This is a genomic window from Halalkalibacter urbisdiaboli, from assembly GCF_002156385.1.
Taxonomy (GTDB): Bacteria; Bacillota; Bacilli; order Bacillales; family Bacillaceae_D; genus Halalkalibacter_A; species Halalkalibacter_A urbisdiaboli.
In genome coordinates this window covers 5,245-62,915 of the sequence record NZ_MVJM01000006.1, presented here as the reverse complement: position 1 = coordinate 62,915, position 57,671 = coordinate 5,245, and the positions used below count along the sequence as shown (strand labels likewise).

54 protein-coding genes, 1 tRNA gene and 1 other annotated feature (1 of these 56 running past the window's edge) are annotated in these 57,671 nt (G+C 41.3%); of the genes, 51 read left to right on the top strand and 4 right to left on the bottom strand.

Annotation, left to right across the window (positions count from 1 at the left end; all coding sequences use genetic code 11):
• On the top strand, positions 1-293 hold the 3' portion of the coding sequence (locus tag B1R93_RS21470) for a tRNA1(Val) (adenine(37)-N6)-methyltransferase (RefSeq protein WP_088105957.1). Its footprint begins 475 nt before the window's first position; 293 of the gene's 768 nt are visible here — the last part of the coding sequence; its start codon lies beyond the left edge, outside the window; it ends in the stop codon at positions 291-293.
• A gap of 12 nt (positions 294-305) precedes the next feature.
• Positions 306-1,169 (top strand): 16S rRNA (cytidine(1402)-2'-O)-methyltransferase, encoded by an 864-nt coding sequence (gene rsmI / locus B1R93_RS21465; RefSeq protein ID WP_088105956.1) that lies wholly within the window; start codon positions 306-308, stop codon positions 1,167-1,169.
• 60 nt (positions 1,170-1,229) lie between these two features.
• Here the strand turns inward: rsmI and B1R93_RS21460 are convergent, their stop codons facing one another.
• Positions 1,230-1,517, bottom strand: a complete 288-nt coding sequence (locus B1R93_RS21460; protein WP_088105955.1) for a transition state genes transcriptional regulator AbrB — start codon at positions 1,515-1,517, stop codon at positions 1,230-1,232.
• A gap of 206 nt (positions 1,518-1,723) precedes the next feature.
• Between B1R93_RS21460 and B1R93_RS21455 the strand changes: the two genes are divergently transcribed.
• The 21 genes from B1R93_RS21455 to spoVT all read left to right on the top strand — a co-directional run bounded on the left by B1R93_RS21455 (position 1,724) and on the right by spoVT (position 27,737).
• Positions 1,724-2,686, top strand: a complete 963-nt coding sequence (locus B1R93_RS21455; RefSeq protein ID WP_088105954.1) for a DNA double-strand break repair nuclease NurA — start codon at positions 1,724-1,726, stop codon at positions 2,684-2,686.
• 59 nt (positions 2,687-2,745) lie between these two features.
• A complete protein-coding gene (locus tag B1R93_RS21450) occupies positions 2,746-4,578 on the top strand; it encodes an ATP-binding protein (RefSeq protein ID WP_088105953.1) in 1,833 nt (610 codons plus the stop codon).
• Positions 4,579-4,658: 80 nt separating this feature from the next.
• Positions 4,659-4,917 (top strand) — a binding site (T-box leader).
• A gap of 3,552 nt (positions 4,918-8,469) precedes the next feature.
• Positions 8,470-10,461: a methionine--tRNA ligase gene (gene metG, locus B1R93_RS21440; RefSeq protein WP_088105951.1), complete on the top strand. Its 1,992-nt coding sequence runs from the start codon at positions 8,470-8,472 to the stop codon at positions 10,459-10,461.
• Positions 10,462-10,536: 75 nt separating this feature from the next.
• The gene (locus B1R93_RS21435) at positions 10,537-11,304 is read left to right on the top strand and encodes a TatD family hydrolase (RefSeq protein ID WP_088105950.1); all 768 of its coding nucleotides are present in this window, start codon (positions 10,537-10,539) and stop codon (positions 11,302-11,304) included.
• Positions 11,305-11,534: 230 nt separating this feature from the next.
• Positions 11,535-12,749 carry a G5 and 3D domain-containing protein gene (locus B1R93_RS21430; RefSeq protein WP_088105949.1) on the top strand — a complete coding sequence of 405 codons (1,215 nt, stop codon included), beginning with the start codon at positions 11,535-11,537 and terminating at the stop codon, positions 12,747-12,749.
• Between the two features lie 96 nt (positions 12,750-12,845).
• Positions 12,846-13,409 carry a ribonuclease M5 gene (rnmV, locus tag B1R93_RS21425; protein ID WP_088105948.1) on the top strand — a complete coding sequence of 188 codons (564 nt, stop codon included), beginning with the start codon at positions 12,846-12,848 and terminating at the stop codon, positions 13,407-13,409.
• Positions 13,406-14,287 (top strand): 16S rRNA (adenine(1518)-N(6)/adenine(1519)-N(6))-dimethyltransferase RsmA, encoded by an 882-nt coding sequence (gene rsmA, locus B1R93_RS21420; protein ID WP_088105947.1) that lies wholly within the window; start codon positions 13,406-13,408, stop codon positions 14,285-14,287. The genes rnmV and rsmA overlap by 4 nt, the downstream gene beginning before the upstream one ends.
• Positions 14,288-14,336: 49 nt before the next feature.
• Positions 14,337-15,194, top strand: a complete 858-nt coding sequence (gene yabG, locus B1R93_RS21415) for a sporulation peptidase YabG (RefSeq protein ID WP_088105946.1) — start codon at positions 14,337-14,339, stop codon at positions 15,192-15,194.
• A gap of 258 nt (positions 15,195-15,452) precedes the next feature.
• Positions 15,453-15,719 (top strand): biofilm formation stimulator Veg, encoded by a 267-nt coding sequence (veg, locus tag B1R93_RS21410; protein WP_088105945.1) that lies wholly within the window; start codon positions 15,453-15,455, stop codon positions 15,717-15,719.
• A 100-nt stretch (positions 15,720-15,819) separates the two neighbouring features.
• Positions 15,820-16,005: a small, acid-soluble spore protein, alpha/beta type gene (locus B1R93_RS21405; RefSeq protein WP_088105944.1), complete on the top strand. Its 186-nt coding sequence runs from the start codon at positions 15,820-15,822 to the stop codon at positions 16,003-16,005.
• Between the two features lie 168 nt (positions 16,006-16,173).
• Positions 16,174-17,040 (top strand): 4-(cytidine 5'-diphospho)-2-C-methyl-D-erythritol kinase, encoded by an 867-nt coding sequence (ispE, locus tag B1R93_RS21400; RefSeq protein WP_088105943.1) that lies wholly within the window; start codon positions 16,174-16,176, stop codon positions 17,038-17,040.
• Positions 17,041-17,095: 55 nt separating this feature from the next.
• Complete coding sequence (gene purR, locus B1R93_RS21395) at positions 17,096-17,947, top strand: pur operon repressor (protein WP_088105942.1); 852 nt, start codon at positions 17,096-17,098, stop codon at positions 17,945-17,947.
• Positions 17,947-18,321 (top strand): 2-iminobutanoate/2-iminopropanoate deaminase, encoded by a 375-nt coding sequence (ridA, locus tag B1R93_RS21390; protein ID WP_088105941.1) that lies wholly within the window; start codon positions 17,947-17,949, stop codon positions 18,319-18,321. Before purR ends, ridA begins: the two co-directional genes overlap by 1 nt.
• Positions 18,322-18,550: 229 nt before the next feature.
• The gene (gene spoVG, locus B1R93_RS21385; RefSeq protein WP_088105940.1) at positions 18,551-18,844 is read left to right on the top strand and encodes a septation regulator SpoVG; all 294 of its coding nucleotides are present in this window, start codon (positions 18,551-18,553) and stop codon (positions 18,842-18,844) included.
• Positions 18,845-19,027: 183 nt separating this feature from the next.
• Positions 19,028-20,383 carry a bifunctional UDP-N-acetylglucosamine diphosphorylase/glucosamine-1-phosphate N-acetyltransferase GlmU gene (glmU, locus tag B1R93_RS21380; RefSeq protein WP_088105939.1) on the top strand — a complete coding sequence of 452 codons (1,356 nt, stop codon included), beginning with the start codon at positions 19,028-19,030 and terminating at the stop codon, positions 20,381-20,383.
• A gap of 36 nt (positions 20,384-20,419) precedes the next feature.
• The gene (locus B1R93_RS21375; RefSeq protein WP_088105938.1) at positions 20,420-21,370 is read left to right on the top strand and encodes a ribose-phosphate diphosphokinase; all 951 of its coding nucleotides are present in this window, start codon (positions 20,420-20,422) and stop codon (positions 21,368-21,370) included.
• Between the two features lie 126 nt (positions 21,371-21,496).
• Positions 21,497-22,135: a 50S ribosomal protein L25/general stress protein Ctc gene (locus B1R93_RS21370; protein WP_088105937.1), complete on the top strand. Its 639-nt coding sequence runs from the start codon at positions 21,497-21,499 to the stop codon at positions 22,133-22,135.
• Positions 22,136-22,350: 215 nt separating this feature from the next.
• Positions 22,351-22,908: an aminoacyl-tRNA hydrolase gene (gene pth / locus B1R93_RS21365; RefSeq protein WP_088105936.1), complete on the top strand. Its 558-nt coding sequence runs from the start codon at positions 22,351-22,353 to the stop codon at positions 22,906-22,908.
• A 75-nt stretch (positions 22,909-22,983) separates the two neighbouring features.
• Positions 22,984-23,211 carry an anti-sigma-F factor Fin gene (fin, locus tag B1R93_RS21360; RefSeq protein ID WP_088105935.1) on the top strand — a complete coding sequence of 76 codons (228 nt, stop codon included), beginning with the start codon at positions 22,984-22,986 and terminating at the stop codon, positions 23,209-23,211.
• A 262-nt stretch (positions 23,212-23,473) separates the two neighbouring features.
• Entirely contained in the window at positions 23,474-27,019 is a 3,546-nt protein-coding gene (mfd, locus tag B1R93_RS21355; protein WP_088105934.1) for a transcription-repair coupling factor, read from the top strand.
• Between the two features lie 178 nt (positions 27,020-27,197).
• Positions 27,198-27,737 (top strand): stage V sporulation protein T, encoded by a 540-nt coding sequence (gene spoVT / locus B1R93_RS21350; protein ID WP_088105933.1) that lies wholly within the window; start codon positions 27,198-27,200, stop codon positions 27,735-27,737.
• A gap of 156 nt (positions 27,738-27,893) precedes the next feature.
• Here the strand turns inward: spoVT and B1R93_RS21345 are convergent, their stop codons facing one another.
• From B1R93_RS21345 to B1R93_RS21335, 3 genes are all read right to left on the bottom strand, one after another.
• Positions 27,894-28,694, bottom strand: a complete 801-nt coding sequence (locus B1R93_RS21345; RefSeq protein WP_088105932.1) for a carbohydrate ABC transporter permease — start codon at positions 28,692-28,694, stop codon at positions 27,894-27,896.
• A 12-nt stretch (positions 28,695-28,706) separates the two neighbouring features.
• Complete coding sequence (locus tag B1R93_RS21340) at positions 28,707-29,594, bottom strand: carbohydrate ABC transporter permease (protein WP_425348995.1); 888 nt, start codon at positions 29,592-29,594, stop codon at positions 28,707-28,709.
• A 66-nt stretch (positions 29,595-29,660) separates the two neighbouring features.
• Positions 29,661-31,010, bottom strand: a complete 1,350-nt coding sequence (locus B1R93_RS21335) for an ABC transporter substrate-binding protein (RefSeq protein ID WP_245308401.1) — start codon at positions 31,008-31,010, stop codon at positions 29,661-29,663.
• Positions 31,011-31,361: 351 nt separating this feature from the next.
• Between B1R93_RS21335 and B1R93_RS21330 the strand changes: the two genes are divergently transcribed.
• From B1R93_RS21330 to lysS, 28 genes are all read left to right on the top strand, one after another.
• On the top strand, positions 31,362-32,951 hold the full coding sequence (locus B1R93_RS21330) for a putative polysaccharide biosynthesis protein (protein WP_088105930.1): 1,590 nt from the start codon (positions 31,362-31,364) through the stop codon (positions 32,949-32,951).
• A gap of 10 nt (positions 32,952-32,961) precedes the next feature.
• The gene (yabN, locus tag B1R93_RS21325; RefSeq protein ID WP_425348993.1) at positions 32,962-34,422 is read left to right on the top strand and encodes a bifunctional methyltransferase/pyrophosphohydrolase YabN; all 1,461 of its coding nucleotides are present in this window, start codon (positions 32,962-32,964) and stop codon (positions 34,420-34,422) included.
• A 13-nt stretch (positions 34,423-34,435) separates the two neighbouring features.
• Positions 34,436-34,708: an RNA-binding S4 domain-containing protein gene (locus B1R93_RS21320; protein ID WP_088105928.1), complete on the top strand. Its 273-nt coding sequence runs from the start codon at positions 34,436-34,438 to the stop codon at positions 34,706-34,708.
• Positions 34,709-34,829: 121 nt separating this feature from the next.
• Positions 34,830-35,141 carry a sporulation protein YabP gene (yabP, locus tag B1R93_RS21315; protein WP_210190999.1) on the top strand — a complete coding sequence of 104 codons (312 nt, stop codon included), beginning with the start codon at positions 34,830-34,832 and terminating at the stop codon, positions 35,139-35,141.
• Complete coding sequence (gene yabQ, locus B1R93_RS21310; protein WP_088105926.1) at positions 35,138-35,719, top strand: spore cortex biosynthesis protein YabQ; 582 nt, start codon at positions 35,138-35,140, stop codon at positions 35,717-35,719. Before yabP ends, yabQ begins: the two co-directional genes overlap by 4 nt.
• A gap of 12 nt (positions 35,720-35,731) precedes the next feature.
• Positions 35,732-36,100 carry a septum formation initiator family protein gene (locus B1R93_RS21305; protein ID WP_088105925.1) on the top strand — a complete coding sequence of 123 codons (369 nt, stop codon included), beginning with the start codon at positions 35,732-35,734 and terminating at the stop codon, positions 36,098-36,100.
• An 88-nt stretch (positions 36,101-36,188) separates the two neighbouring features.
• Positions 36,189-36,674 carry a S1 domain-containing RNA-binding protein gene (locus B1R93_RS21300; protein WP_088105924.1) on the top strand — a complete coding sequence of 162 codons (486 nt, stop codon included), beginning with the start codon at positions 36,189-36,191 and terminating at the stop codon, positions 36,672-36,674.
• Between the two features lie 168 nt (positions 36,675-36,842).
• Positions 36,843-36,919: transfer RNA gene (locus tag B1R93_RS21295), tRNA-Met, on the top strand.
• Positions 36,920-37,245: 326 nt separating this feature from the next.
• Entirely contained in the window at positions 37,246-39,741 is a 2,496-nt protein-coding gene (gene spoIIE, locus B1R93_RS21290) for a stage II sporulation protein E (protein ID WP_088105923.1), read from the top strand.
• Between the two features lie 80 nt (positions 39,742-39,821).
• Positions 39,822-40,562 (top strand): VWA domain-containing protein, encoded by a 741-nt coding sequence (locus tag B1R93_RS21285; protein ID WP_088105922.1) that lies wholly within the window; start codon positions 39,822-39,824, stop codon positions 40,560-40,562.
• Positions 40,528-41,484 (top strand): serine/threonine protein kinase, encoded by a 957-nt coding sequence (locus B1R93_RS21280; protein WP_088105921.1) that lies wholly within the window; start codon positions 40,528-40,530, stop codon positions 41,482-41,484. Before B1R93_RS21285 ends, B1R93_RS21280 begins: the two co-directional genes overlap by 35 nt.
• A 31-nt stretch (positions 41,485-41,515) precedes the next feature.
• Positions 41,516-42,268 (top strand): threonine/serine exporter family protein, encoded by a 753-nt coding sequence (locus B1R93_RS21275; RefSeq protein ID WP_088105920.1) that lies wholly within the window; start codon positions 41,516-41,518, stop codon positions 42,266-42,268.
• Positions 42,269-42,289: 21 nt separating this feature from the next.
• Positions 42,290-42,739 (top strand): threonine/serine exporter family protein, encoded by a 450-nt coding sequence (locus B1R93_RS21270; protein ID WP_088105919.1) that lies wholly within the window; start codon positions 42,290-42,292, stop codon positions 42,737-42,739.
• Positions 42,720-44,126: a tRNA lysidine(34) synthetase TilS gene (gene tilS / locus B1R93_RS21265; RefSeq protein ID WP_088105918.1), complete on the top strand. Its 1,407-nt coding sequence runs from the start codon at positions 42,720-42,722 to the stop codon at positions 44,124-44,126. The genes B1R93_RS21270 and tilS overlap by 20 nt, the downstream gene beginning before the upstream one ends.
• A gap of 38 nt (positions 44,127-44,164) precedes the next feature.
• A complete protein-coding gene (hpt, locus tag B1R93_RS21260; RefSeq protein WP_210190998.1) occupies positions 44,165-44,704 on the top strand; it encodes a hypoxanthine phosphoribosyltransferase in 540 nt (179 codons plus the stop codon).
• 69 nt (positions 44,705-44,773) lie between these two features.
• Positions 44,774-46,762, top strand: a complete 1,989-nt coding sequence (gene ftsH / locus B1R93_RS21255) for an ATP-dependent zinc metalloprotease FtsH (RefSeq protein ID WP_088105916.1) — start codon at positions 44,774-44,776, stop codon at positions 46,760-46,762.
• A gap of 86 nt (positions 46,763-46,848) precedes the next feature.
• Positions 46,849-47,628: a type III pantothenate kinase gene (locus tag B1R93_RS21250; protein WP_088105915.1), complete on the top strand. Its 780-nt coding sequence runs from the start codon at positions 46,849-46,851 to the stop codon at positions 47,626-47,628.
• Position 47,629: 1 nt separating this feature from the next.
• The gene (hslO, locus tag B1R93_RS21245; RefSeq protein ID WP_088105914.1) at positions 47,630-48,508 is read left to right on the top strand and encodes an Hsp33 family molecular chaperone HslO; all 879 of its coding nucleotides are present in this window, start codon (positions 47,630-47,632) and stop codon (positions 48,506-48,508) included.
• Positions 48,509-48,608: 100 nt separating this feature from the next.
• Positions 48,609-49,532 (top strand): cysteine synthase A, encoded by a 924-nt coding sequence (gene cysK, locus B1R93_RS21240; RefSeq protein ID WP_088105913.1) that lies wholly within the window; start codon positions 48,609-48,611, stop codon positions 49,530-49,532.
• A gap of 112 nt (positions 49,533-49,644) precedes the next feature.
• The gene (gene pabB, locus B1R93_RS21235) at positions 49,645-51,066 is read left to right on the top strand and encodes an aminodeoxychorismate synthase, component I (protein WP_088105969.1); all 1,422 of its coding nucleotides are present in this window, start codon (positions 49,645-49,647) and stop codon (positions 51,064-51,066) included.
• An 18-nt stretch (positions 51,067-51,084) separates the two neighbouring features.
• Positions 51,085-51,681 carry an aminodeoxychorismate/anthranilate synthase component II gene (gene pabA / locus B1R93_RS21230; RefSeq protein ID WP_088105912.1) on the top strand — a complete coding sequence of 199 codons (597 nt, stop codon included), beginning with the start codon at positions 51,085-51,087 and terminating at the stop codon, positions 51,679-51,681.
• Complete coding sequence (pabC, locus tag B1R93_RS21225) at positions 51,666-52,517, top strand: aminodeoxychorismate lyase (protein ID WP_088105911.1); 852 nt, start codon at positions 51,666-51,668, stop codon at positions 52,515-52,517. Before pabA ends, pabC begins: the two co-directional genes overlap by 16 nt.
• Positions 52,518-52,531: 14 nt before the next feature.
• On the top strand, positions 52,532-53,368 hold the full coding sequence (gene folP, locus B1R93_RS21220) for a dihydropteroate synthase (protein WP_133058695.1): 837 nt from the start codon (positions 52,532-52,534) through the stop codon (positions 53,366-53,368).
• Entirely contained in the window at positions 53,361-53,723 is a 363-nt protein-coding gene (folB, locus tag B1R93_RS21215) for a dihydroneopterin aldolase (RefSeq protein WP_088105910.1), read from the top strand. Before folP ends, folB begins: the two co-directional genes overlap by 8 nt.
• Positions 53,720-54,244, top strand: coding sequence for a 2-amino-4-hydroxy-6-hydroxymethyldihydropteridine diphosphokinase (folK, locus tag B1R93_RS21210; RefSeq protein ID WP_088105909.1), 525 nt, complete (start codon positions 53,720-53,722; stop codon positions 54,242-54,244). The genes folB and folK overlap by 4 nt, the downstream gene beginning before the upstream one ends.
• Entirely contained in the window at positions 54,196-54,399 is a 204-nt protein-coding gene (locus B1R93_RS21205) for a helix-turn-helix domain-containing protein (RefSeq protein ID WP_088105908.1), read from the top strand. Before folK ends, B1R93_RS21205 begins: the two co-directional genes overlap by 49 nt.
• 30 nt (positions 54,400-54,429) lie before the next feature.
• The gene (gene dusB / locus B1R93_RS21200; protein WP_088105907.1) at positions 54,430-55,431 is read left to right on the top strand and encodes a tRNA dihydrouridine synthase DusB; all 1,002 of its coding nucleotides are present in this window, start codon (positions 54,430-54,432) and stop codon (positions 55,429-55,431) included.
• A gap of 125 nt (positions 55,432-55,556) precedes the next feature.
• Positions 55,557-57,053, top strand: coding sequence for a lysine--tRNA ligase (gene lysS / locus B1R93_RS21195; RefSeq protein WP_088105906.1), 1,497 nt, complete (start codon positions 55,557-55,559; stop codon positions 57,051-57,053).
• Positions 57,054-57,671: the final 618 nt, after the last annotated feature.

Sequence of the window (57,671 nt, the reverse complement as noted above, 5' to 3'; positions counted from 1 at the left end):
AATGTGTGAAATCTAAAGGAAAAGTGGCTCTTGTGCACCGACCTGAACGCTTAACTGATATGATTGTTCTCATGCGTAAATATAGGATTGAGCCAAAAAGAGTCCAATTTGTTCACCCGAAAGAAGGAAAGGACGCTAATATGGTGTTACTTGAGGGGATTAAGGATGGTCGGTCGGGTATGATATGTTTGAATCCTATTACAGTTTACAGCACGACTGGAACGTATACAGAGGCATTTAAACAGGTATATGAAGGTGAGCGAATGGAAGATTTGAATCATGAGTCGTTATAAGAGGTGAGGGTAATGAAGCAACAACAAAGTTATCAACGGAAGAATAATAAAGGGAATCTATATCTTGTTCCAACACCAATAGGAAATTTAGAAGACATGACCTTTCGTGCAATCCGAATGTTAAAGGAATCCGATATGATTGCTGCTGAAGATACGAGGCAGACGATGAAGCTTTGTCGACATTTTGAGATTGATACGCCTCTCATTAGTTATCATGAGCATAATAAACAGACGGCTGGTCCTATGTTAATTGAAGAAATGAACAATGGTAAGAGCATTGCCCTTGTTAGTGATGCAGGCATGCCAGCTATATCAGACCCTGGTTATGATCTCGTACAACTTGCCATTCAGGAAGAGCTTTCTGTTATTGCGCTTCCAGGTGCGAATGCTGCTTTAACGAGTTTAATTGCTTCGGGATTATCAACGAACCAATTTCAATTTGTTGGTTTCCTACCACGTCAGAAAAAACAACGATTTGATGCATTAAACGAGATAAAGGAACTCAAGGCAACGTTGATGTTTTATGAGGCACCACACCGATTGAAGGATACGTTAAAGGGGATGTATGAAGTATTAGGGAGTCGTAACATTTGTATATGTCGAGAATTAACGAAAAAATTTGAAGAGTATCAACGTGGAACATTAGAGGATGCAGTAGAATGGTGTGAAGAAGGAACGATAAAAGGAGAGTTTTGCTTAATTGTCGAAGGGGCTACTGAGGTTGAGATTAAAGATCAGTGGTGGGATAGTTTAAGTTTAAACCAGCATGTTGAACATTATATAAACCTCGGTGTTTCATCGAAAGAAGCAATAAAGAAGGTTGCAGTTGATAGAGATATCCCGAAAAGAGAGGTTTATCAAGCTTTTCATACATAAAAGTAAATGGAAAAGGGTGAGTCCGATAGACTCACCCTCCATATTGACTAAATTAGGTTCTTATGCTTGAGAACGAGAAACATATTCTTGAAGATCTTTAATGATCTCTTGAGCACCTTGTGGGCTAAGAATAATTTTTCCACCAGCAATTGAAAGATTGTCATCAGAAACTTCACCAGTAATTTGGCAAGTCATGTTTGGCTTGTACTTCTTAAGAATGATGCGATCATTATCAACATAAATTTCTAGGGCGTCTTTTTCAGCAATATCAAGTGTACGACGAAGCTCAATTGGGATAACAACGCGACCTAATTCATCAACTTTACGAACGATACCAGTAGATTTCATAATAATGTGTCTCCTCTCAGACTTATGCATAGGTTTGTATTTGTTTGTGTCATTATTCGACATTTTTCTATCTGAACTAAGAATACCAGCGTTTCCAAAACAAGTCAATTATTTTTTGTTTATTTATTTAACCAAATAACAGTGTAATTTATGGAAACTGTGTAAGTGTTGATATATATAGGTTTTTTGGAGGGGGATGTTAAAAAATGTTTCAACTCGCACCAGATTTTGTTGAAAAGGTAAAAAAATTAGGAGAATCACTTCGTCAAACGTACCAAATATCGACAGAGGAAAGAAAGATAATTCGACAAAAATTAAAGCAGTCTTCTGCAGTATTTCGACAAATGTACCGTTATTCTCATGAGGATTTGTCGAAATACTTAAATGGGCGCCAGCTAGCAGCGGTTGATGGATCTGTTAATCAAACGAAAGGTGAATCCCCCCATGTTGTTTATCTTTTTCAGGCGTTAGCAAAAACAACGAATGGACAGGAATGTCGTGCCTCGGATGTTTACGCTCCTTTATTAGAGGAACGAACGGATGAGGAAGAAGCTACACAACCAGTAAAGTGGCGGGCTCACTTGCTAGCAAAGCTAGAACTTGAAGTAGCCTATAAATTAATCGAAAGTCAGGAAATAGCATTCATGATGATGGATGGTGCTTTGTATCACTACAGAATTGACGCACCAAAAGAGTGGGATAGGCTTAGAATATTAGCGTTAGAACAAAATGTCTTATTAGTCGGTGTTTCTGAAGAGATTACGACAGAAAATTTAGTAAAGCTACCAAGTTTTTCATCCTTCCAAAAACGCCCCTATTCTTATGATAGAGATTTACTGTTTGGTATATTAGATAAGGGGGAAACCCTGTTTGTTGAAGAAATTCAACAAAAGGCAGGTTTGCAGTCGGTTTGGATGCGCCCAAGCTCGAGCCCTGCCATTACTGGATTTGATATGTTAGAGGAACAGGCCATGCATAAAAATGAAGTTGCAGATCTTTTATATACGTTAACACCAAGCGAAGGTAGAGGAATCCCGTTATGGCTCGACCATATAGACCGGGATGTTCGTGTAACGGACAAGCTAGTAGAAGCCCTAATTGAACAATACATTGACCCTGAAACAAGACAACGCTTTTTCACAAGAAAACGCACCGAACGCCCTTATTAGAGAGCCGCAGGAAGCGGCGGCAGCCAAGCGGGAGTAGAGAGGAAGAGGAGGAGTAATCAATGCAAATTGTTGGCGTAACCACACAGCATGAAGTGTATGTAGCCTCAAAAACTCATAAGTTTAGAATGAATGAAATGTTCGTCATTGAAGATCAGCAATTGAATGAGCCAAAGGGTGAAGTAGTTGAAACCTTTTCCTATAACCGATATATACCAATGGGTTTCGATAAAGGTTTAGTCGATGATCAAGTGTTAAAAACATTAGAACATATCGGCTATGATATAGGAGCAGATGACATTCATTTAGCGAAGGTCCGTTTGTTTGAAGAAGCGACACAGCCCATTCAAACAGGTGCGCACGTTCGACATCCGTCCTTTGAGGAGATTGAAGGCTTGCTAGTAAAAGCCTCTCCGCACGAAGGGATGGTATTAGGTGAAGTAAAATCAACTGATTTTATTGCAGAGTCAATTCCAGCACAGCTGCAGCAACTATTTCATATGCAGGAAAATGACCAGGTTCGTCAGCAAAATGGTGTCCCCTTCATATTTGATATTCGGGCGATGCAGCAATACCCTCATATCGGCGTGTTTGGGGGATCGGGTTCAGGAAAGTCATTTGGGCTTCGCGTGATGCTTGAGGAGTTAATGAAATTATCGATTCCTACCCTTGTATTTGATCCGCATTTTGAAATGAATTTTGCGGCAAGTGCAAAAGGGGTTGGTGATGTACCTTCATATAGAGATAAATATATGGTCGTCCAAATTGGTCGAGATGTAGGTGTTGATTTTTCCGCATTAAGTACAAGGGATGTTGAACGACTTTTATCAGCTGCGGGCTCATTAACTGAATCAATGGTCAATGTCATTCAAAGTATTCATAAAAGACGGGATAGCTACCAATCTTTTAGTGATCGAGTCGCGAATTTAGCAGAAGCATTGGAAATGGGGAAGCAAAAGGTAGAAGGCATTGTAAATGATGGTGGAATGACTCGAGAAGAGATTGAACGGTACGGGACCTTTAAAAAGCTTCTTGATCAATTTGGCAGTCTGCCATTAGCGTCAGTCAAGGGCATACAATGGCGGGTAAACCGTCTGCATCAGGCAGGATTATTTCAACAAAACATTCGTGCGATAGAACAAGGGATTCATGCTGGCCAGCTTGTTGTTGTGCAAGGTGCTGTTTGGCTTCTTCAAGTTTTTTCGAGCTATGTGATAGGGGCTCTATACGGAAAAAGAAGAGCATATAAAGATGCTAAGCTACAACATCAGCAGGCGGAGTTTTTCCCACCTTTTGTAATTGTGACTGATGAAGCTCATAATTTTGCACCAAAAGGGTATGATGCGCCGGCAAAATCTGTTTTAAAAGAAATTGCACAGGAGGGGAGAAAATACGGAGCCTTTCTCATTTTTGCGACACAACGGCCAACGTTACTGGATGAAACGATTACAGCCCAATTGAATTCAAAATTTGTTTTCCGTACAGTAAGAGGCACCGATATTCAAACAATTAAAGAGGAAACCGATTTAACTGCGGAAGAAGGCAAACGACTTCCGTATTTACGCTCAGGTGATGTATTTGTATCCTCTGCTATCATGGGAAGGACAATGGCTGTTCGAATTCGCTTGGCACATTCAACGAGTCCTCATACATTAAACCCATTTGATGAGCTTCAGCAAATGAAAACAAAAGGCGATGAAGACGTGTTGGCAGCAGTTGAACCGTATTTACCTCTTGCCGAAGTTAGTTTAATGAATCATTTGACTGATATTAATAAACAATCAGGGAAATCATGGGATGTTTCAACATGGAAAAGCGAGCTTGAACGGTTATGTGAGCAAGGGAAATTAAAAAAACAAAAAACTCCTTTTGCTACGTTGTATGACCGCCCTTGACAGTGACCAGTTCAATTCGGTATATTTTGGATAGATTTGTGAAAAACTAAGTAAATGAGCAAAATGTATGAAGACCTATAGTAAATCCGTTGAAGGGATGAGTACAATTTATTGTCTATATAGCTTTATGCTAGATCAGAGAGCCGGGGGAGCTGAGAACCGGTATAGATGAGAATTGGAAGATGGTCCTGGGAGGATTTGTTTTCGAGTGTGTTAAAACATAAGGGGACAACGTTGCTGGCGTTAACAGATAGGAGTCACAGACTTCATGAGCCTTTTTGCTGCAAAGTATAAAGGGAATTTTGGGTGGTACCACGTGAGAAAGCTCTCGTCCCGATGCGGATGAGGGCTTTTTTTGTATAGGCGTGCGTTCTTTGCGCGCCGGCAGCCGACGAAGGAGGCTCAAGGTTTTGAAAAGGCGTGCGTTCTTTGCGCGCCGGCAGCCGACGAAGGAGGCTTAAGGTTTTGAGTAGGCGTGCGTTTTTTGCGCGCCGGCAGCCGACGAAGGAGGCTCAAGGTTTTGAAAAGGCGAGCGTTCTTTGCGCGCCGGCAGCCGACGAAGGAGGCACAAGGGTTTGAAAAGGCGTGCGGTAGGTGCGCGCCGGCAGCCGACGAAGGAGGCACAAGGGTTTGAAAAGGCGTGCGGTAGGTGCGCGCCGGCAGCCGACGAAGGAGGCACAAGGGTTTGAAAAGGCGTGCGGTAGGTGCGCGCCGGCAGCCGACGAAGGAGGCACAAGGGTTTGAAAAGGCGTGCGGTAGGTGCGCGCCGGCAGCCGACGAAGGAGGCACAAGGGTTTGAAAAGGCGTGCGGTAGGTGCGCGCCGGCAGCCGACGAAGGAGGCACAAGGGTTTGAAAAGGCGTGCGGTAGGTGCGCGCCGGCAGCCGACGAAGGAGGCACAAGGGTTTGAAAAGGCGTGCGGTAGGTGCGCGCCGGCAGCCGACGAAGGAGGCACAAGGGTTTGAAAAGGCGTGCGGTAGGTGCGCGCCGGCAGCCGACGAAGGAGGCACAAGGGTTTGAAAAGGCGTGCGGTAGGTGCGCGCCGGCAGCCGACGAAGGAGGCACAAGGGTTTGAAAAGGCGTGCGGTAGGTGCGCGCCGGCAGCCGACGAAGGAGGCACAAGGGTTTGAAAAGGCGTGCGGTAGGTGCGCGCCGGCAGCCGACGAAGGAGGCACAAGGGTTTGAAAAGGCGTGCGGTAGGTGCGCGCCGGCAGCCGACGAAGGAGGCACAAGGGTTTGAAAAGGCGTGCGGTAGGTGCGCGCCGGCAGCCGACGAAGGAGGCACAAGGGTTTGAAAAGGCGAGCGTTCTTTGCGCGCCGGCAGCCGACGAAGGAGGGGGAAGGTTTTGTATAGGCGTGCGTTCTTTGCGCGCCGGCAGCCGACGAAGGAGGCTTAAGGTTTTGAGTAGGCGTGCGTTTTTTGCGCGCCGGCAGCCGACGAAGGAGGCTCAAGGTTTTGAAAAGGCGTGCTTTGCGCGCCGGTAGCCGACGAAGGAGGCTCAAGGTTTTGAAAAGGCGAGCGTTCTTTGCGCGCCGGCAGCCGACGAAGGAGGCACAAGGTTTTGAAAAGGCGTGCGTTTTTTGCGCGCCGGCAGCCGACGAAGGAGGCACAAGGTTTTGAAAAGGCGTGCGTTCTTTGCGCGCCGGTAGCCGACGAAGGAGGCACAAGGTTTTGAAAAGGCGTGCGTTCTTTGCGCGCCGGCAGCCGACGCAGGAGGCACAAGGTTGTGAAAAGGCGGGCGTTCTGTGCGCGCCGGCAGCCGACGCAGGAGGCACAAGGTTGTGAAAAGGCGGGCGTTCTGTGCGCGCCGGCAGCCGACGCAGGAGGCACAAGGTTGTGAAAAGGCGGGCGTTCTGTGCGCGCCGGCAGCCGACGCAGGAGGCACAAGGTTGTGAAAAGGCGGGCGTTCTGTGCGCGCCGGCAGCCGACGCAGGAGGCACAAGGTTGTGAAAAGGCGGGCGTTCTGTGCGCGCCGGCAGCCGACGCAGGAGGCACAAGGTTGTGAAAAGGCGGGCGTTCTGTGCGCGCCGGCAGCCGACGCAGGAGGCACAAGGTTGTGAAAAGGCGGGCGTTCTGTGCGCGCCGGCAGCCGACGCAGGAGGCACAAGGTTGTGAAAAGGCGGGCGTTCTGTGCGCGCCGGCAGCCGACGCAGGAGGCACAAGGTTGTGAAAAGGCGGGCGTTCTGTGCGCGCCGGCAGCCGACGCAGGAGGCACAAGGTTGTGAAAAGGCGGGCGTTCTGTGCGCGCCGGCAGCCGACGCAGGAGGCACAAGGTTGTGAAAAGGCGGGCGTTCTGTGCGCGCCGGCAGCCGACGCAGGAGGCACAAGGTTGTGAAAAGGCGGGCGTTCTGTGCGCGCCGGCAGCCGACGCAGGAGGCACAAGGTTGTGAAAAGGCGGGCGTTCTGTGCGCGCCGGCAGCCGACGCAGGAGGCACAAGGTTGTGAAAAGGCGGGCGTTCTGTGCGCGCCGGCAGCCGACGCAGGAGGCACAAGGTTGTGAAAAGGCGGGCGTTCTGTGCGCGCCGGCAGCCGACGCAGGAGGCACAAGGTTGTGAAAAGGCGGGCGTTCTGTGCGCGCCGGCAGCCGACGCAGGAGGCACAAGGTTGTGAAAAGGCGGGCGTTCTGTGCGCGCCGGCAGCCGACGCAGGAGGCACAAGGTTGTGAAAAGGCGGGCGTTCTGTGCGCGCCGGCAGCCGACGCAGGAGGCACAAGGTTGTGAAAAGGCGGGCGTTCTGTGCGCGCCGGCAGCCGACGCAGGAGGCACAAGGTTGTGAAAAGGCGGGCGTTCTGTGCGCGCCGGCAGCCGACGCAGGAGGCACAAGGTTGTGAAAAGGCGGGCGTTCTGTGCGCGCCGGCAGCCGACGCAGGAGGCACAAGGTTGTGAAAAGGCGGGCGTTCTGTGCGCGCCGGCAGCCGACGCAGGAGGCACAAGGTTGTGAAAAGGCGGGCGTTCTGTGCGCGCCGGCAGCCGACGCAGGAGGCACAAGGTTGTGAAAAGGCGGGCGTTCTGTGCGCGCCGGCAGCCGACGCAGGAGGCACAAGGTTGTGAAAAGGCGGGCGTTCTGTGCGCGCCGGCAGCCGACGCAGGAGGCACAAGGTTGTGAAAAGGCGGGCGTTCTGTGCGCGCCGGCAGCCGACGCAGGAGGCACAAGGTTGTGAAAAGGCGGGCGTTCTGTGCGCGCCGGCAGCCGACGCAGGAGGCACAAGGTTGTGAAAAGGCGGGCGTTCTGTGCGCGCCGGCAGCCGACGCAGGAGGCACAAGGTTGTGAAAAGGCGGGCGTTCTGTGCGCGCCGGCAGCCGACGCAGGAGGCACAAGGTTGTGAAAAGGCGGGCGTTCTGTGCGCGCCGGCAGCCGACGCAGGAGGCACAAGGTTGTGAAAAGGCGGGCGTTCTGTGCGCGCCGGCAGCCGACGCAGGAGGCACAAGGTTGTGAAAAGGCGGGCGTTCTGTGCGCGCCGGCAGCCGACGCAGGAGGCACAAGGTTGTGAAAAGGCGGGCGTTCTGTGCGCGCCGGCAGCCGACGCAGGAGGCACAAGGTTGTGAAAAGGCGGGCGTTCTGTGCGCGCCGGCAGCCGACGCAGGAGGCACAAGGTTGTGAAAAGGCGGGCGTTCTGTGCGCGCCGGCAGCCGACGCAGGAGGCACAAGGTTGTGAAAAGGCGGGCGTTCTGTGCGCGCCGGCAGCCGACGCAGGAGGCACAAGGTTGTGAAAAGGCGGGCGTTCTGTGCGCGCCGGCAGCCGACGCAGGAGGCACAAGGTTTTGAGAAGGCGTGCGTTCTTTGCGCGCCGGCAGCCGACGAAGGAGGCACAAGGTTTTGAAAAGGCGTGCGTTCTTTGCGCGCCGGCAGCCGACCGGAGGAAGGCTTAAATGAAAAAAAGGAGGAATTAAGGTGACTAACGAAAAAAAGACTTTCTATATCACGACACCGATTTATTATCCAAGTGACAAACTACATATTGGTCATGCGTATACAACAGTGGCAGGGGATGCAATGGCACGTTATAAACGATTACGTGGCTATGAGGTTCTTTATTTAACAGGAACAGATGAACATGGTCAAAAAATTGAACAAAAGGCATCAGATAAAGGGCAAACACCACAGGAGTTTGTTGATGAAATTGTAAGTGGTATCCAAAAGCTTTGGAAGAAACTCGATATTTCCTACGATGACTTTATTCGGACGACAGAAGAGCGTCATAAAGTAGTTGTAGAGGAAATTTTTGAACGTTTACTAGAACAAGGGGATATTTACTTAGACGAATATGAGGGATGGTATTCCATTCCTGATGAAACCTTTTATACAGAGCGTCAACTCGTCGACCCAGTCCATGATGGAGACGGGAAAGTTATTGGTGGAAAGAGTCCGGATAGTGGGCATCCTGTTGAAAAGGTTCGTGAGCAATCGTACTTTTTCCGGATGAGTAAGTATGCGGATCGTTTATTAAAATTTTATGAAGAAAATCCTTCATTCATCCAACCGGAATCTCGAAAAAATGAGATGATTAACAATTTTATTAAACCAGGATTAGAAGATTTGGCGGTATCACGCACCTCTTTTAAATGGGGGGTTCAGGTTAGAAGTAATCCTAAGCACGTTGTCTATGTATGGATAGATGCACTATCAAACTACATTACCGCTCTGGGTTACGGAAGAGACAATAGTGAACTATATGATAAATTTTGGCCTGCAGACGTACACTTAGTTGGAAAAGAAATTGTTCGCTTCCACACCATTTATTGGCCGATTATGCTAATGGCGCTTGATTTACCATTACCTAAAAAAGTTTTTGGGCATGGTTGGCTCCTTATGAAGGACGGAAAAATGTCGAAATCGAAAGGGAATGTCGTGGATCCAGTGCCTCTTATTGACCGATACGGATTGGACGCCCTTCGCTACTACTTACTTCGCGAGGTCCCGTTTGGTTCTGACGGTGTCTTTACACCTGAGGGGTTTGTTGAGCGCGTGAACTACGACTTAGCAAACGATCTTGGAAACTTATTAAATCGTACTGTGGCCATGATTAATAAATACTTTGACGGGAATATGCCAGTCTATATTAAAGATGCCACACCGTTTGATGCATCTTTATTAGAGCTTGTCGATGCAACGGTTGAGAAGGTTGAAAAGGCAATGGAGGAAATGGAGTTTTCAGTTGCTTTAACAGCGATTTGGCAGTTAGTAAGTCGGACGAATAAATACATTGATGAAACACAGCCTTGGATGCTTGCAAAGGATGAGACGAAGAAGGAAGAGCTTGGATCAGTCATGTATCATCTTGCTGAATCACTACGCTTTGTTTCAGTTCTCATTCAACCATTTATGACAGAAACACCAAAGAAAATTTGGTACCAGCTAGGTTTACAAGAAGAACAGACAACATGGGAATCATTACAGTCTTTTGCTCAAATTCCAGCAAATACAACGGTTCAAAAGGGAGAGCCTATTTTCCCTCGTCTTGATGCAGAAGAAGAGGTCAATTATATTGTTGAGCAAATGGGTGGAAGCCGTGTAAAAGTAGAAGCAACTGAAACAAAAAGTAAGGACGTTCCAGAGGTAGATGAGATTACAATCGATGATTTCTCAAAGGTAGAGCTGCGAGTCGCTGAGATATTGAAGGCTGAACCTGTTGAGGGGGCGGATCGATTATTGAAGATTCAGCTCGATCTTGGTTTTGAGAAGCGTCAAGTAGTCTCAGGTATTGCAAAATACTATTCATCAGATGAATTAGTTGGAAAAAAAGTCATTTGTGTAACAAATTTAAAGCCAGTGAAGCTTAGGGGTGAGTTATCACAAGGGATGATTTTAGCTGGTTCTAAAGGTAAGAAGCTAAAGCTTGCAACGATTGATGGCAGCCTTCCAAATGGAGCTCAAGTAAAATAACAGAGGGAGTGAGTTTCTCCCTCCTGTTGTTTTGTTGAATATTATTCCGGAATAATTGTAAAGGAGGTTGTTGACATGTTATTTGATACTCATGTCCATCTTAATGCTGATCAATTTGAAGAAGATGTAGAGGACGTGATGAAACGTGCTGTGGAGGTAGGAGTAAGGGAAATGGTTGTCGTAGGCTTTGATGAAAAGACCATTACTCGTGCGCTGGAATTAGTTAAAGCTTACGAAAATCTATATGCAGCAGTTGGCTGGCATCCTGTTGATGCAGTTGATATGACCGAAAGTCATTTAGAGTGGATTGAGGAGCTTTCGCAGCATCCTAAGGTTGTTGCCTTAGGAGAAATGGGCCTAGATTATCATTGGGATAAGTCGCCAAAGGAGGTCCAAAAAGAGGTGTTTCGAAAGCAAATCCGCTTAGCAAAAAAGGTGAAGATGCCAATTATTATTCATAATCGCGATGCTGACCAAGATATTGTTGATATTCTCAAGGAAGAAGGGGCAGATGAAGTAGGGGGCATCATGCACTGCTTTGGAGGAAGTTTAGAAATCGCGCAAATCTGTTTGAATTTAAATTTCCATATTTCCTTCGGCGGGCCTGTTACATTTAAAAATGCAAAACGTCCAAAAGAAGTGGCGAAAGACATCCCACTTGATCGTCTGCTCATTGAAACAGATTGCCCGTATTTGGCACCTCACCCCAATCGTGGAAAACGGAATGAGCCTGCCTATGTAAAGCTAGTAGCAGAGCAAATTGCGGAGTTACGTGAGATGTCTTATGAACAATTAGCCATAGCAACAAGAAACAATGCAAAAAAACTTTTTGGCATTGTTTGACAAAGAATCATGAAGACCGTTGCCGAAGCTTGTCTAACTTTTTTATGATTCGTTTTTGTTCTACACGAGGAACGTGCTGCATAGATTGGACGTGTCGAGAAGATTTTATTTCATTTGGCGTTAGCATCATGGATAATAAGACTATTGCGCCAATTGAAAAAAATTAAAAAGTTGACAAAGGGAGGTACAGTGTTTATAATTCGGTTCGTTGAGAAGGAGGAATTGATGACATGGAAGCGAACATACGCAAGCTTCTTCCCAGGCAAGTGTTTGGAAAGAGGTTAGTCATCTCCGTCATAAGTCTCATTCTCTTCGTAGGCGTGATGATTTACGCTGTATACGAGACGACGAAGGCAACGGTTACACTTTCACTAGAAGGGGAAGAATATACGGTGCAAACACATGCATCGACTGTTGCTGAATTCATGATGGAGCAAGAATGGAATGTCCAGGAACATGACAAAATTGAGCCAGCGCTTGATGAAAAGATTGCTGGAAATATGGTGATTTCTTGGGAGCCTGCAAAGGAAGTCAATGTTACTATCGAAGGTGAGGAGCAAGTCGTTTGGACAACGGCAGATACAGTAAAAGAACTAATAGATGAACTAGAGATTGCTTATTCTAAACATGATAAGATTGAACCGCCACTTTCAACAGATGTATCCGAAGAAATGGATATAGTCTATGAATCTGCTTTTCAAGTCGAGTTAACTAGTGATGGTGAGCAACGTGAGATTTGGACAACTTCGACGACTGTCGCTGACTTTTTAGAGAGAGAAAATGTTTCGTTAGGAGAACTTGATCGCGTCGAACCGGCGCCAGAAGAGCAAGTAAACGAAGGAACAGATATTCGAGTGATTCGCGTAGAAAAAGTCACCGATGTGGTGGAAGAGACCGTTGCTTTTGGTACGGTTACTCGAAAGGATAATAATTTAGACAACGGGAAAGAGAAGGTAGTTCAGGCTGGAGAAGCCGGTCAAGTGAACAAGCACTATGAAGTCATCCTTGAAGATGGTGAAGAAGTGTCACGGGAGCTTATTGAAACAGAAACTGTTCGCGAGAGCCAAGATAAGATTGTTGCCGTCGGTACGAGACCAACTGCACCTAGTGTCTCTCGTGGTTCAAGTCCAACACAATCTGCTGAAGGCAAGAAAGGCCGAACATTTACTGTTACAGCAACTGCCTATACAGCTTCTTGTAACGGATGTAGTGGTATTACTGCGACTGGAATTAATCTTAATAATAATCGTAATGCCAAGGTAATTGCTGTTGATCCGAACGTTATTCCGTTAGGATCGCGGGTTTATGTGGAAGGATATGGAAATGCAATTGCCGGGGATACAGGTGGCGCAATTAAAGGTAATAAAATTGATGTTCATGTCGCAACACAAGCGGAAGCTCGTCGTTGGGGCCGTAAACAGGTTAAGATCACGATATTAGAATAGTTCTTCTATATGCACAGAGTGAAATCGCTCTGTGCTTTTTTTTTGACTAAAAAAGGGCTACAATAAGAGGACAAATTTAGATTAGGGGCGCGAGCGATGAAAGTAAAAGAAATGATCGTCGTTGAAGGGCGTGACGATACGGTAGCTATTAAACGGGCAGTGGATGCCGATACAATTGAAACAAACGGCTCTGCAGTAAATGAAAAAGTAATTGCTAGAATCGCGTTAGCACAAAAGAGAAGAGGCGTGATAATTCTTACTGATCCGGACTATCCTGGAGAACGCATTCGACGTATCGTAAGTACGAAAGTGCCAGGTTGCAAGCATGCATTTCTACCAAAACATGAGGCGATTTCAAAGAAAGGCGATGACTTAGGGATAGAAAATGCCTCTCCAGAAGCCATAAGAGAAGCATTAAAGCATGTAAAAAAAGAATTCATAGAAGAACCTGTGGAAGTCGTAACGTGGCAGGACCTTCATGCTGCGGGGTTAATAGCAGGTGAGAGGTCAAAGGAACGTCGTGAAAAGCTAGGTCATTTATTAAATATTGGCTATGCAAATGGAAAGCAATTGCATAAACGTCTTCACATGTTTCAAATTAGTGAAGATGAATTTTCAAAAGCGATTAAGCAAGTGTTTGAGGAGGAAAACGAATCATGACAATAAAAGATATAGCAACTCCGCTTCGCACAAAACAAATATTAGAGAAGTATAAGTTTAGCTTTAAGAAAAGCTTAGGACAAAACTTTCTCATTGATACAAATATTCTTCGTAATATTGTTGATGCTGCAGGTGTAACAGGAGAATCTGGTGCAATTGAAATTGGACCAGGAATTGGCGCATTAACGGAGCAGCTTGCTAAACGTGTGGATCAGGTAGTAGCGTTTGAAATTGACCAGCGTCTTCTCCCGGTTCTTAAAGATACGCTAAGCCCGTATCCTAACGTAAACGTAATTCATTCGGATGTGCTTAAGGCTAATATACATCAAGTTATTAAGGAGCAATTTTCTGAAGGAAAAGATCTGATGGTCGTTGCTAATCTGCCCTACTATGTTACGACGCCCATTTTGATGAAACTACTTGAAGAAAAGTTACCAATACGAGGGATTGTTGTGATGATTCAGGCGGAGGTTGCTGATCGTATAGCGGCTAAGCCTGGCTCGAAGGAATATGGTTCATTATCGATTGCTGCCCAATATTATGCAGTTGCAGAGAAGGTAATGACGGTCCCAGCGAGTGTATTTGTTCCACAGCCAAAAGTAGATTCTGCTGTGCTTAGATTAACGATTCGTGAAAAGCCAGCTGTTGATGTATTGGATGAAGGATACTTTTTTAAAGTATTTCATTCTAGCTTCGCGAATCGCCGAAAAACGATTTTAAATAATCTTGTTCATAACCTTGGTCCAAAAGAGAAAAAGGCTGAAATTGAAGCGGCGTTAGCCGAAGCGAATATTGACCCGAGACGTCGTGGTGAAACACTCTCCATTGAAGAGTTTGCAAGGCTAAGTGATTCATTATATAAATCTTTACAAGGCTAGCACCTGTACCCTCCTTCTTACATAGGCTAAGGGAAGAGGAGGAGTGCCGATGAAATTAAGTACAGGAGATATTGTGGCTCGTCTTTCCTATAAGTGTGATTTATTATTTCGTGTTGTTTCCATCGAAGGTCGATATGTAGAATTGGCGGGTGAAGAGATGCGTCTACTTGCCGATGCTCCTATAGACGATATAGTGGTAATCACAGAGAAGGAACAAGAAGAAAGACGGAAGAGAGCAAAGGAAAAAGAAGAACAATCGTATCGCTTATTTCGTCAAGATGCCAAGCTAATGAAACAACGAAATGATTATCATGTCTCATCGGGCTATTCGACAGACGCTTCTTTTTTTGAGCTAAGAGGGCGCGTACTGCACATAGATGGTGATGGACTCTATTTGAGAAAGTGTACTGAGCTTTATGAGCGCTTAGGGGTCCCTGTATATGGTGTGCATCTACATGAAAAGGAAATGCCTGAGCAAATCGCTTCACTTCTAGAAATGGTACAGCCAGATATTGTCGTTGTGACAGGGCATGACGCTTATTTAAAGTCTAGAGGAGAAGAAGGAGACCTGAGGGCGTACCGCAATACAAAATACTTTGCAGAATGCGTTAGAATTGCAAGGAAGCATGTTGCAAACCGTGATAATTTAATCATTTTTGCTGGTGCATGTCAGTCACATTTTGAAACCTTAATTAAGGCAGGAGCAAATTTTGCAAGCTCTCCTGACAGAATTAATATTCATGCACTTGATCCTGTTTATATTGCGTCAAAAGTAAGCATGACATCCTTTATGGATCGCATTGAGCTATGGGATGTTTTAAGAAATACAATTACAGGAGATAAAGGATTAGGTGGCGTTGAAACAAAAGGTGTAATGCGGCGCGGAATGCCAATGAAGTATGACTAGTTTATAATTACCAGTTTGCCCCATTATGAAAGCATAATGGGGCTTAATGCGGTATGTGACAAAGTAATTTTAAAATTTTTACATATTATCTGTCAAAGTTAGACAAAATATAGGATATAGCACGAATAAAAAAAATACACACACATATTTAGTCGAAATTATTGACAATCATCTTGCACAGTTGGTATAATTTTTTATTTATTTGACAAAAAACGTGTAGCGTGCTATAATCATTATACAGTGAGGTGGGGTGTATTAATGGGAAAAACGTTAATAGACATTAAGCGTGCATTAGATGCCAATGTAGGGAAACGGATCACGATTAAGGCAAACGGAGGACGTCGGAAAACGATGGAGCGTTCCGGGCTTCTTGAAGAGACATACCCTTCAGTTTTCATCGTTAAGTTAGATGAACAACAAAATGCCTTCGAACGTGTATCATATAGTTACGCGGATATTTTAACCGAAACCGTTGAATTAATGCTTTGTGACGAAGAAGAAAGTGCTTCTGTTATTAAAGCATAGCAGTAATAAAGTGACTTCCTTTTATTGAGAGGAGGTCATATTTTATGTTTGTTTGCAAACACTAAGATGGTCATCGTTACTACAAAGGAGTTGTTGACCAATGAGCAGAAGACGGGGTGTCATGTCGGAACGCTTTAAGGAAGAGCTAGCGAAGGAACTCGGGTTCTATGAAACCGTTCAACAAGACGGTTGGGGTGGTATTCGTTCTAAGGATGCTGGTAACATGGTTAAACGAGCCATTCAATTAGCTGAGCAACAATTAGTGAACCAACAGCAAACAAAATAGATAACGATGAACAGGGGTGTCTCGGAAGGTTAAGGCCTTTTGAGACACTTTTTTAGTCAGTTGCAATTAAGTAAAAGGACTTTGTAAATAAGGAAAATATGCCTTGATGTGGTATGTTTGCTCCACAAGTGATAAAATAACGTAAGCAAACTATAGAAGGTGACGAGTGTGAAATGTTCAATAAAAGCACCAGCAAAGATAAATTTATCTCTCGATGCTTTGAGAAAACGAAATGATGGCTTTCATGAAGTTGAAATGATTATGACAACGGTCGATTTAGCTGACCGAATTGATTTAACAGTAACAGAAGATGGAACGATAAAGGTAGACGTCTCAGAGGGCTTTGTTCCAAATGACCATCGAAACCTGGCTTATCAAGCTGCTGCCCTTTTACAGGCTCGATTTAATGTTAAGCAGGGTGTATTTATTTATATTACAAAGCGTATTCCTGTAGCTGCTGGTTTGGCTGGTGGAAGCAGTGATGCTGCAGCGACATTAAAAGGGCTAAATGAGCTATGGTCGCTCGGATTATCATTGGACGAGCTTGCAATAATTGGTGCTGAAATAGGTTCTGATGTTTCGTTTTGTGTGTATGGGGGGACAGCCCTTGCAACAGGACGTGGCGAGATTATTCAGCAAATCGATTCACCACCGCCGTGCTGGGTCATCTTAGCAAAACCGCCAATCGGGGTATCAACCGCAGATGTTTATAAAAGGTTAAATGTGGCTAATGTAGAGCATGCAAATACTGAAGCGATGATTGATGCAATCACAAAGCAGGATTTCAAAGGGATTTGTCAAAACCTACATAATGTTCTTGAATCAGTTACGCTTGATTTATATCCAGAAGTACGCAACATTAAAGAGCAAATGAAGCGATTTGGAGCAGATGGAGTCCTCATGAGTGGAAGTGGCCCCACGGTATTTGGACTCGTTGAACGTGAATCAAGACTTCACCGTGTTTATAATGGCTTAAGAGGTTTTTGTAGCCATGTTTATGCAGTGCGGCTTATACGTTCGAACAACACTTGCTAAAAACCGTACAAAAGTGTTATGTTATATGTAAATATTCGGCTTTAGCGGAGGTATTATGAAAAAACTTAAGCGTAGTGGGCGTCTCGTTGATATGACTTATTTTTTATTACAGCATCCACATGAAGTGATTTCACTTACGCATTTTTCAGAACGCTATCAGTCTGCAAAATCCTCTATCAGTGAAGATCTTGTTATCGTTAAAGAAATCTTTGAAGACGAAGGATACGGCTCGTTATTGACTATTCCTGGTGCAAGTGGCGGGGTAAAATACATACCGAGAATGGGACAAGCAGAGGCTGAGGAGCTTGTAGATGGCCTCATTGATAAATTGGCTGTTCCTGAACGAATTTTGCCTGGTGGCTATTTATACATGATGGATTTGCTAGGTAATCCACGTTTTATTCATGAAGTTGGACGGTTATTTGCTGCTGTTTTAGCAGATAAGCGGATCGATGCTGTGATGACTGTAGCAACAAAAGGAATTCCTTTGGCTTATGCGGTCGGTCAGTTTTTAAATGTTCCTGTTAGCATTGTTCGACGTGATCATCGTGTAACAGAGGGCTCAATGGTGAGTATTAATTATGTTAGTGGCTCATCAAAAAGGATACAAACAATGACCCTTGCAAGGCGTAGTTTATCCCCTGGCTCCCGTGTATTTATTGTCGATGATTTTATGAAGGCAGGAGGGACCATCCGTGGGATGATTGACCTTTTGGAAGAATTTCAGGCTGACCTAGTTGGAATTGGTGTACTCGTAGAATCTGTCGGTGTAGAGGAACGGTTAATTGATGACTATATGTCATTGACACGTTTGTCCGATGTGAATGTACGTGAAAAAACGATAAAAGTTGAACCTGGAAACGTATTAGAGCAGTTAACTGTTTATTTTAAGGAGGATGAAATGTAATGAAAGTTGTACATACTAATCAAGCACCAGATGCAATCGGCCCTTATTCACAAGGAATCGTTGTAAACAATATGTTTTATAGTTCAGGACAGATTCCTTTAACGGCAGAAGGTGAGCTTTTACAGGGAAATGTTCAAGAACAAACACATCAAGTATTTAATAACCTTAAAGCGGTTCTTACTGAAGCTGGGGCTTCGTTTGAAACGGTTGTAAAAGCAACAGTGTTTATTAAGGATATGAACGACTTTCCACTTATCAATGAAGTATACGGAGAGTACTTTAATACGCATAAGCCAGCTCGCTCATGTGTTGAGGTTGCTCGTTTACCGAAAGATGTTTTAGTAGAAATTGAGGTTATTGCTCTTGTGAAGTAATGTTCATCCCAAAAGGTCATAACCGACCTTTTGGGATACGTTCTTTTTTTGTAATAAAGAAGTAGTTTAATAGAAAAATACATAGTTGAAAGCGTTGCCAATAAGGTTTTTCAAAATATTTTGAAAAAAAAGCGTCTTTTTAAAAATTTTTTGTTTTATAAGAAGGAATTTTGGTTTTTTTCGAGAATTGGTATATCATGAAAAACATTCTATTAGGTGGTGGGACATCATGCAAGTTACAGATGTAAGGTTACGTCGTGTGAATACAGAAGGTCGGATGCGCGCAATCGCTTCAATAACGATTGACCATGAATTTGTTGTTCATGACATCCGTGTAATTGACGGAAATAATGGTTTATTTGTAGCAATGCCAAGTAAACGAACACCGGATGGAGAATTTAGAGATATTGCACATCCTATTTCTTCACAAACTAGAGAAAAGATTCAGTCAGCTGTTTTGCAAGAATATGAGCGAGTTGGCGATTATGAAGAGTTAGAGTTCGAAGAAGCAGGTGCTTCCTAAAAGAGGAGAAGTCTCACGAAAACGTGGGGCTTCTTTTTTTTCGTGATAAAGAAATAAATTGAAATCTTAAGTAAGGAAATTCATGAACTCGACATAACTTCTATAAATCTATCCTTTCGATCCTTGAAATGGTGAGCATTTTAGGATATATTCGTAAGGGAAAAATGAACCTGGGGGGAAACCATGAGCAATCGTTATGCGGTGATTTTAGCAGCTGGTCAAGGTACAAGGATGAAGTCAAAATTATATAAAGTCCTCCATCCTGTGTGTGGAAAACCTATGGTTCAACATGTTGTTGATCAAGTCTCTGTGTTAGGCTTTGATGAAATTGTAACAATTGTTGGATTCGGTGCAGATGTGGTACAGGAGCAGCTTGGTGAACAAGTAGAGTATGCGGTCCAAGAGCAACAACTTGGAACAGGGCATGCTGTAATGCAAGCGGAAGCTGTTTTAGGAGAGAAAAAAGGGACGACGGTTGTCCTTTGTGGCGATACACCGTTGTTAACAGCAAAGACAATCCAAGATTTACTTACCCATCATGAGCAGGAATCAGCCAAAGCCACTGTTTTAACAGCTCATGCAGAAGATCCATCAGGGTACGGAAGAATTGTTCGAAACCAAGAAGGACTTGTTGAACGAATTGTTGAGCATAAAGATGCTACGGTTGAAGAGAAAGAAATCAAGGAAATTAACACGGGTACTTATTGTTTTGATAATGAATTTCTTTTTAACACATTGAAAAAAGTAGGAAATGATAATGCTCAGGGCGAGTATTATTTACCAGATGTCATTGAAATTCTAAAAAAAGCTGGTGAAACAATTGCCGCTTATCAAACTTCTTCGTTTGAGGAAACCTTAGGGGTGAATGATCGAGTTGCACTTTCTCAAGCAGAGGCGATTATGAAACGTCGTATCAATGAGAAGTGGATGAGAAATGGCGTGACATTGATTGATCCAGAACAAACGTATATTTCAGTAGAAGCCTCAATTGGCCAGGATACAGTGATATACCCTGGCACGAGCCTAATTGGCAAAACAGAGATTGGCTCTGATTGTATCATTGGGCCACAAACTGAAATTAAGCAAAGTAAAATTGGCAATGGCACAGTGATTAGGCAATCGGTTGTTTATGATAGCGAAGTAGGGAGTCAGGTATCGATTGGACCATTTGCACACATTCGACCAAACAGTGAAATTGGCGATGATGTTCGAATTGGCAACTTTGTTGAGGTGAAAAAATCAACTTTAGGAAAAGGAAGTAAAGCTTCACATCTAAGCTATATTGGCGATGCTGATATTGGTGAAAATGTGAATTTTAGCTGTGGTGCGGTTACTGTCAATTATGATGGAAAAAATAAGTTTTTAACGAAAATTGAAGATGGTGCTTTCATTGGCTGTAATGCAAATTTAATTGCCCCTGTGACAATTGGAAAGCATGCATTAGTCGCTGCAGGTTCAACGATTACTGACAATGTACCAGGTGAAGCACTATCGATTGCTCGTGCACGACAAACAAATAAAGAAGGATACGTAAAATAATTAAGCGATCAATAAATGCGGAGGGAATAAAAAGAAATGGCTAAATATGGAGATCCAAGTTTAAAGGTTTTCACATTAAATTCTAATAAGGATTTAGCGTACGAAATTACTGAGAAAATTGGCGTTTCAATGGGAAAAAGCTCCGTCACTCGTTTTAGTGACGGAGAGGTTCAAATTAATATTGAGGAAAGTATTCGTGGATGTGATGTTTATTTAATTCAATCCACTTCAGCTCCAACAAATGAGCATATTATGGAGCTTTTGATTATGATTGACGCTTTAAAGCGTGCTTCCGCAAAAACGATTAACGTTGTAATGCCTTATTACGGTTATGGTCGACAAGACCGTAAAGCACGTGCTCGTGAGCCGATTACGGCCAAATTAGTCGCAAACCTAATTGAAACAGCTGGGGCGACGCGTGTTTTGACTCTTGATTTACATGCAACACAAATCCAAGGGTTCTTTGATATTCCAGTGGATCAACTTGTAGGTGTCCCTATTTTAGCCGATTTCTTTAAGGAAAAACAGCTTGAAGATGTTGTTATTGTATCGCCTGACCATGGTGGTGTTGTTCGTGCGCGAAAAATGGCGGATCGTTTAAAAGCACCTATTGCTATTATCGATAAACGTCGACCTAAGCCAAATGTATCAGAGGTTATGAATATAGTTGGTGATGTACAGGGGAAAACATGTATTATCATCGATGATATTATCGATACAGCGGGAACAATCACGTTAGCAGCGAACGCACTTGTTGAATACGGTGCAAAAGAAGTGTATGCATGCTGTACGCATCCGGTATTATCAGGACCTGCAATTGAGCGTATCCAAAATTCAAAAATTAAAGAATTGGTTGTTACAAACACAATCCCTCTTGAAGAAGATAAAAAGATCGATAAAATCAGGACTTTGTCAGTTGCACAGCTTATGGCGGAAGCAATTATTCGTGTTCATGAGCATGCATCAGTAAGTACATTATTTGATTAAGTTTATGTGGAATGAAAAAAAATAGAAGCGCAAAATTTGTCCCATTTTTATACTCGAACGTTTATTTTTTCTATTTAGGGGAAGACAAGATATAGAGAGTTGAATTCTAAATAGAGGTGAGTAATCATGGCAACAATCTTAAAAGCAGCACCGCGTGAGGATCTAAGAGGTTCAGCAACGAGGAGAATTCGTAAGGAAGGGTATGTTCCTGGAATATTGTATGGTAATAAGATTGAAAGCCAGCCTGTTTCTGTAGAAGGTGTTGAATTTCTTAAAACAGTGCGTGAAAATGGGATAAATGGTTTGTTCTCATTGGAGTTAAACGGTAAGGACAAGCATCAAGTAATGATTCATGATGTACAACGCGATCCTTTAAAAAATGAATTCCTCCATATTGACTTTTTTGAAGTTGATATGAAGTCTGAAATTGATGTTGATGTAGCAGTAAGGTTAACAGGAGAAGCCCCTGGTGAAAAAGAGGGCGGGATTGTTTCACATTTGTTATATCATCTATCCGTCAGATGTTTACCGACTGACATTCCTGAGGAAATTACTGTCGATATCTCCAACTTAAATATTGGTGATTCGATTCAAGTAGGAGACATCCGTTCAGCTGTAAGTGTTGAAATAAATCAAGAAGATGAGGAAACAATCGTAACCATTCAACCACCAGCTGCCGAACAGGAGCCTGGACAATTAGAGGAAGAAGAAACAGGGGCCGAAATGGAATCAGGTACCGAAGAAGAACAAACGGAAAACGAATAACATAGATTCGAAGGGGCTGTTTCAAAAGCTTAATGCGTGCATAGCAATGGCTCCGTTCGCTACGCGCCTTACGATGAGAATTCCACTCATCGTAAGGCTTTTAAAAGATGTAGCCTACGCTCATTGCATGAAGGCTGTGCCAAAAGGTTAAAAACAACCTTTTGGCACAGCCTCTTTCAGAAAAGAAAAGACGGATAGTGAAAGTGGGGAAGAGGATGAAATTAATTGTCGGTCTAGGTAACCCAGGTGAGAAATATAGCGGTACGAGACACAACATCGGTTTTGACATCATTGACCATTGTGCAAGTGAGTTAAACATCGAGTTAAATCAAACGAAGTTTAAAGGGGTCTTTGGATCCGCAGTTATAAATGGAGAGAAAGTTTTTTTATTAAAGCCACTTACATATATGAATTTATCCGGGGAGTCAGTGCGTCCATTTTTGGATTATTTTCAAATTGACATAGAAGATCTTGTTGTCGTTTATGATGATTTAGACCTGCCTGTTGGAAAAATAAGACTTCGCCAAAAAGGAAGTGCGGGTGGACATAATGGCATTAAATCATTGATTCAGCATTTTGGTACACAGGAATTTAATCGAATTCGTGTAGGAATCGATCGCCCGAAAAATGGTGAACCGATTGTTAACTATGTACTCGGTCGTTATCATCCAGAAGAAAAAGAATCGGTTCATCAGTCAATCATTACATCTGGAAAGGCGATTGAAGCTTGGATTACGACGCCGTTTCTCGAAGTCATGAATAAGTTTAATTAATTTGTATACCCCTTCCTTGTATGGTCCATACTACAAATGTGAACTTCTACCTCGTAAGGGAGGGTTGAATAATTAATGTCTATTCATTACAAATGCCGTCATTGTGGTACATCGGTTGGTCAGTTAACAGAACATGTTGACGCTGATGCTCTTGGTTTTCATCATTTAGATAACGAAGAACGTACGGATATGGTATCATATGAAGCAAATGGTGATATTCATGTTAAAGTAATTTGTGAAGACTGCCATGAAGCGTTAACGAGAAATCCTGAATTTTATGAATTAGAATCTTTTATTCAATAATGTCATAAGCAAGAGAGCTTTGGCTTAGCAGGCCAAAGCATTTTTCTGTTGTTAATTTTTTAAAGGAGCTAGTGATTTTCTAATTTAAAAGAGGGTTTTTCGCATTTTCAAAGAATTTAGGGTAGATGAGGTTTTTTAACTGAACGGAAAGACGATGTTTAAGACATATTATTAGGGAAACTGGAGTATTTTTAATCATATTTAATATGTAACTTTAAAAGTAGACTCTACTAACTAGAATGATCATAGCAGGGGGAAAGGTATGTTAGGATTACAAAATTATTTTCTGTCTAGCCAGGAAATTAAAGCGGTTTCGACTGCTCTTGAATCAAATATGAAGGAACAGCTACTTTCCGGTTTAACAGGGTCAGCTCGAACGTTAGTGATGGCCTCTTTGTTTCGTGAGACGAAACGAACGCAGTTAGTCATCACACATAATTTATTTCAAGCTCAAAAACTATATGATGATTTAACAGATTTATTAGGTGAGGACCACGTATTTTTATATCCAGTAAATGAACTGATTTCCTCGGAAATTGCGATCGCAAGCCCTGAAATGAAGGCTCAACGAATTGAGGTATTAAATAATCTTGTACATAAGTTTAATGGGATTGTCATAGTTCCTTTAGCAGGAGTAAGGCGACTTTTACCTCCGAAAGAGCTTTGGAGGAATTCTTTGCTGAATGTTGTGGTTGGCTCAGATATCGGGGACATTCAATCATTCATTGAGAAGCTAATCGAGATAGGCTTCCAGAGAGTCGATATGGTCTCATCTCCTGGTGAAGTAAGTGTACGCGGGGGAATTATTGACTTATTTCCTTTAACAGAGGAGGATCCGATTCGTATCGAGTTATTTGATACGGAAATTGATTCAATACGCAGTTTTACAATTGAAAATCAACGTTCAAAAGCAGAATTAAAAAGCGTGATTATAAGTCCAGTTCAAGAAATTATCTTATTACAAAAACATTATGAACAGGCAGCTTTAAAACTATCAGAGAGTCTGACGAATAGCTTAAAGAAGGTTAAAGCAAAGCAAATAAAGGAAAAGCTTTCTCAAAATATCTCGTATGAAATTGGACAGTTAAAACAAAAGTCTAGTTTTCAAGGGATGTACAAATACATGTCCTTGTATTATGAAGAAAAGAATTCAATTTTATCTTATTTACCTGACGATACTGTCATTATCATCGATGAGATGAGTCGTGTAAAAGAAATGGAAGACCATCTACAAAAAGAGGAAGCAGAGTGGAATACAGCTTTACTGGAGCAGGGGGAAGTAGTACATGACGTTACAATGTCACTTGATGTATTTGAAACGATCAAACAAGCACCCTCACCGGTTATCTATTTATCACTATTTCTTAAGCATGTCGCTTCTACAAATCCGCAAAATGTCTTAAGCTTTACGTGCAAATCAATGCAAAGCTTCCATGGTCAAATGCAGCTGCTTCAATCTGAGGTGAAAAGATGGGAAAAGGCCGGAAATGCAATTGTATTTATTGCAGGCTCAAAGGATCGAGCGAATCGATTGTCTCTTAATCTTGAAGATGAAGGGATTCATGCTCGTGTAGTAGAGCGGGCAACTGAGTTAGTTAATGGCCATGTTCATATTATGCTTGGACAGTTGCATAGCGGCTTTGAACTTTCGATGCAAAAGCTTGTTGTTATTACGGAAGAAGAAGTCTTTGCTAAGCAAACGAAGCGCACGCCAAGAAAACAGAAAATTTCAAATGCAGAACGAATTAAAAGTTATTCTGAGCTAAAGGTGGGTGACCTCGTTGTCCATACGAACCATGGGATTGGTAAGTATTTAGGGGTTGAGACACTTGAGATTAATGGTATTCATAAAGATTATTTACATCTTCGTTATGCTGGAAATGATAAGCTATACGTTCCAGTAGAACAAATTGATCAAGTTCAAAAATATGTAGGTTCGGAAGAGAAGGACCCTAAAATTTACGCGTTGGGTGGAAATGACTGGAAGAAGGTGAAACGTCGAGTTCAATCTTCGGTAGAAGACATCGCGGATGACCTCATTAAGCTGTATGCTGAACGTGAAGCAAGCAAAGGCTATGCCTTCTCGAAAGACGGGGTTGAACAAGCAGAATTTGAATCTTCATTCCAATACCAAGAAACAGAGGATCAACTAAGAGCTATTACAGAGATAAAGGAAGATATGGAACGGGAACGACCAATGGACCGATTATTGTGTGGGGATGTTGGATATGGGAAAACCGAAGTGGCCATCCGGGCAGCCTTCAAAGCCATTATGGATGGAAAACAAGTGGCCATCCTTGTGCCAACAACGATTCTTGCACAGCAGCACTATGAGACGATTCAGGAGAGATTCGCGGATCACCCAATAAATATTGGTGTATTAAGTCGTTTCCGCTCACGTAAAGAGCAAAATGAAACGTTAAGAGGAGTCAAAGCTGGTTCAGTTGACTTAGTCGTTGGTACACACCGTCTTTTATCAAAGGATGTTGTATTTAAAGATTTGGGTCTTTTAGTAGTCGATGAAGAGCAACGCTTTGGTGTAACGCATAAAGAAAAGATAAAACAAATGAAAGCAAACATAGATGTATTGACATTAACGGCAACGCCAATCCCTCGGACACTTCATATGTCGATGCTAGGAGTACGTGATTTATCCGTCATTGAAACTCCACCGGAAAATCGATTTCCAGTTCAAACATATGTTGTTGAATATAATGGTTCTCTTGTAAGAGAAGCCATTGAACGAGAGCTTACACGTGGAGGTCAAGTATATGTTCTTTATAATCGGGTTGAGGATATTGAGCGTATCTCTGAACAAATCTCAATGCTCGTACCTGATGCACGTGTTTCATTTGCCCATGGACAAATGAACGAACGAGAACTAGAAGGAATAATGCTTGATTTCCTTGAGGGTAACAGTGATGTATTGGTTACGACGACTATCATTGAGACCGGTGTCGATATTCCTAATGTAAACACGCTTATTATTTATGATGCGGATAAGATGGGATTGTCCCAGCTATACCAGATCCGTGGTCGTGTAGGACGTTCAAACAGAGTAGCCTATGCTTACTTTACGTACCAACGTGATAAAGTGTTAACAGAAGTTGCTGAAAAACGATTGCAGGCAATAAAGGAATTTACTGAATTAGGATCTGGATTTAAGATTGCGATGCGTGACTTAACGATTCGTGGAGCGGGTAATCTTCTTGGTGCACAACAACATGGATATATTGAATCTGTAGGTTTTGATTTATATTCACAAATGCTGAAGGAAGCGATTGAAGAGCGAAAAGGAGATAAACCTAAGGAGCCGGCATTCCAAGTTGAGATGGATATTAAGGTTGACGCTTATATCCCTGAATCGTACATTGCAGATGCAAAGCAAAAGATTGAAATGTACAAACGTTTTAAAGGGATTGAAGAGCTTGAGGAATTGAGGGATCTCCAGGATGAAATGTTTGACCGATTCGGTGAATACCCGAAACAAGTTGACTATTTGTTACGACTAACCAAAATCAAATTACATGCAAATCAAGAAAAAATTGAACAAATCGTGGAGTCAAAGGATACGGTTTCGATTTTATTATCACTGGAAACATCACAAAAAATGGATGGCGCCAAACTATTTGAAATTGCACATAAGCTTGGAAGGAATGTCTCACTTGGAACAGCAGGGGAACAAATTAAATTTTCGGTGAAAACGAAAAATGTAGATGATGAGACATTGTTGAAAACAATTGAAAATATTGTAGAAAACATTCCAAAATCTAAAAAAGAAGGAAAGGCTGCTCAAACCATGTCATAACAGTCTTGAGCCCACTTTCTTATTTAACTTGACTGATAAGGTGAACAAACAAATTCATAAAATGGTGAATAGTTCTTTTGTAAAGAAGGATAATAGAGGTAAGAAACGAAATGATTTAACAAAAAAAGTTCACAAATCATCAAGTTATTACATCATAAGAAAGTGAGGCATCTTAGTTATGAAAGCAACTGGTATTGTAAGACGTATTGATGACTTAGGACGCGTTGTCATACCTAAGGAGATTCGCAGAACGTTAAGAATTCGTGAAGGAGACCCATTAGAAATCTTTGTAGATCGAGATGGGGAAGTCATTCTTAAAAAATACTCACCAATTTCTGAGTTAGGCGATTTTGCAAAGGAATATGCAGAAGCTTTATACGATAGTTTAAATCATCATGTGCTTATCGCAGACCGTGATACATATATTGCGGTAGCGGGTGCTTCAAAAAAGGAATTTGCTAATAAAAGCATCGGTGAAATTGTTGAATCGGTTATGGATGACCGAAAGTCAAAATTAGAATCAAACCCTGGTGAGTATAATCTTGTCGGAGATCATACAGATGAATTAAAAGGTTACGTGGTTGCACCAATCATTGCAAATGGTGATCCAATTGGTGCCGTTACAATTTTTAGTAAAGATCAAGCTCTTTCGGGAGCATTGGAACAAAAAATGGCTGAAACAGCAGCAAGTTTTTTAGCTCGTCAAATGGAGCAATAAGCGGAAAAAAACTCGTCCTTTGTAGGGCGAGTTTTTTTTGTGGAGGAATTCCAAAGAGAGCAATGACTACGCACGCTGTACAGCGAACCAAAGAGGAGCGCAAAGGTTCGCCTTCAGACATGAGAAGTTGCTTCCTAAAAAGCGGCAATGCTGCTTTTATTTAATCCCGGATTGCATGAAGCTTTCGATAAATTGTCTTTGGAAGATAAAGAAGGCGAGTAACAGTGGGAGCATGACCATTATAGTTGCCGCTGTCACCTCAGCCCATTGTGCACCGGTTTCGAATGATTGTGCAAAAATGGCTAGCCCGACCGTAAGCGGGCGGTTTTCAACGGAATTTGCGACAATTAAAGGCCATAGGAAGTTATTCCAATGATGACTAACTGAAACTAAACCAAAGGCAATATATGTTGGTTTTGCAAGCGGAACATAGATTCTCCAAATAATTTGAAGTAAATTACTGCCCTCAAGTTTGGCAGCCTCCTCAAGTTCAATTGGAATGACTTTAAATGTTTGACGTAAAAGAAAAATGCCAAATGCGGAGGCGAAGTAAGGAATCATGATGCCAAGCTTCGAATCCAATAAAGATAAATCGTTTAAAATATTATAGTTTGGAAAGATCAAAATTTCCGCTGGTACCATCAGTTGAAGAAGAATAAGGATAAAGAGTACATTTTTCCCGATGAAATTCATTCGCGCAAAGGCATAGGCAGCTAGCGTAATAGTAATCATTTGTATAATAAGAATTCCGATAACGATAAAGAGTGTATTAAGATAATATTGGCCAAATGGTACAGCATTCCAAACATGTATGAAGTTATCGGTTGTAAACGTAAGAGGGAAATCACTAGAGGTTGCGAGGTTTCTGGGGCGAAACGCCGTTACAAAGGCCCAAACTAAAGGAATCCCCCATAAAATCCCTAGTGTAATCATTCCAATATGAATAAGTCTTTTCATGAGGAAATCCTCCTAACTGTAATGAACTTTTTTATCAACTACAAAGAAGTAAACGGCTGTTAAAACAACTAAAATCGTCAATAAGACTACTGTTAGTACAGCTGCCATTCCTTGATCCCAGAATTTAAAGGCAGTCTCGTAAATATAATAGAGCAATAGATTACTTGAATTATTTGGGCCACCCTGAGTCATAATGACGATGTGGTCGACAAGTTTGAACATATTCGTAAAAGTAATAATAAACACAAACATCGTTGTCGGCATTAGTAGTGGAAATGTAATATTAACAAAAGCTTGCCAGCTTGAAGCCCCGTCCATTTTGGCAGATTCATAAAGCTCCTTGGAAATGTTTTGTAGGCCAGCTAAATAAAATATCATAATCAAGCCGGCTTCTTTCCATATTGCTATGATCATCATCGCTAGTAGAACCGTCGATGACTGGCCTAGCAAGTTTATTTGAGGAAAACCAAACGACTGTAATAGCTGGGCTAGCAAACCGTAATCAGGTGTATAAATGAATAGCCAAATATTCGCTACAGCGATCATTGGGATAATTGTTGGATAAAAAAACATCGCTCGAAGCCAGGTATTGCCGATAAGAGCTTTATTCACAAAGAGGGCCATTCCTAAAGCAATGATAATACTAGTCGGTACAGTTCCGATTGCAAACCAGCATGTGTTTTTGATAACCTTCCAAAACACTTCATCATTTTGTAACTGTTGATAATTTTGCAATCCAATAAAAAACCGCTCTGTCGCCCCAAGACCACCTTGGAAAAAACTAACATAGATTGTTTGCGCAATTGGATATAATGTAAACAGTCCCAAAAAAATGAGGGAAGGAAGGAGAAGTAGCCATGCATACATATTTGTTTTCAAAGAACGTGACAGAACGCTTATCCTTGTCTGACGTTTCTTTTCTATACTTATTTCGGTTACATTCTCCATAGTTCCCCGCCTCTCTCATCAGTTGTTATAAGGAGCTAAAATCCGGTCGGCTTCTTCTTGTGCAGCTTTAAGTCCATCTTCCGGTGATTCTTCGCCTGTTATAATCGCTTGTAAATGGTCATTAATGGCTTTATACACTTTACCGTTTTGATAGGTTGATAATTCGGCAGAAGCAAACTCTAATTGGTCGCGGGCTACCGTTGCTTGAGGGAAAGTTGCTGTATACTTTTGCAACCGTTCGGTTTCATAAGCATCTGCAGTCACAGCGACATATCCAGTATCCATGCTCCACTGGGCAGCCTGTTCAGGTTGGGTTGCCCAGTGAATAAACTCCCAAGCTGCCTGTCGTTTTTTAGGATCTGTATCTTCAAATAAATAGAAGTTACCACCCCCGGTAGGCGAACCGAACTGCTTACTTGCAGGTAGGTAGGCGACACCAAAATCAAATCCAGCATTATTAGCGATATTTGTTAAGTTTCCGGTAGTATGATAAATCATCGCAGTTTTCTGTTCGATAAAATCAGAAGGCACCGTTGCCCAATCAATAACCCCCTTTGGCATGACCTCATATTTATTTGCTAAATCAACCCATAGTTGAGCAGCTTCAATATTTCCGGGATTGTTAAAATAAACTTCTGTACCGTCACCATTCATTAAATTTTCCCCATTTTGTAAGGCAAAAGCCTGAAATAACCAATAAGGAAATCCTGATGTCGGAATTTCAACTCCCCAATCGGTCACGCCAGCCTCCTTCAATTGTTTGGAATAAGAAATAAGCTCGTCCCAATCTTTTGGAGGTTGTTCCGGATCGAGCCCAGCAGCTTCAAATGCTTCTTTATTGTAGTAGAGTACAATTGTACTGCGTTGGAAGGGAATACTCCACGTGCTACCTTCTGCCTGAGCATTTTCTAAAAAAGCGGGGTAAAAACGATTTATGTAGTCGTCTCCACCAGCTTCCGTAATAAATTCATCAAGAGGAACAATAGCGCCCATCTCTTTTAATGTAAATAACTCAGTTGAAAGAAGCACAGCAATATCTGGGGCATTGCCTCCTTGAACGGCCGTTTGTGTTTTTATCATGGTATCTTCATAGCTTCCTGTATAGATAGGATTCACTTTAATGTTAGGGTGTTCAGCATGAAAGTCAGCGGCTAACTTTTCGATTACTTCTGTTAATGGACCACCGACGGCAATTGGATAATAAAATTCAAGCTCAATTTGTTCATCCTTATTTTCTATTTCCGCTTTCGCCATTCCCTCAGGATTAGAAGTACCTTGACTTGAGGTCTCTTCTTGTGAAGTGGAACATGCAAATAAGACATGGACTAGCATTAATAACATCATGAATAATAGTCTGCTTTTTCCCATAGTGTGTTCTCTCCTTATTTTTGATAGTGAGGGATGTTGAAATTAGGAAGTTGCAAATTCATAGAAAAGAGCAAACCGAAACAGGACACTCGAGAAATCAGGCACGTTTTTTCCAGTGTTAACCCTTTATCGAGTGAGTCCGACGGTTTGCTCATTTTCTCAACCCTCAGAAAATCAACTTTTTTCACTTGTACAAGCCAAATTTTACCGATGAAATGTAAAGAGAACATAAAGTGAATTATAAAAAATTGTTCTAATTTTGTTAATGATTGCTTTACAGTAAATGGGGTATGACTTGGCTACGGTTGTAGAATTGAGTATGATATGGGTAGAGTTTAAGGGGGAACCGTTTTGGAGAATGACAAAGGTCAATCAATTTGGAAGGGTGCGATGCTGCTATCATTAACTGCTCTATTTGCGAAAGTTTTAAGTGCCGGTTATCGTATCCCCTATCAAAATATAGCGGGAGATCTCGGTTATTATGTTTATCAGCAAATCTACCCGTTTTATGGATTTGTGATGATTTTAGCGATGTACGGGTTTCCGGTGATTATCTCAAAATACATAGCTGAAGAACGTGCCAAAGGAAATGAAGAAGGAGCTAAGACCTTTTTTTCACTTTCTTTCTATGGACTAATCATGTTCTCGTTCGGTTCAACCGTTTTGCTCTTTTTAGGAGCTCCATTTTTAGCAAGATGGATAGGTGACCTTCAACTTACGGGGCCATTAAGAGCAGTTAGTTTAACGTTACTATTACTTCCATTTCTTAGTAGTATGAGAGGTTATTATCAAGGTTTTGGGAATATGAAACCGACTGCTGTTTCTCACCTTATTGAACAGCTTGTACGGGTGTGTGCGATTTTGCTATTTGCGTATCTCTTGCTTGAAATGGGACTAGGTGCATACGGTGCGGGTTTAGGAGCAGCTTACGGTTCGTTACTTGGAGGAATTGTCTCTGTTGCGTTGTTGTTTTTTTTCATAAGGAACATTAAAAATTATCGTGAATGGTTTGTATTAGAGAAGATTCCACTGGCGCTTTTGGTTCAAAAAAGTTTTGATGTGTTTAAACAAAGCTTGTTTATTTGTTTAAGTGCACTCGTCTTTATATTATTTCAATTTATCGATGTGTTTTCCCTTATTAGACTACTTTTAGTATATGGATATGAGCAGGAGGCAGCGTTTCAAGCAAAAGGTGTTTATGACCGTGGGCAACCGTTGTTACAACTAGGTATGGTGGTTACAACAACCTTTTCGCTAACGTTAGTTCCGCTTTTAGCTAAAGCTGTAACAGAGAAACGGTTACAAGTAGCTCGCAGTTATCATGATTTAGCTTTAAGGCTAACCTTACTAATGGGCGGTGCAGCAACGATTGGATTATTTGTCATTATTGAACCGACTAATCATATGCTCTTTACCGATCGATTAGGATCTGATGTATTAAGTATCTTATCTTGGGCTATTATTGGGAGTACATTATATGTTACGCTATCAGCAATATTACAAGGCTACGGGTATGTGCATCTGCCCGCTGTTACGTTGCTCATTGGACTTGTCATTAAAGTAGTTGGCAACGTTTTATTTGTTCCTCTCTTCGCCACAAAAGGGGCAGCGATGGCGACGGTATTTTCATTTGCTGTAATGGTAAGTATCCAACTTTTCATGCTTAAACGATTAACTGGACAGCTTTTCATGAGACTGACTGCTTATCGAGCTGTGTTGCTAACATTAGGTTGCTTATTTATTACAACATGGGTTTGGAGAACCATTGTTGAACTTGAACAACCGAGCCGCTTTTCTGATAGCGTGTTGGCATTGTCAACGGTTGCCATTGGAGGTTTGACCGTACTCCTTTGTCTTCTTCGTTTTAATATTTTGGATGAAACGGAATTTGCGGCGATTCCTAAGCTTTCCCGTTTTCGTCGCCTTATCTTAAGAAAATAAGGAGTGAATTATGAATACTATTTATGTGTTAGGTCTAGGGGCAGGGGATTTAAATCAAATGCCATTAGGTTTATATCGACATATTCAAAAGGAACCGAATCTCTATGTACGAACGAGTGATCATCCTGTTCTTCATGAATTGAAGAATGAAGGATTGATCTTTCATTCGTTCGATGATATCTATACAGAGCATGACCAATTTGAAGATGTGTATAAAGCGATTGTTGAAAGGCTTTTAGCTGAGGCGAAACAGCAATCGTTAACGTATGCTGTTCCTGGTCACCCGTTTGTCGCTGAACGGACAATTCAGTTATTGATTGAGCACGCTCCAGCTCAAAATGTTGAACTTTCCTTTTTAGGGGGGCAAAGCTTTCTTGATGCGATGTATACGGCCTTGAAAATTGATCCTATCGAAGGCTGTCAAATTGTCGACGGCACCGCACTTAAGCGGGATGAGCTTGAATTACGTCATCATCAAATTATTGTACAGGTGTACGATGCGATGATTGCTTCTGAGGTTAAGCTGACATTAATGGAACGGCTACCCGATGACTATGAAGTCGTCATTGCAACAGCAGTAGGTTCACAAAAAGAAGAAATTACGCGAGTGCCTTTATACGAGCTGGATCGTGTGGCTACATTAAATAATTTAACAGCTGTGTACGTGCCGCCAGTTAGAGAAGAAATGCTTCTTTATGAGGAGTTTAGTCAACTGCGAGAGGTTATTGCTACGTTAAGAGGTCCAAATGGATGTCCATGGGACCGGAAGCAGACACATAAATCTTTAAAAAAATACTTAATTGAAGAGACCTATGAAGTTCTAGAAGCGATTGATGAGGAAGATGATGAGCATCTTGTTGAAGAGTTAGGGGATGTCCTGTTACAGGTGATGCTACATGCACAAATTGGCGAGGACGAAGGCTGGTTTTCGATTCAAGACGTTATTAGAGCCGTTACTGAAAAAATGATACGGCGACATCCTCATGTGTTTGGTGATTTAACTGCAAACGATGCAGATGAGGTTCTTGCTAATTGGGAGGAAATGAAGAAGCAGGAAAAGGGTGTAGAAGAACAGAAGTCGCAGTTAGATTCAATTCCAGTAGGGCTACCGGCGTTAATGGCTGCATTTGAATTACAGAAAAAAGCGGGTAAAGTTGGTTTTGACTGGGATGATGCTGCTCCAATGTGGATGAAGCTTCAGGAGGAGCTTGGGGAGTTTATGATGGAAGTAAAGCAGAATGACCGAGAAAAGATGCTGAAGGAATTGGGAGATATTTTATTTGTTATCGTAAATCTGGCGAGATTTTACAAACTTGATCCGGAGGAAGCATTACACTCAACAAATCAGAAATTTAAAAAGCGTTTTCAATATATCGAAAAGGATGTTTGGGCTGAAGGGAAACAAATGGCTGATTTGACGTTAGATAAGCTTGATGAAAAGTGGGAGCAAAGCAAAGCGTTTTTTAAATGAGGAGGAACGTTAAATGAGATTAGATAAATTTTTGAAAGTATCAAGGTTAATTAAAAGACGGACGCTAGCAAAGGAAGTTTGCGATCAAGGAAGAATTACAATTAATGGCCAAGTAGCCAAAGCGGGTTCTAATGTGAAACCAGGTGATGAACTTATTGTGCGGTTCGGTCAAAAGCTTGTAACCGTAAAAATTAATGAAGTAAAAGAAATGAGCCGAAAAGAAGAGGCGGCCATGATGTATACGATTGTAAAAGAGGAGAAAATGAGTCAAAGTGAAGAATACTAATTGATTTATTAAATTCCCAACAAATTAGGTTGGGAATTTTTTTGTCTACGTAAGCTGATTTTAAGCTTGTTCTATTTCCTTCAAACGTTTCATAAACATGAAATAAAGCACAGGAGGAGGAATGAACATGGACTACGAATTTGGAACACCAATGGGACGCGAGCGGCAGAACAATGATCATGATGTAACAATGAGAGGCAGAAAACAGCTTGATATTACTGGCGTTAAGCAGGTTGAAAGTTTTGATAATGAAGAGTTTTTATTGGAGACCGTCATGGGTTTTCTCTCCATTCGAGGACAAAATCTACACATGAAAAATTTAAATGTGGAACAGGGTCTAGTTTCAATCGAAGGGAAGATATATGACTTTGTTTATTTAGATCAAAACCAACAAGATAAAACTAAAGGATTCTTTGGGAAGTTGTTCAAGTGAGTTTAAGTATTCAACTTTATACGATGTTATCAATGGCTGCAATGGGAATATGGCTCGGAGCAGCTATTGATACATACGGTCGCTTCTCGAAAAAAAGACCTTCCTTCCACTTGCTTGTAGCCTTGAATGATATACTATTTTGGATTGTTCAAGGATTGGTGGTATTTTATGTCCTTTTAAAAATAAATAATGGAGAAATTCGCTTTTATATATTTTTAGCGCTATTATGTGGTTATGCGGCTTATCAAGCAATATTTCGAAGTTATTTTCAACTTTTTTTAGACCGAATGATTCAATTTTCGATTGGCTTTTACAAATTTGTAAAGAGATTATTTATCGTTTTACTTTATCAACCGATTAAGTACGTATTGCAACTCCTTTATTCCTTATGTATTATGATATTGTCAGCTCTTCTAGCGGTTAGTTTATGGATATTACGCCTTTTTTGGAAACCAATTAAATGGTTCCTTCTACTAATCTATCGACTCACGAGGCTAGATAAAGTCGTAAATAGGTATCAACCTCTATTTAAAAAAGTTAAAGGAATAATAGAATCAGTGAGGAAAAAGAAGGAGTAAGGGGTGATAAGAATGGTCACAAAACGTTCTTCCATGGTAAAGGAAATGGATACGACCTATAAGCAACAACTAGAGATGGAAATGGAGACGCAATCTAGAAAAAGACGAGGATTAATCCGTCGCCTAACGCTTTTGGGTATTCTTAGTCTTAGTCTTTTTTGTATCGCTTTTGTGACAATTTATGCCCAAGCTAATACGATTGAGGAGAAGGAACAGAAGAGAGTGGCTCTTCAAAATCAGCTGGAGACACTTGAGTTAGAGCAAGAAAATCTCGAACAGGAAATTGAGAATTATAATAACTTGGAATATATTGCTGAAATTGCAAGGCGAGATTATTACTTGTCCAAGCCGGGTGAAACACTTTTTAAATTACCAGAATAATCATCAGATTGACACCAAATTTTTCGTTCAGTTATAATATATTACAAAGGAACATTTTACAGATTTCTTAAGGAGGATCTATTTTTTCATGTCAATCGAAGCAGGCAGCAAGTTACAGGGTAAGGTTACAGGTATCACTAATTTTGGAGCATTCGTGGAACTGCCGGGTGGTTCTACAGGCCTTGTCCACATCAGCGAAGTAGCTGATAATTATGTTAAGGATATTAACGAGTTTCTCAAGGTTGGAGATGAGGTCCTAGTTAAAGTTGTAAATGTCGAGAAGGATGGAAAGATTGGTTTGTCCATTCGTAAAGCAAAGGACCGTCCAGAACGCCCAGCGGGATCAGAACGACCTGCTCGACCTGAACGACCTGCTCGTCCGAATCATGCTCAACGCCCACCACGTCCACAAGGTGGTAATCGCGGACCGCGTGGTACAAATAGTGGCGGCCGTTCAGTGGTTTCATTTGAAGATAAAATGAGCCGCTTTTTAAAAGATAGTGAAGAGCGTTTATCAACAATTAAACGTCAAACGGAATCAAAGCGTGGTGGTCGTGGCGCGCGCCGAGGATAACTTGTTGCTCGCTTATCAAAGTATAGAGAGGAAGACAAGCATTGTTTGTCTTCTTTTTTTAATTTAACCTCTCATCAACGGTTATTCGGATATAGAAGATTATTTTTTGTTAAAGAGCTTGACTATCTTATGGATTCATAGTATATTAATACTTGTCGCAATTAATATGGCGGTGTAGCTCAGCTGGCTAGAGCGTACGGTTCATACCCGTGAGGTCGTGGGTTCGACTCCCTCCGCCGCTACCATATTACATACGCAACCCTACATTCTTTGGAATGTAGGGTTTTTTTGTTTTGGAAAGTAAAGTGTTTAAAACTAAGTCCAAACGGCTTATCGAAGGAAACCGGAGTGTAATCCATTTTTTTATCATCATGTTTCTTCAACATATGTAAGGATTCTTCACTAAATTTACTCAAGTTATTGATTTTTTTGCGTTGTCGTGTGTATTCATTCCTGTTTTAGCCGAATCAAGTCGAACAATTTTTTGATTCGACGTTGTGATTTTGACAAAAACTGTGAGTTAGTTCTGTTTATAATGAAACCACGATTAAGAATGGGTGGTGGACTAGAGATGATACGAAAGGAAACGAAAGCATGGACAGAAACGGAACGGACCTCGCAAGTCATTGAGCAGGTTCAAATGTCGTTAGGACAAGCTGTACTTAAGACAAGAAATCTTCTGAACAAGGCTTTTTATCATTGGGGACTGCTTGTAGCGATTATTGGATTTCTATTAGGACGTGCCATGATATTATCCGAATTGACACCGTTTATATTACCGTTTTTAGCGGCAATATATATGATTAAACGTGAACGGGCTGGTCTTGCCGCATTGTCATTATTAGCAGGGGCCTTTACTAGCTATCACGGTGAAGTTGCTTATGTGTTTGCAGCGATTATCGTCTATGTTTGTATGCAAAAAGTCGTCACACGATTCGTAAATGAAACAACTAAAGCCCTTCCATATACGGTTTTCACTGCAAGTATAGGAACTAGACTCATGCTAGTCTTTTTCGCGGAGGGGACGGTCACAAACTATGCGTTAATGATGGCTACTGTAGAGGCTGGATTGAGTTTTATCCTTACGATGATTTTTCTTCAAAGTGTGCCACTAGTTACGTCTAGAAAAATAAAGCAACCGTTACGAAACGAAGAGATTGTTTGCCTAATCATTTTACTTGCATCCATTATGACTGGTACGGTTGGTTGGGTTATGTATGAAATCACAGTTGAGCATGTACTAGCTCGATATTTAGTATTATTATTTGCTTTTGTTGGTGGTGCAGCAATTGGTTCTACGGTTGGTGTTGTTACAGGTTTAATTCTTAGTCTAGCAAGTGTTGCAAGTCTCTATCAGATGAGTTTACTAGCCTTTGCTGGTTTACTCGGAGGGTTGCTGAAGGAAGGTAAAAAGGTTGGTGTTGGTCTAGGCTTACTTGTCGGGACTTTACTTATTGGAATGTATGGTGAAGGGGCTACAAATGTATCAATTACTTTGATGGAGTCTTTAGCTGCTATTGCTGTATTCCTTCTAACACCAAAGGATTTAATCAGTAAACTAGCTCGCTATATTCCAGGGACTGTAGAATATTCAAAAGAGCAGCAACAATATTTACGAAAAATTCGTGATATTACAGCAGGACGGGTTGAACAATTTTCAACTCTTTTTCAAACATTATCTAATAGTTTTCAAACACCTTCTCAACAGGTAGAAAGTGAAGATGATGAACGAGAGATCGATTATTTTTTGAGCAACGTAACAGAGAAAACGTGCCAAACCTGCTTCAAGAAAGAGCGCTGTTGGGTTGAGAACTTTAATAAAACTTATGAATCTATGCAGAAAATTATGACTGAGACTGAAAAAAACGGTGATGTTAAGGATCAAGTATTGCTAGCCGAGTGGAAGAAGCACTGTATAAAGCCTGAAAAAGTGATTCAATCGATTGGCCAAGAGCATGGCCATTATCAAGCGAATCAAAAGTTAAAAAGACAAGTCTTAGAGAGCCGTAAACTTGTTGCTGATCAGCTGTTAGGTGTATCTCGTGTGATGGGTGACTTTGCAAAGGAAATTCAAAGAGAAAAGGAAGCTCACCATTATCAAGAGGAGCAGATGCTTGAGGCGTTACGCGATGTTGGCTTAGAAGTGGGCCATGTCGATATTTATAGTCTTGAAAAAGGCAATATTGAAATTGAAATGAGTCTATCCACTGACCACGGGAATGGTCAATGTGAGAAAATCATTGCCCCTATTTTATCTGATATCTTACAAGAGACTATTATTGTGAAGCGTGAAGAACCAGGCTTCTATCCGAATGGATTTAGTCATGTCTCGTTTAGCTCGGCTAAACAGTTTGTCATTGAAACTGGAGTGGCCAATGTTGCTAAGGGTGGGGCATGGGTATCTGGTGATAGTTATTCAACGATTGAGCTAGGAGCAGGAAAATACGCCATTGCCATTAGTGATGGAATGGGCAACGGGGAGAGAGCTCATTTAGAAAGTAATGAAACGTTGCAGCTTTTACAAAAGGTATTACAATCAGGAATTGAAGAAACGGTTGCCATCAAGTCAATTAATTCCGTACTTTCATTACGTACAACCGATGAAATCTTTTCAACCTTAGATTTGGCGATGATCGATTTACAGGATGCAACAGCAAAATTTCTAAAAATAGGTTCTATCCCAAGTTTCATTAAGAGAGGGAACCAGGTTATTAAGGTTGAAGCTAGCAATTTACCGATGGGAATTATTCAAGAGTTTGATGTAGAAGTTGTTAGCGAACAGCTAAAGCCTGGTGACTTATTAATTATGATGAGTGATGGTATCTTTGAAGCGCCAAAGCATGTTGAAAATAAAGATATGTGGATGAAGCGAATGATTTCTGAACTAGATACTGACGATCCACAAGAAATAGCGGATACAATGCTAGAGAAGGTGATTCGCTCTGATCGAGGCAGCATTAATGATGACATGACGGTCATTGTTGCCAAAGTGAAACGTAATACACCGAAATGGGCTGCAATTCCACTCTATAAGTCACCAAATATTTTACGAAAACGAGCACAATGAGAAAAAAAGAGACTGCTAGGTATAAATGACCCTCCAACGGTCAATCATGGTAACATTCGTACTTTTTGGAGGGGATGAATATGGCAAAAGGAACGTTAAAGCAAATTTTATTATTAACAGATGGTCATTCAAATCAAGGTGAGGATCCGGTTGCAATTGCATCACTAGCAAAGGAACAGGGGATCACAGTTAATGTCATTGGTGTTGTCGATGGAAATCATTTAAATGAACAAGGAATAGAAGAAATTGAAGCAATTGCAATGGCTGGAGGTGGAGTTAGCCAAATTGTTTATGCCAAGCAATTAGCTAAAACAGTGCAGATGGTTACAAGAAAGGCTATGACCCAAACGCTTCATGGTGTCGTTAATAAAGAGCTACAGCAAATCCTTGGAAAAGAGCAAGAGATGGAAGACCTCTCACCTGAAAAGAGAGGGCAAGTAATGGAAGTAGTCGATGAGTTAGGGGAAACGATTCATCTCGATGTACTAATTTTAGTTGACACAAGTGCTAGTATGACAAACAAACTACCAATGGTACAAGAAGCATTAACAGACCTTTCGATTAGCTTGACGTCACGAATGGGTGAGAATCGCTTTTCGCTCTATTCATTTCCTGGGAAACGAAAAGAAATTGATCGTTTACTAGATTGGACTCCACAATTAAATTCATTAACCGGTATTTTTCATAAACTTTCTTCTGGCGGGATTACGCCAACAGGTCCCGCTCTACAAGCGGCGTTGCAAAAGTTTTCAAAATCTACTTCAAGAAGGAGTTTGATGGCTGGTGATGAAGAACAGCTATACGAAGAATCAGGCCTATAAGCTCCAAGCCGGCAGCAAATTTATTGGGAAATGGCATAAAAAGCCTTACAGAATTATTCGGATACTCGGATCGGGGGCTACTGGGACAGTATATCTTGCTGAAACAGATGTTGGCCAGGTAGCGTTAAAGGTCGGTGAGGACAATATGGCGATAACATCCGAAGTCAATGTGCTAAAGCACTTCTCTAAGGTCCAAGGTCAAATTCTTGGGCCTTCTTTATTGGATGTGGATGATTTGGTAACGCCACAAGGAACATTTCCGTTTTACGCTATGGAATATTTAAAAGGAAAAAACCTCATTGAATATACGAAAAATCGCGGATCTGAATGGATTGGAATTATAGTTATTCAATTATTAGGCGACTTAGACCGTTTACACCGCGAAGGTTGGGTATTCGGCGATTTGAAGCCTGATAATTTACTGGTTGTCGGCCCACCACCACGTGTCCGCTGGCTCGATGTTGGTGGAACTACACTCCTCGGTCGCTCAATAAAAGAATATACAGAATTTTATGATCGTGGCTATTGGGGGCTAGGTACTAGAAAGGCCGAGCCAAGCTATGACTTGTTTGCTGTTGCGATGATTTTAATAAATTGTGCTTATCCAAAACGCTTTGATAAGCAAGGTGATAAACCGTTACAGCAGCTGAAGCAGAAAATTGAGTCACATCAAGAATTAATCCCTTATCGGCTCCCTCTTATGAAGGCTCTTCAAGGGAAATATAAAGAGGCAGCAGAGATGAAACGAGATATTTTAGAAGCGGTGTCAAACCGCTCAAGCTATAAACATGTTTCAAAGAAAAAAGTAAATAAGAAGGTAAAACAAAAAAAGAAAAAGTCATCCTATTTCATTGAATTCTTTCTGCTCTTCTCTTTTCTTCTATTAGCGTATATCCTATACTTATTTGGACAAATGATGTAGGCGTTAAAGCCAAAATGGATGGGGGCCTTACATGAATGCATATCGTATGACGGATATTTGCATGTTGGCAGGCGAAATTATGCTTACTTACGGAGCAGAAACATACCGAGTAGAAGAAACGCTTGAACGGATGGCGAAAGCAGCTGGCTTTAAGCACGTCCATAGTTTTGTAACGACAACGGGCATCTTTCTTTCCTTTGAAGATGAGGACGTAGGAGATGTTATGCAAATGATACGGGTTGACGACCGGATGCAGGATTTGAACAAGGTGTCTCTCGTTAATCAAGTGTCACGTGAGTTTGTGAGTGGAATGATAAATGAAGAGGAAGCATTAAGTCAATTGCATGCAATTGCGAAAGCTCCCTTAAACTATCCACCACTTTTGCTTCATTTTTGTTCAGGTATCGCAGGGGGGGCTTTCTCCTATTTATTTGGAGGAGGACTTGCAGATGCTCTTCCTGCATTTATAGCTGGTTTCTCTGCAAGCTGGTGTGTTGTGACCTTACAGGAATATATGAAAGTGAAATTTTTCGCTGAGTTCATGTCGGCCTTTCTAGGTGGTGTAGTCGCTATCTGCCTCGTTTTATTAGGAGTAGGAGAAAACCTCGATCAAGTCATTATCGGTACGCTTATGCCACTTGTTCCGGGGATTCCGCTAACGAATGCTGTCCGAGATTTAATGTCTGGCGATTTGCTAGCTGGTGTTAGTCGCGGCGCTGAAGCTATCATAACGGCTCTTTCGATAGCAACAGGAATTGCACTAGCAATTGCGCTCTTATTATGACGAGAAAGAAGAGGATTGAACATGTTACTTAAACTAATTTTTTGTTTTATGGCCACAGTTGCATTTGGTGTTATTTTTAATGTACCTAAACGTGTTGTCTGGTTAGGTGGCCTCGTTGGGACTCTAGCTTGGTTTTTAAACACAACGTTACCAGTCGTTGGAGTATCGGTTATTTTTTCTACAGCAATCGCTTCAATTGTTAGCGCAACGTGCTCACATTTTCTTGCAAAGGGATATCGTGTTCCGGTAACAACGTTTAGTATTCCAGGTATCATCCCGCTAGTACCAGGAAGTCGTGCTTATTTCACAATGCTAGCCTTTGTAGATGGAGATTACCTCCTAGGCTTACAGCTCGGTATTGAAACGATGTTACAGGCTGGTGCTATTGCAGCTGGCCTTGTTTTTGCTCTATCAATCTTTTCGTTTGGCAAAGGGGGCATCGGACAGCGTTATGAAACGAGACGTTCATAAGTTTATTCAGGAACATCAGCTATTTGCTGGTGGTGAAACAGTTATTGTCGCCGTGTCTGGCGGTCCTGATTCGATGGCGTTGCTCCATTATTTATGGTCGATGAAGGAAGAGTATAGAATAGACATTGTTGCTGCCCATGCACATCATCAGCTAAGAGGGACCGAGGCCGATAAAGATGAAAGATTTATTGAAACCTTTTGTCAGCAATTGCGTATACCTTTATATAAAACAAGATTATCAGTTAAGGAGTACGCCGAGCAAAAGCGTATTGGTATTCAAACTGCAGCGAGAGAACTCCGATATAACTGGCTAGATTCACTATTACCCGAGTTATCAAACCGTTATATTGCAACAGGGCATCACGGCGACGACCAAATTGAAACATTTTTAATGAAGCTTATTCGCGGGTCCATTCCATTTCAGCTCACAGGAATCGCGGTAAAGCGAAAAATAAGGGATAGTATCATTATTCGGCCTTTTTTAGGAATAACGAAGGAACAAATTGAGCATTATTGTAGTGAAGTAGGAGTAATTCCACGAAGAGATTCAAGTAATGAATCCACTTCTTACACCCGAAATCGTTTTAGATTTCAAATGCTCCCATTTATCAAGCAGGAAAATAAACAAGCACATCTTCATTTCCAGCGGCAAAGTGAGTGGCTAGAGGATGATCAACACTATTTAATGATGCTTGCAGAAGAAAGATTGCGGTTGGTGATTGTAGAAAAAAGTGAACAAAAGATAACAATTTCACGAGAAGCCTTTCTCAAAACAAGCGTCCCTTTACAAAGGAGAATGATTCATCTAATATTAAAGTATATTAGCGGGAAAAATTCGCCAATTACACCATCTATACATATTGAACAAGTTATCGCTTTGCTCCAAATGAGTGCTCCATCAAAGGAACTGCATTTAGCAAACGATCTTTTTGTCTATCGGGATTATCAGTATTGTCATTTTTCCTTTGGAGAAATGAATACCGTTATGGATGAATGTACACAAATGTTCATTCCGGGAGAGGTTAAGACGAAGTTAGGTGTTGTAAAGGCTTACTATTCTTCAAACAGTCATCCTTATGAAGAAGGAGAAACGACACTTATTCTGGATGCAGAGAGGGTCGCGATGCCGCTCGTTGTTCGAACGAAAAAGCCGGGAGATCGGGTAAATGTGCATGGGATGACAGGGGCAAAGAAAGTAAGTCGCTTGTTTATTGATCGGAAAATAAGTAAACACTTAAGAGAGGCTTGGCCAGTTATCGTTGATGCAAATGGAGACATCCTTTGGGTTCCGCTGTTACAACGCAGCCGCTTGGCAAATGTTTACGATCAAACGAAGCAACAGCTTATTCTTACATTTGAACCTGAAGACATGATTTTAAAATCATAAAGTATGAATGGTTAACACAGGAGGGTCATATCAATTTGATGAGGGACGAGATTAAAGAAATTCTTATTTCTGAGGAAGAAATTCAAGCAAAGACACGTGAATTAGGAAACCAAATTACAGCAGAGTACGAGGGACGTTTCCCATTAATAATCGGTGTGTTAAAAGGCGCCATGCCATTTATGTCTGACTTGGTTAAAAGAATCGACACACATATAGAGATGGACTTTATGGATGTCTCTAGTTATGGGAAGGGAATGGTCTCTTCGGGAGAAGTGAAAATTTTAAAGGATTTAGACACTTCTGTTGAAGGCCGGGACATTATTATTGTTGAAGATATTATTGATAGTGGCTTAACTTTAAGTTATCTCATTAAGTTGTTCCATTATCGAAAGGCTAAATCAGTAAAGGTCGTTACATTGCTTGATAAGCCGGAAGGAAGAAAAGTTGATTTAGTACCTGATATTGCAGGTTTTATTGTTCCGGATGCCTTTGTTGTAGGTTATGGACTTGATTATGCGGAGCGTTATCGTAACCTCCCATACATCGGTGTGTTAAAACCAGAAATCTATGAGAGTTAACATTTGTGAACAAAAGAACAAATATGGTACGATAAACGGAGCTTTGTTGCACGTGGGAGGAGGTCACGAATGAATCGGATATTTCGAAATACGATTTTTTACTTACTCATCTTTCTCGTTATTATAGGAATTGTGAGTGTGTTTAGTTCAGACCAGGCACAAACCGAAGAAGTAACATTTAGTGAATTTACTGAACGACTTGAGCAAGGTGAAGTTCGTTCCCTAACTGTTAAGCCTGACCGCCAAGTTTATTTGGTAACAGGTCAATTTACAGATCAGGGAGAAGATGAGTTTTTTCAAACACGTTTATTAAGAAGTGAGCAAACTGCTGAGCTTCTTGCAAATGCCCAAAGTGCTTTAGGTACTGAACTTGATGTTGAAGGTGCCGATGAGACAAGTGGCTGGGTTACATTTTTTACGTCAATTATTCCTTTCGTTATTATTTTCATTCTCTTTTTCTTCTTGTTAAGCCAGGCTCAAGGTGGCGGTAGCCGTGTTATGAACTTTGGTAAGAGCAAGGCGAAGATGGTTAATGATGATAAAAAGAAGGCGAAATTTAAAGATGTAGCGGGTGCCGATGAAGAGAAGCAGGAATTGGTTGAGGTTGTTGAATTTCTAAAAGACCCTCGTAAATTCTCAGCAATCGGTGCGCGGATTCCAAAAGGGGTTCTGTTAGTGGGTCCTCCTGGTACAGGTAAAACTTTACTTGCTCGTGCAGTTGCAGGTGAAGCTGGTGTACCGTTTTTCTCAATTAGTGGTTCTGACTTCGTTGAGATGTTTGTCGGGGTTGGTGCATCACGTGTACGTGACCTTTTTGAGAATGCAAAGAAAAATGCACCATGTATCATTTTTATTGATGAAATTGATGCTGTTGGTCGTCAACGTGGTGCCGGTCTTGGTGGTGGACACGATGAACGTGAACAAACACTAAACCAGTTACTCGTTGAAATGGACGGTTTCAGTGCTAACGAGGGTATCATTATTATCGCGGCGACAAACCGTGCTGATATTCTTGACCCAGCTTTATTACGTCCAGGACGATTTGACCGTCAAATCATGGTTAACCGCCCAGACGTCAATGGTCGTAAAGATGTATTAAAGGTTCACGCGAAAAATAAGCCTTTAGCAGATGATGTTGATTTAGAAACGATTGCAACTCGTACTCCAGGATTTTCAGGGGCAGACTTGGAAAATCTGTTAAATGAGGCTGCACTCATTGCTGCTAGAAATGATAAAACGAAAATTAATATGATCCATATCGAAGAAGCAATTGACCGTGTTATTGCCGGTCCAGCCAAGAAGAGCCGTGTGATTTCTCCTAAAGAGAAAAACATTGTTGCTTGGCACGAGGCAGGTCATACGGTTGTAGGTGTGAAGCTTGAGAATGCAGACATGGTTCATAAAGTTACGATTGTTCCACGCGGAATGGCTGGCGGTTATGCTGTCATGCTTCCAAAGGAAGATCGCTATTTTATGACAAAACCAGAATTGCTAGATAAAATTATTGGGTTACTCGGTGGTCGTGTTGCTGAAGAAGTTCAGTTTGGCGAAGTTAGTACAGGTGCCCATAATGACTTCCAACGTGCAACGGGAATCGCTCGTAAAATGGTTACTGAATATGGAATGAGTGATAAGCTTGGGCCGATGCAGTTTGTATCAGGTTCAGGTGGTCAAGTATTCCTTGGTCGTGATATTCAAAACGAACAAAATTATAGTGACCAAATTGCTTATGAAATTGACCTCGAGGTACAACGTATTATTAAGGAGTGCTATGAGCGTTGTAAGGAAATTATCACGGAAAACAAAGCAAGCCTTGATTTAGTGGCAGAAACCTTACTTAAGCTAGAAACATTAGATGCCGAGCAAATTAAATCATTAATTAATGAAGGTAAGCTTCCGGAAAACCATCACTCGAATGCTCATAAAGATGAGAATGATCAGGATTCTGATGTTAAAGTCAATATTCATTCAAAGAAGGATGAAGACGAAGCAGCAGATGAAGAGCAAGAGTCATCTGAGCAACCGTCCTCAAACGAAGAGGATAAGAAAAAGGATTAAGGATAGAGAGAGGGTGTCTGAATCGACATCCTCTTTTTTTTCATTCATAATAACGATAAACGAAATTATAAAGATTGGTGAGAACAATGATTTTAGTAGTTGACGTTGGAAATACAAATATTGTTTTCGGTGTTTATGAGGGGAAAGAGCTTCTACATCATTGGCGTATAGCGACAAGCAGGCAGAAAACAGAAGATGAATATGCGATGACGTTGAAGGCTTTTTTTGACCATGAAGGTTTAACATTAAATATGATTGAAGGCATTATTATTTCATCGGTTGTACCACCAATAATGTTTTCTTTGGAGCAAATGTGTAAAAAATACTTTCATATACAACCGATGATAATTGGCCCAGGAATAAAAACCGGCTTGAACATAAAATATGAAAATCCTCGTGAAGTAGGAGCAGACCGTATCGTCAATGCAGTTGCAGCTATTCAGTTATATGGAAGTCCATTAATTATTGTCGATTTTGGGACAGCCACAACGTATTGCTATGTTAATGAAGAGCAACAATATTTAGGAGGTGCAATTGCTCCGGGTATTTCAATATCTACTGAAGCACTCTATACAAGAGCTTCGAAACTGCCAAGAATTGAAATTGCTAAACCATCACAAATTGTAGGGAAAAACACGGTTCACGCAATGCAAGCAGGGATATTCTATGGATATGTCGGTCAAGTAGATGGAATCGTAAATCGATTAAAGGAACAAGCGAAAACAAATCCTACTGTCATTGCAACAGGAGGACTAGCAACACTTATAGCGGAGGAGACGACTTCGATTGATGTTGTTGATCGGTTTTTAACTTTAAAAGGATTGCAAATGATTTATGAAAAGAATGTAAGGGCAAAGGAGAGGTAATATGGGTGATTACTTAATTAAGGCAACATGCTATGAAGGTAAGGTACGAGCTTATGCCTTAGTAGCAACAGATATGGTGAACGAAGCAGTGCGTCGTCAAGGAACTTGGCCGACTGCATCGGCTGCGCTTGGTCGCTCAATGATGGCTAGTACGATGATGGCAACAATGTTAAAGGGTGATGCAAAACTTACGGTGAAAATTGAAGGAGGCGGCCCAATTGGAGCTATTATTGTTGATAGTAATACAAAAGGTGAAACACGTGGTTATGTAACAAATCCTCAGACACATTTCGACTTAAACGCTCAAGGAAAGCTTGATGTTGCTCGTGCAGTTGGTACAAATGGCTATTTATCAGTAGTAAAAGATTTAGGTTTAAAAGAGCATTTTACTGGTAGTGTTCCACTTGTGTCTGGTGAGCTTGGAGAGGACTTTACGTACTATTTTGCTTCTTCTGAACAAACGCCCTCATCGGTAGGTGTCGGTGTGCTCGTTAATCCAGATAATACAATATTAGCGGCTGGTGGTTTTGTTATTCAACTAATGCCGGGGGCAGATAACCAAATTATTGATGAGATTGAAAAGCGTCTAAGTTCAATTCCACCAGTTTCTAAAATGGTTGAATCGGGTTTAACACCTGAAGAAATGCTTCATACCTTGCTTGGTGAAAATAACGTAAAGATTCTAGAGGAAATGCAAATTTCTTTTTCTTGCCAATGCTCAAAAGAGCGGGTAGCAAATGCTATTATTACACTTGGTAAGGAAGAGATTCGCGAGATGATTGAAGAGGATGGCGGTGCAGAAACACAGTGTCATTTTTGTAATGAAGTTTATCGCTTTAGTGCAAAGGACTTAGAGGAGTTATACGCCGTATCAAAATAAAATGGTAAATTTTTAATCTATCAATTGACGTATATGAAAACGTTTGTTATCATAATTTTATTAAAACCAATAAAGTTACTTGGAATTAGGAGGCTGAATGATGAAGGTTGTAAATTCTATTACAGATTTAATCGGTCAAACACCACTAGTAAAGCTTAATCGTCTTGTTTCTGATAAGCATGCTGATGTTTACTTAAAGTTAGAATACATGAATCCAGGAAGCAGTGTTAAGGATCGTATCGGTCTAGCGATGATCGAAGCAGCTGAAAAAGCTGGTAAAATTAAACCTGGTGATACAATCGTTGAGCCGACAAGTGGTAACACGGGTATTGGTCTAGCGATGGTTGCTGCGGCAAAAGGCTATAAAGCAAAGCTTGTTATGCCTGAAACAATGAGTTTAGAGCGTCGTAATCTTCTTCGCGCATACGGTGCAGAACTTGTACTAACTCCAGGACCTGAAGGAATGGGTGGAGCTATCCGTAAGGCGACTGCTCTTGCAGAAGAAGAAGGCTACTTCATGCCTCAACAATTTGAAAACGAATCAAACCCTGCGATTCATCGTGAAACAACAGGTAAAGAGCTTCTTGAACAAGCTCAAGGTCAAATTGATGGATTTGTATCAGGGATTGGTACAGGTGGAACGATTACAGGTGCAGGTGGTTTCTTAAAAGAACATTTCCCGAACCTTCATATTGCTGCTGTAGAACCAGCCGATTCTCCAATTTTATCTGGTGGAAACCCAGGGCCACATAAAATCCAAGGTATTGGTGCCGGTTTTGTTCCAAAAATCTTGAACACTGAAGTTTATGACGAAGTAATTCAAGTTACGACTGAACAAGCATTCGAATATGCTCGTCGTGCTGCAAAAGAAGAAGGGATCCTAGGTGGTATTTCTTCAGGTGCTGCCATTTATGCTGCTTTGCAATTAGCTGAAAAGCTTGGAGCGGGTAAAAAGGTTGTCGCTATCATCCCTTCAAATGGTGAGCGTTATTTAAGTACACCACTTTATAACTTTGAAGATTAATGAATCTTAATAAAAAGCAGTCCTAAATGAATAGGACTGCTTTTCTTCTTTTTCGTTGTCATGTAGAATAGACGAAAAGGGTTGAACGGGAGTGAAGCTGTTGCAACAGGAAATGAAAAACAGGTGGGTAACGAAAGCGACCTCGTTCCCGATCGTTGAAGGAGCTTGGTTTTCACGTTTTAAACAAATATCAGTTGAGTATCCTCATCATGTACTACTTGAAAGTGGTCGAGGTGGGAAATATAGCATTATAGGTCTTCACCCATTCGCTGTTATTGAAGGGAAAGGGGACAAGCTAACAGTAGAGCAAAACGAAAAAACAATAACGAAGCACGGCTCATTGTTAGCGCTAATGAAAGAAACCCTTGAACCTTATCAAACAAAAATGGTAGAAGGCTTACCCCCTTTTCAAGGCGGGGCGATTGGTTATTTTAGTTACGATATCGTACGGGAAATTGAACGGTTACCTCTACAGGCAAAGGACGACCTAGATTTACCAGATCTTTATTTTATGCTTTTCCATGATGTATTCATTTATGAACATGAAGCTGAGAAGATGTGGGTGATTGTTCACGGTGAAACGGGGACGGAAGAGATTCTAGAGCAACGGATGAACGAATATGTGAAGCTCTGGACGGCAACTGGTAAGGAACGAACTTGGATTCAATTTCCTAAAATAAATCTTGAACTAAGCCCATCATTAAGTGAGGAAGCCTTTTCTGAGGCTGTCGAAAAAATCCGCGAGTATATTTCAGCGGGAGATGTATTTCAAGTCAATCTCTCTGTAAGACAAGCAAAGGAAATGATTACGGAGCCATTTCATGTGTATGATGTGCTTCGTACGTTAAATCCTTCACCTTATATGAGTTACTTACAGACCCCGCATTTCCAATTTGTAAGTTCTTCTCCGGAATTACTTGTGAAAAAGCAAGGGAATGAAGTGAGCACAAGACCGATAGCTGGGACGCGTTCGCGTGGGAAAGATGAAGCAGAGGATCATCAGTTAGCAGCGACTTTGATTGAAAATGAAAAAGAACGTGCCGAGCATGTGATGCTCGTAGACCTTGAACGAAATGATTTAGGCAGAGTGTGTAAATTTGGTACCGTCGAAGTTAATGAGTTAATGGTTATTGAAAAGTATTCACATGTGATGCATATCGTTTCAAACGTTCGTGGTAAGATGAGAGAAGATGTTGATCATTATGATGTGATTCGTGCAACGTTTCCAGGAGGAACGATTACCGGAGCACCAAAAGTGAGGACGATGGAAATAATCGAGGAATTGGAACCTGTTCGTCGAGGCGTTTATACGGGGTCAATCGGGTGGATAGGGTTCAATGACGAAATGGAGCTTAACATTGCAATCCGAACGATGGTGTGTAAAGATAACATTGCCTATGTTCAAGCGGGGGCCGGAATTGTCATAGATTCCAATCCGCATTATGAATATAAGGAATCATTGAAAAAAGCAAAAGCCCTTTGGCGTGCGCTTGAGTTGAGTGAAGAAGAGATGACGAAAAAAATGTACAGCTGAGCTGAGGAGGAATGAAAAATGATTTTAATGATCGATAATTATGATTCTTTTACGTATAATTTAGTTCAATATTTAGGTGAGATGGGTCATGAGTTAGTCGTAAAACGAAATGATCAAATTACAATTGCTGAGATTGAGAAGATGAATCCAGATTATTTAATGATTTCTCCAGGACCTTGTAGCCCTAATGAAGCGGGAATCAGTTTAGAGGCAATCGAACATTTCGCTGGAAAAGTTCCTATCTTCGGTGTATGCCTGGGTCATCAATCAATTGCTCAAGTTTTTGGGGGCGATGTTGTTCGTGCTGAGCGCTTAATGCACGGAAAGACATCTGCGATTAAACATAATCAGGAAACGATTTTTAGTGGAATTGCATCACCATTTACAGCAACACGCTATCACTCCCTTATTGTAAAACGAGATACTTTGCCTGAATGCTTCGAAATTACTGCAGAAACAGAGGAAGGTGAAATTATGGGACTGCGTCATCGCGAGCTTGCGATTGAAGGGGTTCAATTTCATCCTGAATCAATTATGACTGATGCAGGTAAATTGCTTTTACGGAATTTTATTGAAACATATAACAAGGAACAATCATCATGTTCGTCTACATGAATGGTTCCGTGCTTCCTGTTGAACAGGCGAAACTCTCCGTTTTTGACCATGGTTACATGTATGGTCTCGGTATATTTGAGACGTTTCGTATTTATGACGGTCATCCATTTCTTTTGGATGACCATTTTCGACGTTTAAAGGAAGGACTTCTGCAGCTTGGTATACAATGGAGTATGGAAAAAGAGGCTGTATATACAGTTCTAGAGCAGCTTCTTAAAGAGAATAAACTTCATGATGCTTATGTAAGATGGAATGTTTCAGCAGGTGTAGAGGATCTAGGTTTATATACAGGGATTTATGAAAAGCCGACCACTGTTGTCTATATGAAATCTTTGCCATCCTCTATGGCACAGCATAAAAAGGCACAAATTCTTGATATTCGTCGGAATACACCTGAAGGAAGCTTTCGCCTTAAATCACATCACTATTTAAATAATGTTTTAGCAAAACGTGAAATAGGCGATAACGTAAATGTGGAGGGAATCTTTTTATCTCAGGATGGTTATGTAGCAGAAGGGATTGTTTCAAATGTATTCTGGGTGAAGGGTGGCACAGTTTATACACCGTCGTTAGAGACGGGGATTCTTAATGGCGTTACGAGACAATTTATATTAAAGCTATTGCAAAAGGAAGGCATTTCGTATGTGGAAGGACTTTTTAACCAACAGGCTCTTTTAGAGGCAGATGAAGCCTTTGTAACGAATTCGATTCAAGAAGTCTTATCATTAACCTCGTGTAATCACATAGAATTTCCAACAAATAATCCAATCACAACATGGCTACAAAAACAGTACGCTCATGCAAGAAAGCTTCTTATAAGCAAGGATGAGCTATAAGGAGGTAGGTCTGTATGGAAGAGACGTTAATAAAAACAATTGATTTATCGGTACTAAAAGAACGAACCATTGTAATGGGTATCTTAAACGTCACACCAGATTCGTTTTCCGATGGTGGTCGTTTTAACGAAATTGAAGCTGCGGTATCACATGCAAAAAGGATGGTTTCAGAGGGTGCTGATATGATTGATATCGGTGGAGAATCAACAAGGCCTGGTGCAGAAAAGGTATCAGAAGAAGAGGAGTTAGCCCGAGTAATCCCGATCATTAAAGCCATATCGAAAGCGGTTCATGTCCCGATCTCAATTGATACGTATAAAGCAGGGGTAGCAAAGCAAGCCATTGAAGCTGGGGCCTCATATATTAATGATGTTTGGGGAGCAAAAGCTGATCCAAATATGGCTAAAGTAGCTGCAGCCTATCAAGTTCCAATTATTCTTATGCATAACCGGGATAATAAAGAGTATAACGATTTAATCGAGGATATGAAGCTTGATTTGAAGGAAAGTGTGGACATTTGCTTAAAGCAAGGAGTAAAAAAAGAAAACATTATTCTCGATCCTGGAATTGGCTTTGCGAAAACCTATGAACAGAACCTTGAGGCGATGAGACGTCTTGATGAACTGGTTCAACTTGGTTATCCTATCTTACTTGGAACATCGAGAAAGTCTTTTATAGCAAAGACATTAAATTTACCAGTCGATGAACGGGTCGAAGGTACTGGAGCAACGGTTTGCCTCGGGATTGCAAGGGGCTGTCACATCATTCGTGTTCACGATGTAAAAGAAATGAGTCGAATGGCAAAGATGATGGATGCGATGTTAGGAAAAGGGGCAACGAATCGTGGATAAAATCTATTTAAATGAATTAGCTTTCTTTGGTTACCATGGCGTTTTTGAAGAAGAGACGAAACTGGGTCAACGTTTTTATGTTGATTTAGTCTTAGAATTGGACTTAAAGGAAGCTGGAAAAAGCGACGATTTAGAAAAAACGATTAATTACGGTAATGTGTATGAAGAAGTAAAAGCAATCGTAGAGGGAAAGCCGTATAAGCTAGTAGAAGCTGTAGCAGAAAAAATAGCATCCACATTACTATCACATTTTGATCTTCTTGAACGTTGTACAGTGAAGGTAACGAAGCCAGATCCACCTATTCCAGGACATTATCGTTCAGTTGCTGTTGAGATTACGAGGTCAAAGTTATGAAGGACGTTTATCTGGCACTAGGTTCAAATATTGGTGATCGGGAAGCATATTTAGAAAAAGCCATTCGTGAGTTATCCGCTCATCCGCAAATTGAAGTGAAACAAGCCTCTTCCATTTATGAGACAGAGCCAATTGGATATGTCGAACAACAGGCTTTTTTAAATATGGTTATCTATATACGAACAAATTTATCGCCACAGAAATTATTAGCAGAAACTCAAGCGATCGAGCAATTATGCGGGCGGAAGCGGGATATACATTGGGGACCAAGAACATTAGATCTTGACATTCTCCTCTATGATGAAGAGAATATGAAGATGGAGAATCTATGTATTCCCCACCCGCGAATGTGGGAACGTGCATTCGTTGTCGTGCCATTAATGCAGTTAAATCCGAGCTTATATTCCGAATCATTAAATAAATCAATAGCAGAAGTATATAAGGAATTACCGGATAAAGAAGGTGTGATCGTATGGAAACGAACAATTGGGGGAGAAGGATTAGAGCCTTCCGAAAATTAAAAGGGTATACGCAGGAGGGCTTTGCTAAAGCCATCGGCGTATCGGTGTCGGTGTTAGGGGAAATCGAGCGTGGAAGTCGTGAACCTGATGACCACTTAATTGACCGGATGACAACGGTCTTACAAGTTTCAAGAAATGAAATGTCATATAAATAAAAACATGCGAATGTATGGAGGTGAATAGATATGTTGAAAATTGGTAATATCGAAATGAAGAACCAAGTTGTGCTTGCACCAATGGCTGGTGTTTGTAACCCAGCTTTTCGTTTGATTGCGAAAGAATTTGGAACGGGACTTGTCTGCGCAGAGATGGTGAGTGATAAGGCGATCCTGCACGGAAACGAAAAGTCTTTAAGCATGCTGTATGTTGATGAACGTGAAAAGCCTTTAAGCCTACAAATTTTTGGGGGAGAAAAGGAAACGCTTGTTGAAGCAGCTAAATTTGTTGATAAAAACACAAACGCTGATATTATTGATATTAATATGGGTTGTCCTGTTCCGAAAATCACCAAATGTGATGCAGGGGCAAAATGGCTGTTAGATCCAAATAAAATCTATGAAATGGTTGCGGCAACCGTCGATGCAGTTGATAAACCCGTTACCGTAAAAATGAGAATTGGCTGGGACTCAGATCATATTTATGCTGTTGAAAATGCACGTGCTGTTGAGCGTGCAGGAGGAAGTGCAGTAGCTGTACATGGCCGTACTCGTGTTCAAATGTACGAAGGTGTTGCAGATTGGAACATCATTAAAGAAGTTAAACAGGCAGTTAACATTCCGGTTATCGGAAATGGTGATGTTACCACTCCTCAGGATGCACGCCGGATGCTTGATGAAATCGGTGTCGATGGAGTTATGATTGGTCGCGCTGCATTAGGGAACCCTTGGATGCTTTATCGTACGATTCAATATCTTGAAAACGGGGAATTAGCTCCAGAACCTACTGCTCGTGAAAAAATTGATGTATGCATGATTCATCTAGACCGTTTAATTGATTTAAAAGGTGAAAACGTAGCTGTTCGTGAAATGAGAAAGCACGCTGCTTGGTATTTAAAAGGTTTGCGTGGCAATGGTCGTATTCGTGACAAAATTAATAGCTTTGAAACACGTGATGATGTAGCGACAACGCTATATACGTATGTCGATGAGCTTGAAGCAAGTCTGGCTGAAGAATCTAGTGTCGTTTGACTTTTGCAAGAGACTTCAATATAATGCGTGTGAGATTATTCGTACTGCCAGTGTGTCACTGGCAGTTTTTCTACATAAGAAGGTTACTACATAGAATGATATGATATAGAGGAGATGAGCGGGCGATGAGCCAGGAACTAGAATTAAATGACCAACTAGCGGTGCGGAGGGACAAGCTTAATCAATTGCAGGAAAGAGGATTAGATCCTTTCGGTGGTAAGTTCGAGCGTACTCACACAGCTAATGAAATGGAACAGCAGTTTGGTGAACAGACGAAGGAGCAATTAGAAGAGGAAGAACAAAAGGTAACGCTCGCTGGACGTATTATGACAAAGCGTGGAAAAGGAAAAGCCGGTTTTGCTCATATTCAAGATTTAACTGGACAAGTGCAAATTTACGTACGAAAAGATGCAGTTGGTGATGACCAATATGATGTGTTTGATACGATCGATATTGGTGATATTGTCGGTGTGAGTGGGGTTGCCTTTAAGACGAAGGTAGGAGAACTATCAGTTAAAGTTACAAATTTTCAGTTATTATCAAAATCATTACGTCCTCTTCCAGATAAGTTCCATGGTTTAAAGGATGTAGAGCAGCGTTATAGACAACGTTATGTTGACCTAATTGTGAACCCAGAAGTACGTGATACATTTATATTGCGTAGTAAGATTCTTCAGTCTATGCGTCGTTATTTAGATGATCGTGGTTACTTAGAAGTAGAAACACCGACGATGCATTCTATTGCTGGTGGTGCTTCGGCTCGTCCGTTTGTGACTCATCACAATGCACTTGATATGACGTTATACATGAGGATTGCGATTGAACTTCATTTAAAGCGTCTTATTGTTGGTGGGATGGAGAAGGTTTATGAAATTGGCCGTGTTTTCCGTAATGAAGGAGTATCTACGCGTCATAATCCTGAATTTACAATGATAGAGCTGTATGAAGCATATGCGGATTACAATGATATTATGGAACTAACGGAAGAGTTAGTTGCACATATTGCTAGGGAAGTAATTGGAACAACTAAAATTACGTATGGTGAGGAAGAAATCGACCTTGAACCAAAGTGGAGACGAGTTCATATGGTTGATGCAATTAAAGAACAGACAGGTGTGGATTTCTGGAAAGAGATGAACGACGAAGAAGCTAGAGAATTAGCGAGGCAACACAAAGTACCTGTTAAAAATACGATGACGTACGGACATGTTGTGAACGAGTTTTTTGAGCATTTTGTTGAAGAGACATTAATTCAGCCTACATTTGTTTATGGACATCCACTAGCGATTTCTCCTTTGGCTAAGAAAAATCCCGAGGATGGACGCTTTACTGATCGTTTCGAGCTATTTATTGTTGGCAGAGAGCATGCTAATGCATTTTCGGAGTTAAATGATCCGATTGATCAGCGTCAACGTTTTGAGCAACAGCTTGTTGAACGTGAACAAGGGGATGATGAGGCTCATATGATGGACGAGGACTTTGTAGAGTCACTTGAGTACGGTATGCCTCCTACTGGTGGGCTCGGTATCGGAATCGACCGATTAGTTATGTTATTAACAAATTCACCTTCTATTCGTGATGTGTTATTGTTTCCGCAAATGAGACATCGTGAAGGAGAGTAATCTTATTTGAAACAACCCGATTTATTCGGGTTGTTTTTTTTAGGTGACACGGTTTATTTCTTATATAAAATTATTCTTTATTTTTTGATAGAGATCCGTATAATAAAAGACAGGCGATTAAGTCGAAAAAAACTTTCGAAAAAACAGTTGCGTTTATTTCATATGCATGGTATATTATTTCTTGTCGCTAAAACAGCGAGGAAAAATAAAATAATATAACAAAAAAGTGTTGACATCAAATTGTCGGTATGTTATATTAATAAAGTCGCCATTGAGCGATGGACAAGTTCTTTGAAAACTGAACAAAAGCCAAGCGAAAAAGAGATTGTTTTATTTCGATAAAATCAAATCTCGTCAATTTATTATTTATTCGAGCTAATCAGCTCACCATTTTTATGGAGAGTTTGATCCTGGCTCAGGACGAACGCTGGCGGCGTGCCTAATACATGCAAGTCGAGCGGACTGATTAAGAGCTTGCTCTTATGACGTTAGCGGCGGACGGGTGAGTAACACGTGGGCAACCTGCCCCTTAGACTGGGATAACATCGAGAAATCGGTGCTAATACCGGGTAAGAGATGCAACCGCATGGTTGTGTCATAAAAGATGGCTCCGGCTAT

Coding starts and splice junctions, on each gene's coding strand:
- B1R93_RS21460 (WP_088105955.1), bottom strand. CDS start 1,517: ATGAAATCTACTGGTATCGTTCGTAAAGTTGATGAATTAGGTCGCGTT.
- spoIIE (WP_088105923.1), top strand. CDS start 37,246: ATGATACGAAAGGAAACGAAAGCATGGACAGAAACGGAACGGACCTCG.
- yabP (WP_210190999.1), top strand. CDS start 34,830: ATGAACATGGACTACGAATTTGGAACACCAATGGGACGCGAGCGGCAG.
- B1R93_RS21270 (WP_088105919.1), top strand. CDS start 42,290: ATGTTACTTAAACTAATTTTTTGTTTTATGGCCACAGTTGCATTTGGT.
- B1R93_RS21430 (WP_088105949.1), top strand. CDS start 11,535: ATGGAAGCGAACATACGCAAGCTTCTTCCCAGGCAAGTGTTTGGAAAG.
- spoVT (WP_088105933.1), top strand. CDS start 27,198: ATGAAAGCAACTGGTATTGTAAGACGTATTGATGACTTAGGACGCGTT.
- B1R93_RS21205 (WP_088105908.1), top strand. CDS start 54,196: ATGGAAACGAACAATTGGGGGAGAAGGATTAGAGCCTTCCGAAAATTA.
- rnmV (WP_088105948.1), top strand. CDS start 12,846: ATGAAAGTAAAAGAAATGATCGTCGTTGAAGGGCGTGACGATACGGTA.
- yabG (WP_088105946.1), top strand. CDS start 14,337: ATGAAATTAAGTACAGGAGATATTGTGGCTCGTCTTTCCTATAAGTGT.
- folP (WP_133058695.1), top strand. CDS start 52,532: ATGGAAGAGACGTTAATAAAAACAATTGATTTATCGGTACTAAAAGAA.
- pabB (WP_088105969.1), top strand. CDS start 49,645: ATGAAAAACAGGTGGGTAACGAAAGCGACCTCGTTCCCGATCGTTGAA.
- ftsH (WP_088105916.1), top strand. CDS start 44,774: ATGAATCGGATATTTCGAAATACGATTTTTTACTTACTCATCTTTCTC.
- B1R93_RS21280 (WP_088105921.1), top strand. CDS start 40,528: ATGAAGAACAGCTATACGAAGAATCAGGCCTATAAGCTCCAAGCCGGC.
- cysK (WP_088105913.1), top strand. CDS start 48,609: ATGAAGGTTGTAAATTCTATTACAGATTTAATCGGTCAAACACCACTA.
- B1R93_RS21275 (WP_088105920.1), top strand. CDS start 41,516: ATGAATGCATATCGTATGACGGATATTTGCATGTTGGCAGGCGAAATT.
- tilS (WP_088105918.1), top strand. CDS start 42,720: ATGAAACGAGACGTTCATAAGTTTATTCAGGAACATCAGCTATTTGCT.
- fin (WP_088105935.1), top strand. CDS start 22,984: ATGTCTATTCATTACAAATGCCGTCATTGTGGTACATCGGTTGGTCAG.
- B1R93_RS21405 (WP_088105944.1), top strand. CDS start 15,820: ATGAGCAGAAGACGGGGTGTCATGTCGGAACGCTTTAAGGAAGAGCTA.
- dusB (WP_088105907.1), top strand. CDS start 54,430: ATGTTGAAAATTGGTAATATCGAAATGAAGAACCAAGTTGTGCTTGCA.
- B1R93_RS21300 (WP_088105924.1), top strand. CDS start 36,189: ATGTCAATCGAAGCAGGCAGCAAGTTACAGGGTAAGGTTACAGGTATC.
- B1R93_RS21285 (WP_088105922.1), top strand. CDS start 39,822: ATGGCAAAAGGAACGTTAAAGCAAATTTTATTATTAACAGATGGTCAT.
- pth (WP_088105936.1), top strand. CDS start 22,351: ATGAAATTAATTGTCGGTCTAGGTAACCCAGGTGAGAAATATAGCGGT.
- B1R93_RS21435 (WP_088105950.1), top strand. CDS start 10,537: ATGTTATTTGATACTCATGTCCATCTTAATGCTGATCAATTTGAAGAA.
- lysS (WP_088105906.1), top strand. CDS start 55,557: ATGAGCCAGGAACTAGAATTAAATGACCAACTAGCGGTGCGGAGGGAC.
- veg (WP_088105945.1), top strand. CDS start 15,453: ATGGGAAAAACGTTAATAGACATTAAGCGTGCATTAGATGCCAATGTA.
- glmU (WP_088105939.1), top strand. CDS start 19,028: ATGAGCAATCGTTATGCGGTGATTTTAGCAGCTGGTCAAGGTACAAGG.
- B1R93_RS21335 (WP_245308401.1), bottom strand. CDS start 31,010: ATGGGAAAAAGCAGACTATTATTCATGATGTTATTAATGCTAGTCCAT.
- B1R93_RS21345 (WP_088105932.1), bottom strand. CDS start 28,694: ATGAAAAGACTTATTCATATTGGAATGATTACACTAGGGATTTTATGG.
- mfd (WP_088105934.1), top strand. CDS start 23,474: ATGTTAGGATTACAAAATTATTTTCTGTCTAGCCAGGAAATTAAAGCG.
- yabN (WP_425348993.1), top strand. CDS start 32,962: ATGAATACTATTTATGTGTTAGGTCTAGGGGCAGGGGATTTAAATCAA.
- B1R93_RS21370 (WP_088105937.1), top strand. CDS start 21,497: ATGGCAACAATCTTAAAAGCAGCACCGCGTGAGGATCTAAGAGGTTCA.
- B1R93_RS21305 (WP_088105925.1), top strand. CDS start 35,732: ATGGTCACAAAACGTTCTTCCATGGTAAAGGAAATGGATACGACCTAT.
- B1R93_RS21250 (WP_088105915.1), top strand. CDS start 46,849: ATGATTTTAGTAGTTGACGTTGGAAATACAAATATTGTTTTCGGTGTT.
- B1R93_RS21450 (WP_088105953.1), top strand. CDS start 2,746: ATGCAAATTGTTGGCGTAACCACACAGCATGAAGTGTATGTAGCCTCA.
- ridA (WP_088105941.1), top strand. CDS start 17,947: ATGAAAGTTGTACATACTAATCAAGCACCAGATGCAATCGGCCCTTAT.
- pabC (WP_088105911.1), top strand. CDS start 51,666: ATGTTCGTCTACATGAATGGTTCCGTGCTTCCTGTTGAACAGGCGAAA.
- pabA (WP_088105912.1), top strand. CDS start 51,085: ATGATTTTAATGATCGATAATTATGATTCTTTTACGTATAATTTAGTT.
- purR (WP_088105942.1), top strand. CDS start 17,096: ATGAAAAAACTTAAGCGTAGTGGGCGTCTCGTTGATATGACTTATTTT.
- rsmA (WP_088105947.1), top strand. CDS start 13,406: ATGACAATAAAAGATATAGCAACTCCGCTTCGCACAAAACAAATATTA.
- spoVG (WP_088105940.1), top strand. CDS start 18,551: ATGCAAGTTACAGATGTAAGGTTACGTCGTGTGAATACAGAAGGTCGG.
- hpt (WP_210190998.1), top strand. CDS start 44,165: ATGAGGGACGAGATTAAAGAAATTCTTATTTCTGAGGAAGAAATTCAA.
- B1R93_RS21375 (WP_088105938.1), top strand. CDS start 20,420: ATGGCTAAATATGGAGATCCAAGTTTAAAGGTTTTCACATTAAATTCT.
- B1R93_RS21320 (WP_088105928.1), top strand. CDS start 34,436: ATGAGATTAGATAAATTTTTGAAAGTATCAAGGTTAATTAAAAGACGG.
- folK (WP_088105909.1), top strand. CDS start 53,720: ATGAAGGACGTTTATCTGGCACTAGGTTCAAATATTGGTGATCGGGAA.
- rsmI (WP_088105956.1), top strand. CDS start 306: ATGAAGCAACAACAAAGTTATCAACGGAAGAATAATAAAGGGAATCTA.
- B1R93_RS21455 (WP_088105954.1), top strand. CDS start 1,724: ATGTTTCAACTCGCACCAGATTTTGTTGAAAAGGTAAAAAAATTAGGA.
- hslO (WP_088105914.1), top strand. CDS start 47,630: ATGGGTGATTACTTAATTAAGGCAACATGCTATGAAGGTAAGGTACGA.